The organism is Kitasatospora sp. NPDC058243, from assembly GCF_042882025.1.
Lineage (GTDB): Bacteria > Actinomycetota > Actinomycetes > Streptomycetales > Streptomycetaceae > Kitasatospora.
On the sequence record NZ_JBHVWW010000062.1, the window covers coordinates 1 to 42,602 of the forward strand.

General features: G+C 73.7%; 37 protein-coding genes and 3 pseudogenes. 18 read left to right on the forward strand and 22 right to left on the reverse strand.

The window, feature by feature from the left end; translation table 11 throughout:
• The coding region (locus tag ACFVX9_RS30725) for a SpoIIE family protein phosphatase (RefSeq protein WP_387984654.1) at positions 1-2,162 on the forward strand (2,162 nt) is incomplete at its 5' end.
• A gap of 6 nt (positions 2,163-2,168) precedes the next feature.
• On the opposite strand, the gene ACFVX9_RS30730 is transcribed toward ACFVX9_RS30725, so the two are convergent.
• The 5 genes from ACFVX9_RS30730 to ACFVX9_RS30750 form a co-directional block, all read right to left on the reverse strand.
• Entirely contained in the window at positions 2,169-3,227 is a 1,059-nt protein-coding gene (locus ACFVX9_RS30730) for a DUF2637 domain-containing protein (protein ID WP_380379257.1), read from the reverse strand.
• A gap of 214 nt (positions 3,228-3,441) precedes the next feature.
• The gene (locus tag ACFVX9_RS30735; RefSeq protein WP_387984656.1) at positions 3,442-4,377 is read right to left on the reverse strand and encodes a (2Fe-2S)-binding protein; all 936 of its coding nucleotides are present in this window, start codon (positions 4,375-4,377) and stop codon (positions 3,442-3,444) included.
• Positions 4,378-4,545: 168 nt separating this feature from the next.
• Complete coding sequence (locus ACFVX9_RS30740) at positions 4,546-5,418, reverse strand: hypothetical protein (RefSeq protein ID WP_387984657.1); 873 nt, start codon at positions 5,416-5,418, stop codon at positions 4,546-4,548.
• Positions 5,419-5,665: 247 nt separating this feature from the next.
• A complete protein-coding gene (locus tag ACFVX9_RS30745; RefSeq protein WP_244293324.1) occupies positions 5,666-6,517 on the reverse strand; it encodes a hypothetical protein in 852 nt (283 codons plus the stop codon).
• A 164-nt stretch (positions 6,518-6,681) separates the two neighbouring features.
• Positions 6,682-7,293 carry an NTP transferase domain-containing protein gene (locus ACFVX9_RS30750; protein WP_387984659.1) on the reverse strand — a complete coding sequence of 204 codons (612 nt, stop codon included), beginning with the start codon at positions 7,291-7,293 and terminating at the stop codon, positions 6,682-6,684.
• A gap of 146 nt (positions 7,294-7,439) precedes the next feature.
• On the opposite strand from ACFVX9_RS30750, the gene moaA reads away from it, so the two are divergent.
• The 3 genes from moaA (at position 7,440) to ACFVX9_RS30765 (ending at position 10,946) form a co-directional block, all read left to right on the forward strand.
• Positions 7,440-8,435 carry a GTP 3',8-cyclase MoaA gene (gene moaA, locus ACFVX9_RS30755; protein ID WP_387984660.1) on the forward strand — a complete coding sequence of 332 codons (996 nt, stop codon included), beginning with the start codon at positions 7,440-7,442 and terminating at the stop codon, positions 8,433-8,435.
• A 120-nt stretch (positions 8,436-8,555) separates the two neighbouring features.
• Positions 8,556-9,314: an HNH endonuclease family protein gene (locus ACFVX9_RS30760; RefSeq protein ID WP_350881552.1), complete on the forward strand. Its 759-nt coding sequence runs from the start codon at positions 8,556-8,558 to the stop codon at positions 9,312-9,314.
• Between the two features lie 60 nt (positions 9,315-9,374).
• On the forward strand, positions 9,375-10,946 hold the full coding sequence (locus ACFVX9_RS30765; RefSeq protein ID WP_387984662.1) for an alpha/beta hydrolase: 1,572 nt from the start codon (positions 9,375-9,377) through the stop codon (positions 10,944-10,946).
• Positions 10,947-11,025: 79 nt separating this feature from the next.
• Here ACFVX9_RS30765 and ACFVX9_RS30770 read toward each other — a convergent pair whose 3' ends face one another.
• Together ACFVX9_RS30770 and ACFVX9_RS30775 are read right to left on the reverse strand one after the other, a co-directional pair.
• A complete protein-coding gene (locus tag ACFVX9_RS30770) occupies positions 11,026-13,506 on the reverse strand; it encodes an ArnT family glycosyltransferase (protein WP_387984664.1) in 2,481 nt (826 codons plus the stop codon).
• A 135-nt stretch (positions 13,507-13,641) separates the two neighbouring features.
• Positions 13,642-14,760, reverse strand: a complete 1,119-nt coding sequence (locus ACFVX9_RS30775; protein ID WP_380426906.1) for an alpha/beta hydrolase — start codon at positions 14,758-14,760, stop codon at positions 13,642-13,644.
• Positions 14,761-14,916: 156 nt separating this feature from the next.
• Here ACFVX9_RS30775 and ACFVX9_RS30780 point away from each other — a divergent pair, with 156 nt between their 5' ends.
• From ACFVX9_RS30780 to ACFVX9_RS30790, 3 genes and pseudogenes are all read left to right on the forward strand, one after another.
• A complete protein-coding gene (locus ACFVX9_RS30780; RefSeq protein WP_387984666.1) occupies positions 14,917-15,876 on the forward strand; it encodes a hypothetical protein in 960 nt (319 codons plus the stop codon).
• A 283-nt stretch (positions 15,877-16,159) separates the two neighbouring features.
• Positions 16,160-16,756: pseudogene (locus tag ACFVX9_RS30785) on the forward strand (serine protease); the annotation flags it as partial.
• 213 nt (positions 16,757-16,969) lie between these two features.
• A pseudogene (locus ACFVX9_RS30790) lies at positions 16,970-17,689 on the forward strand (putative Ig domain-containing protein); the annotation flags it as partial.
• Between the two features lie 68 nt (positions 17,690-17,757).
• Here the strand turns inward: ACFVX9_RS30790 and ACFVX9_RS30795 are convergent.
• Positions 17,758-19,014, reverse strand: a complete 1,257-nt coding sequence (locus ACFVX9_RS30795; RefSeq protein ID WP_380480332.1) for an alpha/beta hydrolase — start codon at positions 19,012-19,014, stop codon at positions 17,758-17,760.
• 129 nt (positions 19,015-19,143) lie between these two features.
• Here ACFVX9_RS30795 and ACFVX9_RS30800 point away from each other — a divergent pair, with 129 nt between their 5' ends.
• Positions 19,144-19,602 carry a MarR family winged helix-turn-helix transcriptional regulator gene (locus tag ACFVX9_RS30800; RefSeq protein WP_380480330.1) on the forward strand — a complete coding sequence of 153 codons (459 nt, stop codon included), beginning with the start codon at positions 19,144-19,146 and terminating at the stop codon, positions 19,600-19,602.
• Between the two features lie 87 nt (positions 19,603-19,689).
• Here the strand turns inward: ACFVX9_RS30800 and ACFVX9_RS30805 are convergent, their stop codons facing one another.
• On the reverse strand, positions 19,690-21,534 hold the full coding sequence (locus ACFVX9_RS30805; protein ID WP_387984668.1) for a CocE/NonD family hydrolase: 1,845 nt from the start codon (positions 21,532-21,534) through the stop codon (positions 19,690-19,692).
• Positions 21,535-21,872: 338 nt separating this feature from the next.
• Here ACFVX9_RS30805 and ACFVX9_RS30810 point away from each other — a divergent pair, with 338 nt between their 5' ends.
• On the forward strand, positions 21,873-22,994 hold the full coding sequence (locus tag ACFVX9_RS30810) for a HoxN/HupN/NixA family nickel/cobalt transporter (RefSeq protein WP_350886390.1): 1,122 nt from the start codon (positions 21,873-21,875) through the stop codon (positions 22,992-22,994).
• Between the two features lie 63 nt (positions 22,995-23,057).
• Here the strand turns inward: ACFVX9_RS30810 and ACFVX9_RS30815 are convergent, their stop codons facing one another.
• Positions 23,058-23,996: an SGNH/GDSL hydrolase family protein gene (locus ACFVX9_RS30815; protein WP_063347064.1), complete on the reverse strand. Its 939-nt coding sequence runs from the start codon at positions 23,994-23,996 to the stop codon at positions 23,058-23,060.
• A gap of 311 nt (positions 23,997-24,307) precedes the next feature.
• Between ACFVX9_RS30815 and ACFVX9_RS30820 the strand changes: the two genes are divergently transcribed.
• Positions 24,308-25,963, forward strand: a complete 1,656-nt coding sequence (locus ACFVX9_RS30820) for an FAD-binding dehydrogenase (RefSeq protein WP_380375740.1) — start codon at positions 24,308-24,310, stop codon at positions 25,961-25,963.
• A gap of 16 nt (positions 25,964-25,979) precedes the next feature.
• Here the strand turns inward: ACFVX9_RS30820 and ACFVX9_RS30825 are convergent, their stop codons facing one another.
• Entirely contained in the window at positions 25,980-26,330 is a 351-nt protein-coding gene (locus ACFVX9_RS30825) for a metalloregulator ArsR/SmtB family transcription factor (protein ID WP_063347062.1), read from the reverse strand.
• Positions 26,331-26,448: 118 nt separating this feature from the next.
• Here ACFVX9_RS30825 and ACFVX9_RS30830 point away from each other — a divergent pair, with 118 nt between their 5' ends.
• From ACFVX9_RS30830 to ACFVX9_RS30840, 3 genes are all read left to right on the forward strand, one after another.
• The gene (locus ACFVX9_RS30830; protein ID WP_063347061.1) at positions 26,449-26,853 is read left to right on the forward strand and encodes a hypothetical protein; all 405 of its coding nucleotides are present in this window, start codon (positions 26,449-26,451) and stop codon (positions 26,851-26,853) included.
• Positions 26,854-27,003: 150 nt separating this feature from the next.
• Positions 27,004-27,258 carry a hypothetical protein gene (locus tag ACFVX9_RS30835; protein ID WP_063347060.1) on the forward strand — a complete coding sequence of 85 codons (255 nt, stop codon included), beginning with the start codon at positions 27,004-27,006 and terminating at the stop codon, positions 27,256-27,258.
• A gap of 196 nt (positions 27,259-27,454) precedes the next feature.
• Positions 27,455-29,122, forward strand: coding sequence for a metallophosphoesterase family protein (locus ACFVX9_RS30840; protein ID WP_363371094.1), 1,668 nt, complete (start codon positions 27,455-27,457; stop codon positions 29,120-29,122).
• A 115-nt stretch (positions 29,123-29,237) separates the two neighbouring features.
• Here ACFVX9_RS30840 and ACFVX9_RS30845 read toward each other — a convergent pair whose 3' ends face one another.
• A complete protein-coding gene (locus ACFVX9_RS30845) occupies positions 29,238-29,570 on the reverse strand; it encodes a YnfA family protein (RefSeq protein WP_063347058.1) in 333 nt (110 codons plus the stop codon).
• A gap of 31 nt (positions 29,571-29,601) precedes the next feature.
• The gene (locus tag ACFVX9_RS30850; protein WP_380375737.1) at positions 29,602-30,816 is read right to left on the reverse strand and encodes a pyridoxal phosphate-dependent aminotransferase; all 1,215 of its coding nucleotides are present in this window, start codon (positions 30,814-30,816) and stop codon (positions 29,602-29,604) included.
• Between the two features lie 96 nt (positions 30,817-30,912).
• Here ACFVX9_RS30850 and ACFVX9_RS30855 point away from each other — a divergent pair.
• Together ACFVX9_RS30855 and ACFVX9_RS30860 are read left to right on the forward strand one after the other, a co-directional pair.
• A pseudogene (locus ACFVX9_RS30855) lies at positions 30,913-31,266 on the forward strand (winged helix-turn-helix transcriptional regulator); the annotation flags it as partial.
• A gap of 200 nt (positions 31,267-31,466) precedes the next feature.
• Positions 31,467-32,276: an SGNH/GDSL hydrolase family protein gene (locus tag ACFVX9_RS30860; RefSeq protein WP_387984697.1), complete on the forward strand. Its 810-nt coding sequence runs from the start codon at positions 31,467-31,469 to the stop codon at positions 32,274-32,276.
• On the opposite strand, the gene ACFVX9_RS30865 is transcribed toward ACFVX9_RS30860, so the two are convergent.
• The gene (locus ACFVX9_RS30865; RefSeq protein WP_387984671.1) at positions 32,183-32,902 is read right to left on the reverse strand and encodes a GNAT family N-acetyltransferase; all 720 of its coding nucleotides are present in this window, start codon (positions 32,900-32,902) and stop codon (positions 32,183-32,185) included. The genes ACFVX9_RS30860 and ACFVX9_RS30865 overlap by 94 nt on opposite strands.
• A 167-nt stretch (positions 32,903-33,069) precedes the next feature.
• On the opposite strand from ACFVX9_RS30865, the gene ACFVX9_RS30870 reads away from it, so the two are divergent.
• Positions 33,070-33,987, forward strand: coding sequence for a pentapeptide repeat-containing protein (locus tag ACFVX9_RS30870; RefSeq protein ID WP_387984673.1), 918 nt, complete (start codon positions 33,070-33,072; stop codon positions 33,985-33,987).
• 75 nt (positions 33,988-34,062) lie between these two features.
• Here ACFVX9_RS30870 and ACFVX9_RS30875 read toward each other — a convergent pair whose 3' ends face one another.
• From ACFVX9_RS30875 to ACFVX9_RS30900, 6 genes are all read right to left on the reverse strand, one after another.
• Complete coding sequence (locus tag ACFVX9_RS30875) at positions 34,063-34,323, reverse strand: hypothetical protein (RefSeq protein WP_387984675.1); 261 nt, start codon at positions 34,321-34,323, stop codon at positions 34,063-34,065.
• A gap of 148 nt (positions 34,324-34,471) precedes the next feature.
• Positions 34,472-34,987, reverse strand: a complete 516-nt coding sequence (locus tag ACFVX9_RS30880) for a tyrosine-protein phosphatase (protein ID WP_387984676.1) — start codon at positions 34,985-34,987, stop codon at positions 34,472-34,474.
• Between the two features lie 72 nt (positions 34,988-35,059).
• Positions 35,060-35,701, reverse strand: a complete 642-nt coding sequence (locus ACFVX9_RS30885; RefSeq protein ID WP_380487981.1) for a TetR/AcrR family transcriptional regulator — start codon at positions 35,699-35,701, stop codon at positions 35,060-35,062.
• Positions 35,702-35,781: 80 nt separating this feature from the next.
• The gene (locus ACFVX9_RS30890; protein WP_363619038.1) at positions 35,782-36,105 is read right to left on the reverse strand and encodes a hypothetical protein; all 324 of its coding nucleotides are present in this window, start codon (positions 36,103-36,105) and stop codon (positions 35,782-35,784) included.
• Complete coding sequence (locus tag ACFVX9_RS30895) at positions 36,102-36,602, reverse strand: DUF6232 family protein (protein ID WP_380487979.1); 501 nt, start codon at positions 36,600-36,602, stop codon at positions 36,102-36,104. The genes ACFVX9_RS30890 and ACFVX9_RS30895 overlap by 4 nt, the downstream gene beginning before the upstream one ends.
• An 83-nt stretch (positions 36,603-36,685) precedes the next feature.
• Positions 36,686-37,726 carry a Scr1 family TA system antitoxin-like transcriptional regulator gene (locus ACFVX9_RS30900; RefSeq protein WP_380487977.1) on the reverse strand — a complete coding sequence of 347 codons (1,041 nt, stop codon included), beginning with the start codon at positions 37,724-37,726 and terminating at the stop codon, positions 36,686-36,688.
• 170 nt (positions 37,727-37,896) lie between these two features.
• Here ACFVX9_RS30900 and ACFVX9_RS30905 point away from each other — a divergent pair, with 170 nt between their 5' ends.
• Positions 37,897-38,286 carry a hypothetical protein gene (locus ACFVX9_RS30905; protein WP_380487975.1) on the forward strand — a complete coding sequence of 130 codons (390 nt, stop codon included), beginning with the start codon at positions 37,897-37,899 and terminating at the stop codon, positions 38,284-38,286.
• 119 nt (positions 38,287-38,405) lie between these two features.
• Here the strand turns inward: ACFVX9_RS30905 and ACFVX9_RS30910 are convergent, their stop codons facing one another.
• Positions 38,406-39,305: an aminoglycoside phosphotransferase family protein gene (locus ACFVX9_RS30910; protein ID WP_387984679.1), complete on the reverse strand. Its 900-nt coding sequence runs from the start codon at positions 39,303-39,305 to the stop codon at positions 38,406-38,408.
• Between the two features lie 64 nt (positions 39,306-39,369).
• Positions 39,370-39,807 carry a PPOX class F420-dependent oxidoreductase gene (locus ACFVX9_RS30915; protein ID WP_387984680.1) on the reverse strand — a complete coding sequence of 146 codons (438 nt, stop codon included), beginning with the start codon at positions 39,805-39,807 and terminating at the stop codon, positions 39,370-39,372.
• Between the two features lie 167 nt (positions 39,808-39,974).
• Between ACFVX9_RS30915 and ACFVX9_RS30920 the strand changes: the two genes are divergently transcribed.
• The gene (locus ACFVX9_RS30920) at positions 39,975-42,440 is read left to right on the forward strand and encodes a Tex family protein (RefSeq protein ID WP_380487970.1); all 2,466 of its coding nucleotides are present in this window, start codon (positions 39,975-39,977) and stop codon (positions 42,438-42,440) included.
• Positions 42,441-42,602 lie beyond the last annotated feature (162 nt).

A 42,602-nucleotide genomic window follows, 5' to 3' on the forward strand; every position in this document is an offset into this window, starting at 1 on the left:
CGGTGCGCCGGCCCGTGCCGCGCCCGGCGCCCGCGCTCGCCGCCGGACGGCTGGCGACGGTGCTCCCCGGCAGCCTGCCGCCCGCCTCCGCGGACACCATGCCGGACTGGCTGGAGCCCGCGATGGCCGCCAACGGCATCGGCTCCTTCGACTGGGACATCCGCCGCGACGTCCTGGAGGGCGACCACCGGGCCTGCGCGATCATCGGCCTGGACAGCATGGACCAGGGCCGCTTCGACCGCACCGCCGGTTCCTTCCTGGCCCTGCTGCACCCCGAGGACGCGCCGGTGGTGCGCCGCCGGGTCGAGCGCGCGGTGGCCGAACTGGGCCAGTGCGGCGCCTACTACCGCACCGTCGGGCCCAACGGCACCATGCGCGCGGTGCGCTTCCGCGGCCGGGTGCTCGCGGACGCCTTCGGCCGGGCCTCGCGGATGGTGGGCTTCGTCTGGGACGCCACCGTCGAACTGCACAAGCGCGACCGCGCCGACCGGATGGCCCTGCTGCGCGAGGAGCGCTCCCGGTTCATCAAGGAGGCGGCCCGCGCCCTCTCCGAAGCCGTCACCGTCCGCGACGTGGCCCGGGTGTTCACCGGGCTGCCGCTGCCCGGCCTGCCGCCGGACGGCCTGGTGCTGGCCTCCTTCGAGGCCGGCCGGGCGCAGGTGCTCGGCGCCTCCGGCTACCGGACCGAGGCGCTGGCGGTCTGGGACCGCACGGTGCTGCCGGCCGGGCACCCGGCCGCCGAGGCGGTGCGCCACCGGGCGCCGGTGTTCATCCCGACCCGCGAGGAGTTCCGCGCGTCCTACCCCGACGTCTGGGAGCCGACCAGCCGTACCGGGCGCGGCTCCTGGGCGTTCCTGCCGCTGGTGGCCAGCGGGCGGGCGATCGGCGTCTGCGTGGTCAGCTTCGACGACGAGCGCGAGCTGGACGCCGACGAGCGCACCCTGCTGTCGACCCTGGGCGGGCTGGTCGCCCAGTCCCTGGCCCGGGCCCGGCTGCACGACGCCGAGCACGAGCTGGCGGCCGGCCTCCAGCGGGTGATGCTGCCGCGGACCGTGCCGTCGGTGCCGGGGGTGACGACCGCCGTGCGCTACCTGGCGGCCGGCTCCGGCCTGCAGATCGGCGGCGACTGGTACGACGTGGTGCCGCTGCCGGGCGGGCACGTCGGCCTGGTGATCGGGGACGTCCAGGGCCACGACGTGCACGCCGCCGGGATCATGGGCCAGCTGCGGATCGCGCTGCGCGCCTACGCGGCCGAGGGGCACCCGCCGGCCGCGGTGATGGCCCGCGCCTCCCGCTTCCTCGCCGACCTGGACACCGACCACTTCGCGACCTGCGCCTACGCCGAGGTCAACGTGGACTACGGCGTGGTCTACGCCGTCCGGGCCGGCCACCTCGACCCGGTGGTGCGCCGGGCGGACGGCACCGCCGCCGTGGTGCCGGTGGCCGGCGGGCTGCCGCTGGGCATCGACCCGGACCAGGAGTACCGGGTCACCCGGTTCAGCCTGGACCCGGGCGAGACGGTGCTGCTCTGTACCGACGGCCTGGTCGAGGCGCGCGGCATGGACCTGGACGAGGGCATCGCCCGGCTCACCCGGGCGCTCGCCCGCCCGCTGCCGCGCGCCGAGGAGGCGGCCCGCGACCCGCTGGAGGACCTGGCCGACCGGATCGCCTCCCAGGCCGCCGACTCCAGCGAGCGCGAGGACGACATAGCGCTGCTGCTCCTGCGCTGGGACGGTCCGGCCGGCGGCCTGGCCGCCCAGCAGCTGCGCCGCCGGATCGGCCAGGCCGACCTGGCGCGGATCTCCGAGGTCCGGGCGGAGCTGCGCGACGCGCTGCGCCGCTGGGGCGTCGCCGAGTTCATCGACACCGCCGAACTGCTCTCCTCCGAACTGGTCACCAACGCCATCCGGCACACCGACCGGGACGCCATGTTCACCGCCCGGCTCTACCGGGAGCCGGCCTCGGACGGCGGCCGGGCCCGGCTGCGGGTCGAGGTGGAGGACGAGTCGGACCTGTGGCCGACCCGCCGGACCCCGGGGGAGCAGGCCTCCTCCGGGCGCGGGCTGATGCTCGTCGAGGCGCTGGCGGACGCCTGGGGCGTGGAGCCGCGCGGCTCCGGCAAGCGGATGTGGTTCGAGCTCAGCGGCACGCCCGCAACCTAGATCCGGTTACCCGAACTGCTGCTCCAGGTCCTTCAGTTTGCGCTCCAGCGAGTCCAGCCGCGGCAGCGTCACGGTGTCCTCGTCGACGGTCAGGTCGATGGTGCGCCGCTCCGGGCGGGCGGGCAGGCCCGGCTGGGCCACCGTGCCCTCGGCGGGCACCACCGCGCCCTCGGCGGCCTCGACCTCGCGCGGCCCGGCGGGCCGCTCCGCCGCGGGCCCGCCGGCTATGGCGGGTTCCGAGCCGGACTCCAACTGCCGTGCGGCGCCGCCGCGTCCGCGCCAGGCGCTGTTGCTGCGGCTGATCGCCCGGATCTCCGCCCGCTCGCGGCGGCCGGCGAGCCTGCGGCGCTCCCGCTCCACGGCCCTCTCCCGCTTGTCCTCGCGGACCTCGTCCACCGCCTCGTCGAGGCTGCGGACGCCTTCCAGGAGCATCAGCGACCAGGCCGCGTAGGTCTCGCGGGGGGCGCGCAGCCAGCGCACGATGCGGATCTGCGGCAGCGGGCGGGGGACGAGCCCCTGCTCGCGCAGCGCGGCCCGGCGGGTCTGCTTGAGCGCCCGGTCGAACAGGATGGCCGCCGAGAGGGACATGCCGGAGAAGAACTGCGGGGCGCCTGCGTGGCCGAAGCCGCGCGGGGCGTGCACCCAGTTGAACCAGGCCGAGGCGCCGGCGAACAGCCAGACCAGCAGCCGGGAGCCGAGCGCGGCGTCGCCGTGGCTGGCCTCGCGCACGGCGAGCACCGAGCAGAACATCGCGGCGCCGTCGAGGCCGAACGGCACGAGGTACTCCCAGCCGCCGGACAGTCCGAGGTTCTGCACCCCGAAGCCGACCAGCCCGTGGAAGGACAGCGCGGCGGCGACACCCGCGCAGCAGAACAGCAGCGTGTACGAGGCGCCGCCGTACAGGGATTCCTTGCGGCGGCGCCGTTCCTCGGAACGCTCCCAGGAATCCGGCCCTCCGGCGGCGGCGGATCCCCGGCTCCGGACCAGGGCCACCAGGAGCGCGCTGACCAGCAGCCCCGCACCTCCGGTGACGGCCCAGCCAAGCGGTATGTCGGACAATTTCATCGCCGGAACCAGCCTCGCTTTCCTGCGTCGCGTTCCTGCGTCGTGATGGCGGGGACCATCATGGCGGATGCTCGGCGGGGGAATGGCCGATTCGGTGCCAATGCGCTGAGTAGAGGGATTTCTGACCCCGCGAAAATCGCATTTTATTATGCATTTGAAGCGGGCTATTCCCGGAATTCCGGGCTTTCCGGATCCGGCTTCGCACGTGTTTTCGTCAACCCCGCATGACGCGGGGGCAGCCGCCGCAGATGTCCTCCGGTTGGGCGGTGTACACGAGGCAGCAGCTGGCCCGGGCCCGGTCGGTGCCCGAAGCATCCCCGCACCCGGGCGCCGGCGCGGCGAAACCGGCACCCGGGGTGAAGGGGGACGGCGCCGGAGCGGGGCCGCCGGTCACGCCGGGCGCGCACGCCGGTGCCGCCGCCGCGCCGCCCGCCTGCGGGGGCTCCAGCAGCGCGGACAGCTCGGCGCGCGCCCGCTCCTGCTCCCCGAGCAGCCCGCCGGCGTACCAGAGCCCCTCCACCGCCGCGTCCGTGGCCATCGCCCACAGCACCCGCGGCCCGCGCCGCACCTCGGGCCGGAAGGCGGCCAGTACCGGCTCCAGGAACCCGCCCAGCGCGCACCGCAGTTCGGCGGCCAACGCGTTCCCGTCCGGCACCGTACGGGCCTGCGGCACGACGGCCGCCGGGTCGTCCGGCAGGCAGACGAACGCCTCCGGGCGGACCGTCAGCTCCACCCGGTCGGTGCCGCGGCGCACCGAGACGTCCTCCGGGCCGAGCAGCGGGACCCGGCGCTCCAGGAACCACGGCAGCGTGAACAGCAGCGAGAGCGGCCACACGACGCGGTGCAGGCCGAAGCCGGCCGCCACGTCCGGGCGCAGCGGCCGCCCGTAGCGGGCGAGGCCCTGCCGGGCGTCGTGGGCGATCAGCTCGCGGACCGCCTCGGGCCGGGTGGTCAGGTCGGCGGCGGGGATCCAGCCGTCGCCGCGGCGGGGCGGGGCGCAGCGCACCCGCAGGACGGGGGCGAGCGCGGTGAGCCGGTGGTACGAGGTCGCGCCGGGGGCGGTGGCGGCCGGCGCGGGGGTGAGGGCGTGCGCCTCGGTGGTGCGGGGGGCGCACGGCGTGGGGCCGGGCCGGGTGCTGCTCGCGGTCATGGGCGGGCCCCATCGGGTCGACCGGGGACCGCCCATGGACCGCCCGGCGGTGCCCGGTCGGGGTGGTGGCCCGCCCGGGCCCGGCCGGACCGGGGCATGGCGGTGCCCGGGGAACGGCAAGGCGAACCCGGCCGGGGTACTGCTCACCCCGGCCAGGTTAGGCTCACCTTAGCTGATTGTCCCCCAGGTCTCGCGGGTGATGCGCCCGTCCGGGGGAGGCCCCGGCGTGTGGGCCCCGTCCGGGGGGAGCCCCGGCGTGCGGGTGGTGCCCAACTGGCGCGCGAGCCAGACCGGCACGCCGCCCAGGGCGTGGACGAGCCGGGCCGCCTCGGCGCGCAACCGGGTGGCCTCGGCCGGTTCGGACACCTCGGCGAGCGCCGCGAGCGCCGGCGCCACCCCCACCGTGAAGCCGAGTTGCTCGCGCAGCCGTAGCGAGGCGTCGAAGCCCTCGCGGGCGTGGCCGCGGTCCCCGCGGGCCAGGGCCAGCGCCGCCAGGTGGCGCCAGGTGTACGAGCGCAGCAGTTCGTCCCCGCGTTCGCCCGCGCCGTCGTGCGCCCGGCGGTAGGCGATCCAGGCGGCGCCGCGGTCGCGCAGCAGGTTCTCGGCGACCAGTCCGCGCCGGAAGTCCAGCAGCGGGCGGCCCGGCGCGTCCGGCGGCAGCAGTGCCGAGGTGCGTCCGAGCGCGGCCTGCGCCTCGTCCAGTCGGTCCCGGGGGCCGAGCACGCTGGCCACGTACGCCAGGAAGCCGCGGGCGCAGGCTGCGCCCGCGCGCTGCTCGGTGCTGGCCACCACGGCCTCCGCGAGGCGCAGCGCCTGTTCCGCCTGGGTCCACTGTGCGGCGGTGAACAGGCACTGCTCGATGAGGAGTTCGGCCCGTGCCAGGGCCGCTGTCGGGTCCTGTTCGGCGGCCGGGCGCAGCAGTTCGGCCGCCTCCTGCCAGCACCCCCGGGACCTCAGTCGCCACACGGTGTCGCCCGGCTCCTCCGCTGCCGCCCGCCCCCGCCCGTTCGGGCCGTTCGGGCCCCATCCGTGCTCTGACAACGCCACCTCCTTGTGTGCGCCATCCAGCGGGGCGCGGCCCTGCCCGGCGTCGCCGCCGTCGACTGTCGGCGGCACGGCGACGGCAGCGCAAGGGCCCGCGCTGTGGCGGCAATTCAACACGGGGGTGAGCTTGTGCACCAGATCACGAGCGGAGGTTCTTGCATTCGCGGGGGAAATGATCTAGGCCCTGTCCGGCCTGATCCGCAGGGCGCGCCCTGGCGGATGCGCCCCGGTGGCCTCCGGTCGGTCAGGACGTCCAGCCGGTTTCCATCAGGGCCTCGGCGGCGCCGTTGGCGGGCTGCGGCACCCCCGCCAGGTCCAGGCTGAACAGGGCGACCAGCAGTTGTTCGCCGCGCACGGTGGCCTGGTGGGAGTAGCCGGCCAGGGTGAACATGGCGGCGGCCATCTCCTCGGCGTGCAGGGTCTGCAGCCACAGGCACTCGACCGACTTCACGTCGGCCGGCTCGGTCCAGGTGTCCACCTGGGCGACCATCCGGCTGCCCAGCAGGGTCACTCCGTCGCGCTCCTGGGCCTCGGTCAGCTCCAGGTCGTCGAAGCCGAGCCACTCCAGGTAGCGGGCGGCGGTGAAGACCGCGTCCTGCGAGGTGCGCACCGGGTGCGGGCGGAACGGCGCGCGGTGGCGGAACGGCTTGGGCTGGCCGCCGGAGCCGCCGGGCGGGGCGGGCACCGGGGTGCTCATCGGGTGGGCCGGGTACGGGCGGGAGGCCTGCGGGCCGGGGGTGGCGAGCGGGCCGGCCGTGCCGCCGCCGAGCCGGGTGGTGCGGTCCACCGGCAGCCGGACGGTGGCGCCGCAGTTGCAGGTGAACTCGGGCTGCGGCCACTGGTCGGAGCGGCCGCAGTGCGGGCAGCGCATGCTCAGCCAGGAGTCCTCCCAGGAGCGGAACCGCACCTGCACCGGCACCCCGCCGCGCAGCAGCGGCACCTTCAGCGAGGCGCCGCACGGACAGGGCAGCGACGGCGGCTCGTAGAGGTGCTCGCGGCGGCAGGCGGGGCAGCGGATCGCCCGGGCGCCACCGCCCGCCCCGTGCCCTGGCCTCGCGGGGTCGTGTCCGGTGAAGTCGTCGGGCAGTCCGGCCATCGCGGGCTCCGTCCGTTCGAGTCGGGTGGTGGAACGGTTTCCATGCTCCCCGAAACGGTGGGTCCTTGGCGCGGAATGGGGCAATCCTCAGGGTCGGATCAGGGGTGTGCGCCCGGCCGGTGCCCGCCACGGGTGCTTCGGGCACCCGGGCCGGCGGGGTGCGGTCAGCCGGCGGACCAGCGGGCCAGGTCGGCGGGGGTGTCCAGGTCGTCCGGGACGGCGACGTCGGCGCACTCGACCAGGGTGACCGCGTCCGGGTGCGCGGCCAGCAGGGTGCGGGCCCCGGCGTCGCCGCAGGCGCCCGCGGCCGCCTGCGCGAAGTACCGGGCGCCGATCAGCACCGGGTGCCCGCGCCGCCCTGCGTAGGCCGCCGCGGCCAGTTCCGCGCCGGCCCGGTGCGCGGCCAGCAGCCGGGCCACCGCGGCCGCGGTGACGCCCGGGGTGTCCACCAGCATCACCAGCACCGCCGACACCTCCGGCGCCAGCGCGGCCAGCCCGACGCGCAGCGAGGAGCCCATGCCGCCCGCCCAGTCCGGGTTGGCCACCAGCCGGCAGCCCGGCAGGTGCGCCGTGGAGCGGACGCGTTCGCCGGCCGCGCCCAGTACCACCGTGACGTCCGTGCAGCCGCCCGCCCGCACCACCGCCACCGCGTGCTCGACCAGCGGGCGGCCCGCGTACCGGATCAGGGCCTTGGGCCGCCCGCCGAGGCGTCGCCCGCCCCCGGCGGCGAGCACCAGCGCGGCGACGGGCCCGGTTCGGTCTTCGGTGGTCTGCATGGGCCCAGCCTGCCCGCCGGGGCCGCCGCCGCGCAGCCGTACGAACCCACAGTTGTACGAATGCACAAGGGGAACCCGCAGGTGGTGGCCGCCCCCCGGCGGTTCGGCCGCTGGTCCTGCGGCCCGCCGGCCCCTGTACTGGGTCGATGAACACCGCACCGCGCCCGCTGCTGGACCGTTTCGGCCGGGTCCACACCGACCTGAGGGTCTCGCTGACCGACCGCTGCAACCTGCGCTGCACCTACTGCATGCCGGCCGAGGGCCTGGACTGGCTGCCGAGGGCGCAGGCGCTGGGCGACGACGAGGTGGTGCGGCTGGTGCGGATCGCGGTCGGGCGGCTGGGGGTCGCCTCGGTGCGGCTGACCGGCGGGGAGCCGCTGTTGCGGCGGGGCCTGCCGGACCTGGTGGGGCGGATCGCCGCGCTGGGGCCGGAGGTGTCGTTGACGACGAACGGGATCGGGCTGGCCCGCACGGCGGTGGCGCTGCGGGCGGCGGGGCTGGAGCGGGTGAACGTCAGCCTGGACACGCTGCGCCCGGAGCGGTTCGCGCGGATCACGCGGCGGGACCGGATCGCGGACGTGTTCGCGGGACTGGTGGTGGCGCGGGCGGCGGGGCTGGGGCCGGTGAAGGTGAACGCGGTGCCGGTGCGCGGGGTGAACGAGGACGAGATCCCGGAGCTGGCGGCCTTCGCGGTGGAGCACGGGTACCGGATGCGGTTCATCGAGTCGATGCCGTTGGACGCGCAGGGCGCCTGGGACCGTTCGGCGATGGTCACCGCCGCGGAGGTCCTGGAGCGGCTCGGGGAGCGCTTCGACCTGCTGCCCGTGGGCCGGCGGGGCAGCGCCCCGGCGGAGGAGTGGCGGGTCGTGGGCACGGACGCCGTCATCGGGGTGATCGCCTCCGTGACCCGCCCGTTCTGCGGGGGCTGCGACCGGGTGCGGCTCACCGCCGACGGCCAGTTGCGCAACTGCCTGTTCGCGACGGAGGAGTCCGATCTGCGCGCGCTGCTGCGCGGCGGTGCCGACGACGACCGGATCGAGGCGGCCTGGCGGGCCTCGGTGGCGGGGAAGGGGCCCGGACACGCCGTCAACTCCGCCGACTTCGTCCGGCCCGACCGCCCGATGTCCGCCATCGGCGGCTGACGCCCGGGGTGTGAGCTTCGACATGGTGGGCGGGGTTCGCGTGGCGCCGCCTTGACCTGCTCTCGGGGTGGCTGATCTGCTGGTTCGCCGTCAACCCGCCCCAGATCCCGGGAGTTATCCGTGCCCGCCCGCCGCACCGCCCTGTCCGCCGCCACCGTGTTCCTGATATGCGCGCTCGCGCTGGCCGGCTGGCTGCTGGGCGGCCGTGACCACAAGAGCGGCGACTCCGCCGCGCCCGCCGGGGGCCTGGGCACCAGCCCGCTGCAGAACCCGGACGGCACCAAGCCCGGCCTGGCCCCGCTGACCACGCCGGAGGAGCAGAAGGCGGGCCGCGACGTGATAGCCAAGGTCGCCACCGCCGCCGCCGGCCCCAAGGACGGCTACGACCGCAACGAGTTCGGCCCCGCCTGGACGGACAACGTCGACGGCGTCCCGCTCGGCCACAACAACTGCGACACCCGCAACGACCTGCTGGCCCGCGACGGCACCGCCGTCGAGCGCAAGGACGGCTCGAACTGCGTCGTCACCGCGATGACCATCTACGACCCGTACACCGGCAAGAACGTCCAGTGGACCAAGCAGCAGGCCACGAAGATCCAGATCGACCACGTGATGCCGCTGTCCTACGACTGGCAGCTGGGCGCCGCCAAGTGGGACAAGGCCAAGCGCGTCCAGATCGCCAACGACCCGCTCAACCTGATCCCCGCCGACGGCTCGCAGAACGCCTCCAAGGGCGACTCCGGCCCGGCCACCTGGCTCCCCGCCAACACCGCCGTCCGCTGCTCGTACGCCGTCCGCTTCGCCCAGGTCTCCCTGAAGTACCAGCTCCCCGTCACCGTGGCCGACAAGCAGGCCATGCTGCAGCAGTGCGGAGGCTGAGGAATCGTTACGGCAGGTGCTGGTGTGACGGGAGCGGGCGCCGGGTGGTATTCGTGGGCGGTGCACTCGTCGAACCCCCGTCGCCCGCTCCGCGCCCTGCTCACCGTCGCCCTCCTCGTGCTCGCCGCGGGCTGCACCGGGCCCTCGGACCCGGGCGCCCGCCGGCCCGGCACCGCGGCCGCGGCCCGGCCCCAGGACCTGGTGCCCGGCACGGCCGCCCCCGCGCTCGCGGCCCTGTACCTCCAGCCGCTGGACTGGAAGGACTGCCCGGACCGGCCTGAGCGCCCGGCCGGGGAGCCGGTCGCGCAGTGCACCGGACTCAAGGTCCCGCTGGACTACGCCGATCCGGGCGGCGAGACGATCGACGTCGCCGTCTCCCGGATCCGCGCCACCGAGGCCGACCGGCGGATCGGCGCCCTGGTGCTCAACCCCGGCGGGCCGGGCAACTCCGGCGTGGACCGGGTGGTCTGGGGCTGGGAGGACTACCGCGGCACCCTCTCCGACCACTTCGACCTGGTCGGCTTCGACCCGCGCGGCGCCGGCCGCACCACCCCCGTGCACTGCCTCGACGACCGCACCCGGGACGAGTGGACCAGCACCGACGACCCCGGCTACGACCGCGGCCGGGTGCTCGCCGACGCCTGCCAGGCCCGGTACGCCACGCTGCTGCCCCACCTCTCCACCCGCGACACCGCCCGCGACCTCGACGTGCTGCGCGGCGCCCTGGGCGAACGGCGGCTCGACTTCCTCGGCAGCTCCTACGGCACCTACCTGGGCGCCCTCTACGCCGAGGAGTTCCCCGCCCGCACCGGCCGCCTGGCCCTGGACGGCGCCTTCGAACGCAGCCTCGACCCGGTCCGGCTGAACGTCGAGGCCGCCGCCGCCACCGAGACCGCGCTGCGGGACTTCGCCGCCGACTGCGCGGGCCGCGACGACTGCCCCCTCGGCCGCGACCGCGCCGCCGCCCCGCAGCGGCTCGCCGACTTCCTGGACGGCCTGCGCGCACACCCGCTGCCCGCCGCCGACGGCCGCCGCCTCACCGCCACCCTGGCCTGGAACGGCACCCTCGACACCCTCTACGACGGCCACCGCTCCTGGGAGCGGCTGCGCCAGGCCCTCGACCCGGCGATCACCCGCGGCGACGCCACCGAACTGCTCGCCCTCGCCGACGGCGCCAACGGCCGCGCCGAGGACGGCGGTTACTCCACCGCGGCGGACGCCTTCGCCGCCATCAGCTGCGCGGACGCCCTGATGGCCCCCACCGCCGGGGACCTGCGCACCGACCGCGCCGAACTCGCCGCCCGCGCCCCGCTGATGAGCCGGCACGACACCTCGGCTGCGCTGTTCGCCCCGGACTGCCGCTCCTGGCCGTACCGCACCGCCGAACGGCCCGCCCGGATCCGGGCCGAGGGCAGCGCCCCGATCCTGGTGATCGGCTCCACCGCCGACCCGGTCACGCCGTACCCGTGGGCGCAGCGGATGGCCTCCAACCTCGCCGACGCCGTCCTGCTCACCCGGGACGGCGACGGGCACACCGGCTACGACAAGAGCGGGTGCGTGCGGGACGCGGTGGCCGCGTTCCTGGTGGACGGCACGCTGCCCGCCGCAGGGACGCACTGCCCGTCCGCCTGACGGGGGCTGCCGGGGCCGGCCAGGGGGCAACGCGAAGGGGCGCACCGCCGGCTGCGGTGCGCCCCCTGGGGTCGGACGGTCAGGAGGTCGGGGCCGTCAGGTCGTAGAAGGTGGTGGAGCCGACCGTCTTCGCGGTGAAGTGGCTCGTCACCCAGCTCTCGATCTGGGAGGTCTCCGACTCCTTCTCCCCGGAGCCGCCCTGTCCGCTCTCGGCCCCGCCGAAGCCGCGGTGGGAGCCGCCGGCGATGAACCAGTGCACCTTGCCCTCCTGGACGTACTTCTGGAAGCCGGCCAGGCTGAGCGAGGGGTCGGTGCCGTTGAAGCCGCCGAGGGCCATCACCGGCTCTTCGGTGGCGAGTTGGTAGCTGGCGGCGTTCTGTGAGCCGCTGGTGGCGGCCGCCCAGGTGTACTGGCCGGCGCTCTCCTTGAGCAGGGCGGAGGCCTCCTCGCTCACCTTGGTGCCGCCGAGCAGGCCGCCCATGCCGCCCATGCCGCCCGTGGCGCCCATGCCGCCGGGGCCGAAGGTGCCGGGGTCCTCGCCGCTGCCGGGACTGCCGGGGTTGCCGGTGCCCGGGTTGGCGGTGCCGGGGTCGGCGCCCGTGCCGCGCTCGCGGTGACCGTTGCCGCCGCCCGGGCCCTTGCCCGAACCGCCGCCCGGCCAGCCGCCGTTGCCGCCGTTGAAGCCGCCCTGGCCGCCGCCGCTGCCGCCGTTGAACCCGTTGCCGCCGCCCTGGCCGCCGTGCTGCCCGCCGCCGCCGGGGAAGCCGGGTGCGCCGCCGTTCTGCCCGCCGCCGTTCTGGCCGGGCTGGAACGTCCGCCCGTTGCCCGCGAAGCCCTGCCCGCCGTGCCGGCCGCCGCCGCCCGGACCGGAGGCGCCCTGGACGGCCGGCCCGGCCGTCACGATGGAGCCGCTGTGCGCCGTGCCGACGGTGTCCACCGCGTACGCGGCCGGCCCGCCGAGCGCCGCCGCCAGGCCGACCAGGCCGGCGACCGAGGCGATCCGGGCCCCGAGCCGCCCGTCGCCCCGCCCGGCCAGCTGTCCGGCGACCAGCGCGGCCGCCGCCACCAGCCCGCCGACCAGCACCGCCCAGCGCAGCCAGGGCACGAACTCCGCGCTCCGCCCGAGCAGGACGAACGCCCACACCGCCGTCACCGCGAGGGTGCCGGCCAGCACCAGCGCCCACGGAAGCCGGTGCCGGGCCCGCCACAGGCCGTCCACGCCCATGCCGACCAGCGCCGCGACGGCCGGGGCGAGCGCCACCGTGTAGTACTGGTGGAAGATCCCGGACATGAAGCTGAACACCAGCGCGGTGGACAGCATCGCGCCGCCCCAGACCAGGAACGCCGCGCGGGCGGTGTCGGTGCGGGCGTAGCGGCGGGTCGCCCACAGGGCGGCGACCAGCAGGATCAGCGCGGCCGGCAGCAGCCAGGCGATCTGCCCGCCGATGTCGCTTCCGAACAGCCGGGTGAGGCCGGTCTGGCCCCAGCCGCGGCCGCCGCGCATCGCCCCGGCCGGCAGGTCGAGCCCGGCCGGGAGCCGCCCGCCGCCGCCGACGCTGCCGGTCTCGTCGCCGTTGATCCGGCCGAGGCCGTTGTAGCCGAAGGTGAGGGAGAGGAAGCTGTCGTCCTGCGAGCCGCCGACGTACGGGCGGGCCGAGGCCGGCAGCAGTTCGACCACCGCGACCCACCAGCCGCCCGCGACCACCATGGCCGCGCCCGCGAGCAGCAGTTGCCGCACCCGCCGCCACAGGCCGGTGGGCGCGACGACCAGGTAGACCAGCGCGAAGGCGGGCAGCACGAGGAAGGCCTGCAGGGTCTTGGTGAGGAAGGCCAGGCCGAACATCGCCCCGGTGAACACCAGCCACCGGGTGCCCGCCGCCTCGATGGCCCGCACCAGCCCGTACGCGGCCAGGGTGAGCAGCAGGGCCAGCAGCGCGTCGGGGTTGTTGAAGCGGAACATCAGCGCCGCGACCGGGGTGAGCGCCAGGGCGGCCCCGGCGAGCAGGCCGCCGAGCGGGGAGAAGCGCCGGCGCACCGTCGCGTACACGACGCCGACGGTGGCGGCGCCCATCAGGGCCTGCGGGGCGAGCACGGACCAGGAGGACAGGCCGAAGACCCGCACCGAGAGGGCCATCGGCCACAGCGACATCGGGGGCTTGTCGACGGTGATGAAGTTCCCGGCGTCGGAGGAGCCGAAGAAGAAGGCCTTCCAGCTCTGGCTGCCGGCCTGGACGGCGGCCGAGTAGAAGGCGTTGGCCCAGCCGGAGGCGCTCAGGCCCCAGAGATAGAGGACGACGGTCGCGGCCAGCAGTGCCAGCAGGGCCGGGCGCACCCAGCGCGGGTCGTCCGCGCGGCCGCGCCAGGCGCGGGCGGGGAGGGTGCGCAGCCGGCCGGACCAGGAGGCGGGGCCCTTGGGGCCTACGGGCGGCAGGGGCTGCTCGGGGAAGAGCGGCGCCGGGTCCGGCCGGGCTGGGTCCGGCTGCGGCACCTCCGGCGGCGGGAAGTCCGCGGCCTCGGGCCACGGTTCGCCGGCCGGAGTGGAGTAGCTGGTCGTGGTCATGCGCCATACCGTGCGTGGTGCGGCTGAGAGGAGCGTGAGACGACGCTGTGAGACGGGTGTGATCTGCGGGGCCGATCGGGTGATCGGGTGATCGGGCGGGCCGCCGGGGGATCGGTCAGGCGGCCTTCGGCGTGGTCAGGCGGCCTTCGGCATGGTGAGGTGCTGGCCGAGCCACTCCAGGGCCGGGGGGATCTCCCGGGTCCAGGTGTGGAAGTTGTGGCCGCCGGTGTCCAGGGTGATGGTGGACACCTTGGTGGGGGCCTTGAAGGCGCCGACCATGGCCTGGGTGTCGGCGTAGTTGTTCTCGTCGTAGCTGGTGGTGAGCAGCAGGGAGACGGGGGCGGCCGGCTGGTTCTTCAGCCGCCACAGCAGGTCGTTCTGCTGCTTCAGCTGGTCGTTGCCGCCGAAGAGGTCGCCGGTGGTCTCGTCGTGCGCCGCGCTGTAGTAGCCGGAGAGCGCGACCGCCGCGCGGTAGGCGTCGGGCTTGCGCATCGCGAACTTGAGCGCGCAGTAGCCGCCGGTCGAGTTGCCGATGACGGCGCGGCTCGCCGGGTCGGTGCCGAGCCGGTAGGTGGTGGCGAGCGCCTTGGGCAGGTCGGTGGTGAAGAAGGTCTCCGCCTGGGGGCCGCCCGGCACGTCGACGCACTCGGTGTCCCGGTTGCCGACGACCGTGGGGCGCATCATCACCAGGACGGTCGGCGGCAGCTTCTTCTGCTCGATCGCGGTGAGGGTGGAGGCCGGGTACTGCATCAGCGAGATCAGCTTCTCCGGGGTGCCCGGGTAGCCGGTGAGCACCAGGGCCATCGGGAACCGCTGCTGCGCGTAGTCCGGCTGGAAGTACTGCGGGGGCAGGTAGACGAACGCCTCGGTGCTCAGGCCGGTCGAGGCTCCTTTGACGGCGACCTGCTGGATCAGCCCGGAGCGCTCCCGGTCCGAGCCCTGGGCCGAGTAGAACTTCTGCTCGCCGGTGACGGCCACGGAGGCGTTCGGCGTGTGGTCGACGACCGTGCCCGGCTTGCCGTCGGTGCCGAGCAGGTCGCTCCAGGAGCTGTAGAAGCCGAAGTAGCCGTTGGCGATCAGGCCCATGGCGACCAGCACGGCGATCTGGGTGGCGAGGAAGGCGCCGATCCGGCCCGTCCAGGACTTCCAGCCCTTCCCGCCGAAGCGCGGCCAGAGCCACATGGTGGCGCCGAAGACGAGGATCGCGACGACCGAGGCGACGATCTGGAGGGGGAATCCGGTGAGGCTGAGCACGCCCCGATCGTAGTTGACCTCGATCAGCGCCCCCGGGCACCCCCTGCACGCCCTCTGCACGCCCCCTGAATCCGGTTGACCGCGCCGGGCGGGGCCGCCAGCATGGCGGCGGACACGTGCACGCTGTGTGCGCGGGGCATCACCGGGGCGGGATTCATGAAGTCCATCACCAAGGCCGGTCTGGCCGTCGGCACCGTACTGCTGCTCGCGGCCTGCTCCAGCGGTACCAGGGGGAGCGGGGGCGGCGGGGGGAGCGCCGCGGGCGGGCCGTCCACCGGCGCGGCCCCGGCCCTGCCCGCGCCGACGCGGACGCCGACCCCCACCCCGACGCCGCCGCCGTACGGCCCGGTGCTCGGCACGACCATCGACCCGGTGAACACCGCGCTCGGCCAGGTGGCCGGGGCCAAGACCCTGGGCGACCTCGACGGCGTGCTCGGCGGCATCGCCACCAGCGCGCGGACGGCCGGGCGGGGCCTGGGCCTGGCGGACGAGCCGGCCGCGGTCACGACGGCGCAGACCGAGCTGGTGAGGGCGCTGACCTCGCTGGCCACCGACGCGACGAAGGTCCGCGGCGACATCAAGAGCAGGGGCGTCTGCGCGGTGGGCTCCGCGCAGGCCGAACTGGGCGCCTCCGAGGGCCTGGCGGCGGTGTCGGCGGCCCTGGCCAAGATGGCGGCGGCCGGCTACCCGACGACCTTCGCCGTCCCGCAGACCCCCAAGCAGCAGTCCCGTTCGCTGGACAACGGCACCCTGGTGCGCGAGGGGCGGCTGCGCGGCGAGGGCGTGTTCAAGGTCGACAACGGCGGCAGGGGGGACGCGGTCGTCTCGCTCGCGCTGAACGGCAAGTCGGTGCACTCGGTGTACGTGGCCAAGGGGCAGAAGGCCAGCATCGAGGGCGTCGAGGACGGCACGTACGAGGTGTACTTCGCGGGCGGGGTGGACTGGGACTCCGACACGAAGGCGTTCACGCAGAGCTGCCGGTTCACCAAGTTCCAGGACACGCTGGCGTTCGAGACCGGGCGCACCGCGACGTCCTGGTCGATCACCCTCCAGCCGACGGTCGGCGGCAACGCCAAGACCGACGAGGTGGACGAGAACTCCTTCCCGCAGCCGTAGCCCCCGCGAGCGGGCGAGCGGACGGGTGGGCGGGCGGACATGACGCCCCGACGGGCGGGCACGGCCGGTGCCGTGGGGTGCCACCGCGCCCGCCCTTAACGGGCATACCGGGGCGGATGGTCGCCGCCCCGGGCCGCAACGGACGATTGCCGTCGGCGAGTTCGGCCAATACGGTTGACCACTTGAAGTGACCATGGCACTTTCGTGCGGCGCGGGCCTCGGCGACCAGTCGTACACCCCGCGATCCCCCACAAGGAGAGCCATGTTCAAGAGACTTGCCGCGATGGCCGGCGTCGGCGCCGTCGTCGCGGGCGGGCTGACCCTCGCCGCCGCCCCCGCGCACGCCGTCCAGGCCAGCGACCTCACCTCCACCATCGCGCTGAGCAACTGCTCGGCCTCGCTGGTGCGTTACCCCACCTCGGTGGCCGGCGACCGGGCCCTGATGCTCACCAACGGCCACTGCCTGCCGACCATGCCCACGGCCGGCCAGGTCATCCAGAACGCGAGCGCGAGCCGCAGCGGCACCCTGCTCGACGGCGCCGGCAACAGCCTCGGCACCGTCCAGGCCGACAAGGTCGTCTACGCGACCATGACCGGCACCGACGTCGCGCTCTACCAACTCACCGACACCTACGGCTCGATCAGCTCCAAGTACGGCGCGACCGCGCTGACCGTCAACGACACGCACCCGACCGACGGCGCCGCGATGTACATACCCTCCTCGTACTGGAAGCAGGTGTGGAACTGCTCCGTCAACGGGTTCGTGCCCACCCTGCGCGAGGACCAGTGGACCTGGCACGACTCGCTGCGCTACAGCTCCGGCTGCAACACCACGCACGGCACCTCCGGTTCGCCGATCATCGACTCCGCCAGCGGCCGGATCATCGGCATCAACAACACCGGCAACGACAACGGCGAGATGTGCACCCTGGACAACCCGTGCGAGGTCGCCGCGGACGGCACCACCACGGCCACCAAGGGCCAGAGCTACGGCGAGGAGACCTACTGGTTCACCACGTGCCTCGGCAACGGCCGGGTCATCGACCTCAACGTGGCGGGCTGCCTGCTCACCAAGCCGGCCGGCAGCGGCGCGGTCTCCGTCAGCAGCCCCGGTGACCAGTCCACGGCGGTCGGCGGTGCGGTGAACGTCCAGATCAACGCTTCCGGTGGTACCGCGCCGCTGTCGTACAGTGCGACGGGTCTGCCGGCCGGGCTGGCGATCAACGCCTCGACCGGCGCGATCACCGGTACCGCCACCACGGCGGGTTCGTCGAACGTGACGGTGACGGTGAAGGACTCGGCGGGCAAGTCGGGTACCGCGAGCTTCACGTGGACGGTGACCGGTGGCGGTGGCGGTACCTGCACGCCGGCGCAGCTGCTGGGCAACGCGGGCTTCGAGACGGGCTCGGCGGCGCCGTGGACGACCAGCTCCGGTGTGGTGGACAACAGCTCCTCGCAGGCGGCGCACGGTGGTTCGTGGAAGTCGTGGCTGAACGGCTACGGCTCCTCGCACACCGACACGCTGGCGCAGACGGTGACGATCCCGGCGGGCTGCAAGGCGACGCTGAGCTTCTGGCTGCACATCGACACCGCTGAGTCGGGCAGCACCGCGTACGACAAGCTGGCCGTGTCGGTGAACGGCACCACGCTGAAGACGTACTCCAACGCGGACGCCGCGGCGGGCTACCAGCAGCGGACCTTCGACCTCTCGTCCTACGCGGGCCAGACGGTCACCCTGAAGTTCACCGGCACCGAGGACGCCTCGCTGCAGACGAGCTTCGTGATCGACGACACCTCCATCCAGACCAGCTGACGCGCCACCAGCACACCGTCCGGCCCCGGGGCTCCCACACCCCGGGGCCGGACCGTATGCGCCCGGTCTCACGCCCGGCGGGCGGCGGTGATCTGGGCGGGGACGGCGCCGAGCCACCAGGTGGGGTTGGCGGTGCCGTCGGTGGTGCGGCCGTCGTGGTGCACGTAGTGCCGCACGTCGCGCCCGGCCTCGGCGAACTCGCCGTTCAGGGCGCGCTCGATCCACTCCGCGCCGAAGCGGAAGATCTCGGCGGCGACCCCGCCCAGCGGGTGGAACTCGTTCTCGTAGACGCGCAGTTCCTTGGGCGCGCGGATGCGCTCGTAGTTGGCCAGGGCCTGCTCCAGCCGGGTCAGTTCGTCGAACTCGCCGATGCCGTACAGGACCGGGCAGTCGATCTCCTGGACGAGGTCGCCGAGCGGCATGCGGGCGACCAGTTCGCGGTCGAAGGCCTCCTCGTCGGTGTAGCCGGCCATGTACATGTAGTTGTTCTTGAAGGTCGGCTGGGCCTGCTCGAAGATCGTCCGGAAGTCGCCGGTGACCGCCTCGAAGGCGGCCAGCGCGGCGAGCCGGCGGTCGGTGGCGGCGGCGCGCGAGCCCCAGTAGCCGCTCATCGAGATGCCGAACATGCCGATCCGCTGCGGGTCGACCTCCGGGAGCGAGGCCAGGTGGTCGAGGTAACGGCTGATCGCCCGCTCGTAGTTGGTGAGGTCGACGGTGAGCCCGCCCGCCCGGGTCTCGCCCTGGCCGGGGCCCTCGATGGACAGGGCGACGATGCCGCGGGAGGTGTAGTACCGCTCGGCGGCGTAGATGTAGTCCTCCTTGATCATGTCCATCCCCGGGCCGAGGATCACCGCGGGGGCGTTGCGCACCTCGCCGGCCGGCAGGTGCAGCAGGCCGTAGATCCGGCCGCCCTCGAAGTCCAGCTCCACCCGGCGGACCCGGTCGTCGCGCAGCGCGCCGAGGCGCTCCACGCAGTGGTTGGCGTGCTCGCGGAAGGCGAGCTTGCGCGGGTCGGTGGCGTCGAAGACGGAGTACTGGGCGCGGCCCCACATCACCGCGGCGCGCACGTACAGGTCGGCGGCGGTCTGGGCGAAGCCGCCCCGCTCGTGGTGGGCGGCGCGCTCCTCGGCCTGCCCGGCCACGGTGGCCCAGGCCTTGGGGAGCATCGCCCCGCTCTGCACCAGCGCGAAGACCTTGTCGAAGTCGGTGTGGTCGTGGCCGAGCTGCTCCAGGGTGCCCTTGGCCTGGGGGTGCAGGGCGTCGAAGCCGCCCTGGGCGAGGGCGATGTCCAGGGCCCAGCTCTGTCCGGTCGAACGAACGGTCATGACGGGTGTCCTCCGTGTCGATAGGGGGCTCGGTGGCGGTGCCGCCGAGTCGCTAAGTACTTATCTATTAAGTACTTAGGATATTCTGTTGTCAACCCGCCCATCGATCGAGCCACGGAGGCCGCCCCCATGTCGCAGCCCCGACCCACCCCCGCCCGCGAGCAGGCCCTCGACCAGCTCGCCCGCGCCGCCTACAGCCTCAGCGCCGCCGACTCCCGCCTGCGCGGACGCGCCACCCGCACCCCCGGCGCGCTCTCCCTCACCCACGCCCGGGCCCTGCGCGTCCTGGCCGAGGCGGGCCCGCTGTCGATCGGCCAGCTCGCCGCCGCCACCGAGACCACCAGCGCCGCCACCACCCAGCTGGTCAACAACCTCGCCACCGCCGGCTACGTCACCCGGGAGCGCCCCCCGGGCGACAAGCGGTCCGTCCTGGTCGCCCTCACCGACGCGGGCCGCCGCCGCCACGACGAACGCCAGACCACCCTGGCGCAGGCGCTCGACACCGCCCTCGCCCACCACGACGCCCCCGCCCTGGACGCCGCGACCGACGTGCTCCGGCAGCTGGCCGCCATCTACGATCGCCTCTGACCGGGGGGGGCTCAGGGAGCGTCTTGTGGGTCGTGCCGGGCTCACGGCGGCAGGGCGCACCCCGCCCCGCCCGTCGGTGTGCGCGCTTCAGCGCGGCACGCGGTGCTGCCATTCCCGGGCGAACACCACCGAGCCGGCCTCCAGTGCGCGCAGCTGCACGATGCTGAGGAAGTGCCCGGCGTCGCAGCGCAGTTGGGTGCGGGTCTGGACGGTGACGTCCCAGCCGATGTCGGGGCGTTCGAGGCGCACGGTGTGGTCGGTGCGGGCCTGGGCGCTGAGCGGGGCGCCGGTGAGCACCCGGTAGGCGGTGACGGTGTGCTCGTCGCGGACCAGGCCGTCGGGGTGGGTGCGGCTGCCGTCGGTGGCGGGGGAGAGTTCGGCACGCCATTCCCGGCGGCCGATGTCGTGCACGGTGACGTGCTCGGGCCGGGCGGTCAGCGGCTCCGTGCGGTGGATGTCGAGCGGCTCGGGCAGGGCGGGGGCCTCGAAGGCGACGGGGGCGGCGCCCATGTCGGCGGCGAGGTGGCGGGTGGGCAGGGTGAGGGCGGAGCGGGACGGGTCGAGCGCGTAGCCGGCGTCGTCCGGGGTGGGCCACACCCACGGCCAGTAGACCGAGGAGAGGGCGAGCCGCAGCCGGTGCCCGGCCGGGAGGGTGCCGGCGCAGGCGGCGAGTTCGACGTCCGCGTCGGGGCCGGTGGCGACCAGGACGCCCCGGGTGAGCAGCGTGGAGGTGCCGTCCGGGCCGACGGCGCAGAGCCGGGCGGTGATCTGGGCGGGCGGGCCGCCCTCGCGCAGGCGCAGCCGTACGGTCGGGGTGCCGAGCAGTTCGACCGGGTCGGGCAGCGGCTGGGAGTCGAAGCAGACCGAGCGGCCGTCCTCCTCGCGCTGGTCGGGCGGCTGGTCGGCGGGGCGGCCGAGCGGGACGTAGGCGCCGGCGTTGAGGCCGGTGTGCTGCGGGGAGCGGACGCGGACGTGGCGGTCGTCGGAGGCGGTGCCGGCGGTGCGCAGCGGGCCGTCGAGGCCGTAGTGGATCTCCCGGACGTCGGGGGAGGGCCAGGTCTCCTCGCCGGTCCAGCGGGTGCCGATCCAGCTGCGCAGGGCGGGCTCCGCCAGGGCGCCGGTGTCGAGGTCGCGCAGCCAGTGGTCCCACCAGCGCAGGGTCTCGGGGAGGGTGTCCTCGGGCAGGCCGTGCGGCCAGGGGCCGAGCAGGGCGCGGGCGGTGGGGGAGGTGGCGAGCAGGCGCAGCACGAAGGAGCAGGACGGGTCGCCCCAGCCGGCGACGGCGAAGGTGGGGGCGGGGACGGGGACGGTGGTCTCACCGGCGGCGAGCCAGGCGTCGACGGGCGGGTCCAGGGATTCGAGGCGGGCCAGCCAGTCGGTGCGCCAGGCGTCGCCGACGTGCCGGGGGTCGGGCGGGAGGGCGGCGTCGGCGACCAGGGCGGTGAGCCGGGTGTGCAGGTCGGCGGCGAGCAGGGCGCCGCCGAGGCGGTGGCCGCCTTCGGGGCAGACGGTGACCACGGCGCCGACGGTGTCGGGGGCGCGGGCCGCGAGCAGCAGGGCGGTGGTGCCGGCGGCGCCGACGCCGAGCAGGCCGACCCGGCCGCTGCACCAGGGGCGGCGGGCGAGCCAGTCGAGGACGGCGGCGCCGTCGTCGAGCTCCTGGTCGCCGCCGGGTTCGCCGGGCAGGCCGTCGGAGTTGCCGTGGCCGCGGGTGTCGACCCGGAGGGCGCCGTAGCCGTGGCCGGCGTACCAGGGGTGGCGGCGGGCGTCCTCGGCGGCGGTGCGGTCGGTGAGCCGGCCGGCGGAGTACTCCAGCAGGGCGGGGACGGGTTCGTCGCTGACCGGGCGCCACAGCCGGGCGGCCAGCCGGGTGCCGTCGGGTAGCGGGATGCGGACGTCCTCGCGGGTGGTGCGGAAGGGGTAGGACGGCATGGCCGCTCCCATCGGATCCCGGGCCGGTGAGCGCCGGCGGGCCCGCGGCGCGTACGGGGAGCGCGCTGCGGGCGTCGGCATCTCGACCCTAGGGGAGGAATCGTCTGATTTCCTGACGAAGGCTGCGCGGTGGTCGCGGCCCGCCGGTCGGGGCGGCCGGGTGGGGCGGCGGGGTGGGGCCCGGCGCGGGCGGGCGTGTGCCCGCCGCCGCGCGCCCCTCGTCCGCGCCCGTATGCCCCCGTTCGCCGTCGTCCGGCATTTGCACATGACTTGCAACTACTTCCCCGAGGGGGGAAAGATGGCCCAGCTTCGCCCGGACCACCCGAAAGGACCACAGGATGTCCAGCCCCGCCGCAGGTGCCTCGCCCGTCAGATGGCGTGACCGGCTCACCCGGGAGGAGTGGATGCGCCTGGCCGGGATGGGCGGGTTCATCCTCGTGCTGCACGTCGTCGGCTGGTTCACCCTGCTCGCGCTGGTCGCGCCCGAGCACTACGACGTCGGCGGGCAGGTGTTCGGCGCGGGCATGGGCCTGACCGCCTACACCCTCGGGATGCGGCACGCCTTCGACGCGGACCACATCGCGGCGATCGACAACACCACCCGCAAGCTGATGGGCCAGGGCAAGCGACCCCTGTCGGTCGGCTTCTGGTTCTCGCTCGGGCACTCCTCGATCGTCTTCGGCCTCTGCGCGCTGCTCGCCTTCGGCATCCGCTCGCTCGCCGACCAGGTGGAGGCGGACGACTCGACCCTGCACACGATGACCGGCCTGATCGGCACCACCGTCTCCGGGACGTTCCTGCTGCTCCTCGGCCTGATCAACCTGGGCGCCTTCAACGGCATCCTCAAGGTGTTCCGCCGGATGCGCGTGGGCGAGTACGACGAGGCCGAGCTGGAGCGCCAGTTGGAGCGGCGCGGGCTGATGAACCGCATCCTCGGCCGGGTGACCAGGGCCGTCACCAAGCCCTGGCACATGTACCCGGTGGGCCTGCTGTTCGGCCTCGGCTTCGACACCGCCACCGAGGTGTCGCTGCTGGTGCTGGCCGGCGGCGCGGCCGCGTTCTCGCTGCCCTGGTACGCGCTGCTCACGCTGCCGATCCTGTTCGCGGCCGGGATGAGCCTGCTGGACACCATCGACGGCTCGTTCATGAACTTCGCCTACGAGTGGGCCTTCTCCAAGCCGGTCCGCAAGATCTACTACAACCTGACCGTCACCGGCCTGTCGGTGCTGGTCGCGCTGGTGATCGGCCTGGTCGAGCTGATCGGCCTGCTCGGCGAGAAGCTGGACATCACCAGCGGCCCGATCGCCTGGATCGGCGGGCTGGACCTCAACTTCGTCGGCTACGCGATCGTCGGCCTGTTCGTGCTGACCTGGGTCGCGGCGATCGCCTACTGGAAGTTCGGCAAGGTCGAGGAGAAGTGGTCGGCCGGCCTGGCCGCCGCGGCCGCCAAGTCGGAGTAGCGCAAACCCCGAGGGGGGTGGTGACCGGACTCCGGTCACCGCCCCCCTCGGGGTTTGCGGGGCCTAGCGCAGCGCGGCGAGCACCGCGTCCGCCATCACCTTCTCGCCGGTGGCGTTCGGGTGGAACGGCACGGCGGGCGAGCCGGGCAGCGCGCCCTCGATCCAGCGGTCGTCCGAGCAGACGTCGTGCCCGGCGGTGGGCGTGGCGGTGTCGACGTACGTCGCGCCGCCGGCCGCCGCGGTGGACTTGAGCGCGGCGTTCAGCTTGTCGAGCACGCCGTGCATGTACTCGACGTCGCCCGGGGTCACGGGCTGGCGCAGGATGCACGAGCGGCCGTCGGCGGGCAGTACGGACGGGTAGCCGACCAGCAGGACCCGGGCCCGCGGCGCCTTGGCGTGGATGCGCCGCAGCGTGTCGGCGACCTGCGGCGCGATGCTGCTGGTGATCCGCTCGGCCAGGTCGTCGTTGCCGTACTGCCAGGACCAGCTGCTCCAGTCCCAGTAGCCGTGGTGGTAGACGTCCTTGCAGGGCGTGCCGAGCGGGTTGACGACCGCGCCGGCGATGCAGGTGGCGACGAGTTCGCCGAGGCCGAGGTCGCTGGCCGCGAGGTCGTTGCCGCCGATGCCGAGGGTGACCAGGTCGGTGTCGGGGGTCACCGCGTCCAGCTGCGGGTCGTTGACCCGGATGAAGGCGTCGTACTGGGGCTGCGTCATGGCCTTGACCTTGGCGGCGGCGCAGGTGACGTCGGTGTACGCGCCGGCCTTGAGGGCGGCGGCGACCAGGTGGCCGTAGTTGCGGTCGGAGCGCAGGCACAGGCCCGCCGACTGGCCGGGCACGCCCGCGCCGGCGGCGTAGGAGTCGCCGAGCGCCACGAGGTGCTTGGGCGCCGGGGTGGCGGCCTGGGCGCTGGTGGAGGTGAGCGCGAGGGCGGCGCCCAGGGCGACGGAGGCGAGCGCGGTGGAGCTGCGCAGGTATCGGGGTTTCCGGGCAGGGCGGAGCACGGTTCCTCCTGGGGGGAGAGAAACGACGGGTGGGGGTCGTGCCGGGCCGCGGCTACTCGCAGGTAAGTTACTTGTTGGTTTCGTGGACGTCCATGCCGTGCGCGGAAATTTCCGAAATTCCGTCAGATCGCATTTCGCATTTCGCTCCACCATGTATCGAAGACATTTCCGAAACGGTGTGGAGCGGAATTGCCGCACTCGGTTGTTACCGGCCGGTTGACCGGACGTCACCGCAGGCCGCAGTATCGGGCGCACAGCGACGGCGCCCACCCCGCGCGCGCCGTCCCGCCCGCCGCGACGGAGGACTGCGCATGGCCCTGGACGCCGACGTCATCGTCATCGGAGCAGGACTCGCCGGACTCGCCGCCACCGCCGAACTCGCCGACGCCGGACGGAAGGTGATCCTGCTCGACCAGGAGCCCGCGGCCTCGCTCGGCGGCCAGGCGCACTGGTCCTTCGGCGGTCTCTTCCTGGTCGACTCGCCCGAGCAGCGCCGGATGCGGATCCGCGACTCGCACGCCCTCGCCCGCCAGGACTGGTTCGGCACCGCCGGCTTCGACCGGCCCGAGGACGCCTGGCCGCGCCGCTGGGCCGAGGCCTACGTCGACTTCGCGGCCGGCGAGAAGCGCTCCTGGCTGCACGGCCTGGGCGTCCGGTTCTTCCCCGTCGTCGGCTGGGCCGAGCGCGGCGGCCTCCTCGCCGACGGCCCTGGCAACTCGGTGCCCCGCTTCCACATCACCTGGGGCACCGGGCCCGGACTGCTGGAGCCCTTCGTCCGCCGGGTCCGCTCCGCCGCCGCCCGCGGGCTGGTCGACCTGCGCTTCCGGCACCGGGTCACCGGCCTGGCCGCCACCGCGGGCGTCACCGACACCGTCACCGGCGAGGTGCTGGTGCCCAGTTCGGCGGCCCGCGGCGAGGCCAGCTCGCGCGAGGCCGCCGGACGGTTCGAACTGCGTGCCCAGGCCGTGATCGTGACCTCCGGCGGCATCGGCGGCAACCACGACCTCGTCCGCAAGGCCTGGCCCGCCCGGCTCGGCACCCCGCCCGCCAAACTGCTCTCCGGCGTCCCCGCCCACGTCGACGGGCTGATGCTCGGCATCGCCGGCGACGCCGGTGCCAGCCTCATCAACGGCGACCGGATGTGGCACTACACCGAGGGCATCGAGAACTGGGACCCGATCTGGGCCCGGCACGGCATCCGCATCCTGCCCGGCCCGTCCTCGCTCTGGCTGGACGCGCGCGGCAACCGGCTGCCCGTCCCGCTCTTCCCCGGCTTCGACACCCTCGGCACGCTCGACCACATCATGTCCACCGGGTACGGGCACACCTGGTTCGTGCTCAACCAGCGCATCATCGAGAAGGAGTTCACCCTCTCCGGCTCCGAGCAGAACCCGGACCTGACCGGGAAGTCCGTGCGCGGCGTCCTCGGCCGCGCCCTGCCCGGCGCCCCCGGTCCGGTCCGAAGCCACCTGCGGCACGGGCCCGACTTCGTCGTCGCGGGCAACCTCGCCGACCTCGCCCGCGGCATGAACGCCAGGACCCGCGAGGCGCTGATCGACCCCGCCGAACTGCGCCGCGCCGTCGAGGCCCGCGACCGGCAGTTCGCCAACCCCTTCGCCAAGGACCTCCAGGTCACCGCCGTCCACGGCGCCCGCCGCTACCTCGGCGACAAGCTGATCCGGGTGGCCCCGCCGCACCGCATCCTCGACCCGGGCGCCGCCCCGCTGATCGCCGTCCGGCTCAACATCCTCACCCGCAAGTCCCTCGGCGGTCTGGAGACCGACCTCTCCGCGCGCGTCCTGCGCCCCGACGGCGAACCCCTTCCGGGCGTCTACGCCGCGGGCGAGGCCGCCGGTTTCGGCGGCGGCGGCGTCCACGGCTACCGCTCCCTGGAGGGCACCTTCCTCGGCGGCTGCCTCTTCTCCGGCCGCACCGCCGGCCGCGCGGCGGCTCAGGCCACGGCGTAGACCGGTGCGTGCGGCCTCAGCGCTCGTCGGTGAGGCCCAGCCGCAGGTGCTCGACGTGGTACACGGCCTGGTCGAGGAGGGCGGCGACGTGGTCGTCGTGCAGGGAGTAGACCACCGAGCGGCCCCGGCGCTCGCCGACGACCAGGCCGAGGTTGCGCAGCAGCCGCAGCTGGTGGGAGCAGGCCGACTGCTCCATGCCCACGGCGTCGGCGAGTTCGGTGGCCGCGCGCGGTCCCTCGCGCAGTTCGGCGAGGATCAGCAGCCGGGAGGGGGTGGCCAGCGCCTGGAGGGTGGTCGCGACCTTGGCCGCGTTGGAGGCGTCCAGGCGCATCCGCGGTACGGCTTTCTCGGTGGTCGCGTGTCCCATGGGGGCATCCTACGGACCGCCGCCGAACCCCGGCACCCGGTACCCGGCAGTGACTCTTGGCATGCCGGGTAGGCTGCGCGTGCAGCGTGCCCCGTGACCAGGAGGAGTTCCAGAGCCGATGAGCCGCCGAGACCGGGACCGCAAGCAGGCGGCCGCCTCCCCGGTGACCGTCACCGTCTGCCGGGGCTGCTGCTGCGGCACCGAGGCCAAGCACCCGGGGGTGGACCACGCCGGGCAGTACGAGCGGCTGCGGGCGGCGGTGGGTGCGGCGGGCCGGGTCCGCGCGGTCAAGTGCCTGGACGTGTGCACCCAGTCCAACGTGGTGGTGGTCGGCCCCTCCGGGGAGGGGCGGGCGGCGGGCGGGCGTCCGGTCTGGCTGGGCTTCGTGCTGGCGGACGACATGATCGACGAGATAGCCGCCTGGGTGCACGCGGGCGGCCCCGGGCTGGCCGACCCGCCCGGGCTGCTCGACCTCCAGCTGATCTCGGTGTCCCGCCGGGTCCGCGAGGGCCTGGCGGAGTAGCGGACGGTGGAGTCGATCCGTCCTCATCACGGTTGGGACGCAGCGGGGTTGGCCGATCCGGCGGCCGAGCAGGATCCGCTGGACGCCGCCCTCGGCGGTCCCACTACCATGACCGGTGGCTGCCAGCGGTTCCGCCCAGGGAGGACGACGATGACGACGGTCTGCCGGATCTGCGCGGGCACCGGCCGGACCGCCGGTCTCAGCTGCCGGACCTGTCAGGGCACCGGGACCACCGAGGTGGGCGGCGGGGGCGGCAACTGCTTCCTCTGCGACGGCACCGGGGTGTACGTCCGCTACCGGGTGGACGCGACCGGCGCCAAGCACGCCTACCGGGACGAGATCTGCCGCACCTGCGACGGCACCGGCAACCGGTCCCCCTCCACCTGGGACGAGCCCTCCGGCTGAGCGCCCCCGTCCGCGGCGGCGCCGACGGTGGCTCAGGCCGCGCCGCCGGCCGGGGCCATGATCCGGGGTCGGTCCGGGGCGGACGCGCTCCTTTACCTGATCATGGTCGAACATTGGCGTTCGAATGGGCGGCGCGCTGCGGCCCGTTCACCCCGCGTCCGTGTGCGGTCAACGCGCCGCTGGAAGAGTCCCGCGCATGGATATCCCTCACATGGGCGTACCGGCCAAGCTCGCCGACCGCATGAGCACGGCCGAGCAGCACGAGTACCTGCGGGCCCGCTTCTCCCGCCGCCGGATGCTGCGCGCCGGCGCCGTGACCGTCGGTGCCGTCGCCGTCGGCGGCGCGCTGGGCAGTGGAACGGCCTTCGCCGCGCCGGCGAGCCCGCAGCTGCTGACCGGTGCCACGACGGCCGGTGTCGACGGTTCGCTGGTCGCGCCGATCGGGCGCCACCTCCAGTTCGGCCCCGAGCCCGACACCCAGTTCCGCATCTCCTGGCAGGTCCCGGCGCCGGTCAAGAAGCCGTTCCTGCGCTTCGGCAAGACCCCGTGGGAGCTCAGCCACAAGCTCCAGGCCGAGGTCCGCACGCTGCACACCCCGGCGCTGAGCCCGAACAGCCAGCCGGTGGACCAGTACTACCTGCACGTGGCGCTGGAGGACCTGCACCCCGACACCACCTACTACTACGGTGTCGGCCACGAGGGCTTCGACCCGGCCTCGCAGCAGCAGATCTCCACCCTGCACACCTTCCGCACCGCGCCCTCCCGTGACCACCGCTGGGGCAAGGTCTACGAGCCGTTCACCTTCACCGCCTTCGGCGACCAGGGCGTCAGCTCGCACGCGGCCGGCAACGACCACGTCATCCTGGCCCAGAAGCCGTCCTTCCACCTGCACGCCGGCGACATCTGCTACGCCGACCCGGCGGGCTCCGGCACGGACCCCGACAAGTCCGTGTACAACGCCAGGACCTGGGACGACTTCCTGGTCCAGACCGAGACGGTCGCGGCGACCGTGCCGTGGATGGTCGCCTACGGCAACCACGACATCGAGGCCTGGTACTCGCCCAACGGGTACGGCGGCGAGAACACCCGCTTCTTCCTCCCGGACAACGGCCCGGACCCGCGCAAGGTCCCCGGCGTCTACACCTTCCGCTACAAGAACGTCGGCGTCATCTCGCTCGACGCCAACGACGTCTCCTACGAGATCCCGGCCAACCTGGGCATCTCGGCGAACAAGCAGACCAAGTGGCTGGAGCGCACCCTCAAGGACCTGCGCAACGACGAGACGATCGACTTCGTCGTGGTCTTCTTCCACCACTGCGCCTTCTCCACCACCGTCGCGCACGCCTCCGAGGGCGGCGTCCGCGAGGCCTGGGTGCCGCTGTTCGAGAAGTTCCGGGTGGACCTGGTCATCAACGGCCACAACCACATCTACGAGCGCACCGACGCGATCCTCGGCAACAAGGTCTCGAAGCAGGTGCCGAGCGGCGCCACCATCGAGCCGGCGAAGGACGGCGTCGTCTACGTGACCGCGGGCGCGGCCGGCCGCAGCCTGTACAAGTTCGACGTGCCGGACACCTACGAGGGGCACGAGAACCACCAGGACGAGGTGAAGACCTACTACTGGGGGAAGGGCAAGGTGAAGGTCCCCGAGACCATCCAGTGGTCGCGGGTGCGCTACACCGGCTACTCCTTCATCAAGGTCGACGTCACCCCGGCCCACCTGGGCCAGAAGTCGTCCATGAAGGTGACCGCGCTGGCCGAGGACGGCACGCAGATCGACAACTACACGATCCTGCGCAAGGTCGGCGAGGGCTGGGACTCGGACCACGACGACGACGGTCAGGGCGGCGGCTGGGGCTGGTAGTCCCCGAACCGGCTTGCCGGGCCCCGGCGTCGAGGAGTCCGCACCTCGACGCCGGGGCCCCGTGCGTGGACGACCCCGTGCGTGGAGGGCCCAGTGCGTGGCGGGCCCGGTGCGCTCAGCGCCGGGGCCCGTACATGATCACCGCGACCCCGGCCAGGCAGACCAGCGCGCCCACCACGTCGTAGCGGGTCGGCCGGAAGCCGTCCACGACCACGCCCCAGAGCAGTGACCCGGCGACGAACACCCCGCCGTACGCGGCCAGCACCCGGCCGAAGTGGCTGTCCGGCTGGAGCGCCGCGACGAAGCCGTACCCGCCGAGCACCACCACCCCCAGCCCGGCCAGCCACCACGGCCGCTGCTCGCGCACGCTCTGCCAGATCAGCCAGCAGCCGCCGATCTCGGCGAGCGCGGCGACGACGAACAGGGCGACGGAACGCAGGACGGTCATGGCCGACAAGCCTAGGACGTGTCGTGTGCGCTCAGCTCTGGCGGTACGTCGCGAGGAAGCGGCCGATGCGGTTGATGGCCGTCTCCAGGTCGTCGGCGCGGGGCAGGGTGACGAAGCGGAAGTGGTCCGGGCGGGGCCAGTTGAAGCCGGTGCCCTGGACGACGTGGATCTTCTCGCGGAGCAGCAGGTCCAGCACGAACTGCTCGTCGTCGACGATCCGGTGCACCGCCGGGTCGAGCCGGGCGAAGGCGTACAGGGCGCCCTTGGGCTTGACGCAGCTGACGCCGGGGATCTCGTTGAGGGCCTTGAAGGCGACGTCGCGCTGCTCGGTGAGCCGGCCGCCGGGCAGCACCAGGTCGTTGATGGACTGGTGGCCGCCGAGCGCGGCCTGGACGGCGAACTGGGCGGGCACGTTGGGGCACAGCCGCATGCCGGAGAGCATGGTCAGGCCCTCCAGGTAGTCGGTGGCGTGCTGCTTGGGCCCGGAGACGACCAGCCAGCCGCTGCGGAAGCCGGCCACCCGGTAGGCCTTGGAGAGGCCGTTGAAGGTGAGGGTGAGGACGTCGTCGGCGAGGGCGGCGAGGCAGTGGTGCTCGGTGTCGTCGTAGAGGATCTTGTCGTAGATCTCGTCGGCCAGGACCATCAGCTGGTGGCGGCGGGCGAGGTCGAGGATGCCCTCCAGCAGTTCCTTCGGGTAGACCGCGCCGGTGGGGTTGTTGGGGTTGATGACGACGATGGCCTTGGTGCGGGCGGTGATCTTGGCGGCGATGTCGTCGAGGTCCGGGTACCAGTCGGCCTGCTCGTCGCACAGGTAGTGCACGGCCTTGCCGCCGGCCAGCCGGACCACGGCCGTCCACAGCGGGTAGTCCGGCATCGGGACGAGCACCTCGTCGCCGTCGTCGACGAGCGCGGTGACGGCCATCTGGATCAGCTCGGAGGCGCCGTTGCCGAGGTAGACGTCGTTGACGCCGACCCCGGTCACGCCGCGCTGCTGGTAGTACTGCACCACCGCGCGGCGGGCGGGCAGGATGCCGCGCGAGTCGCTGTAGCCGTGCGCCTTGGGCAGGTTGCGGATGATGTCCTGGATGATCTCCTCGGGCGCCTCGAAGCCGAACGGCGCCGGGTTGCCGGTGTTCAGCCGCAGCACGCTGTGCCCGGCCTCCTCCAGGGCGTTGGCCTGGTCGACCACCGGGCCGCGGATCTCGTAGCACACGTTGTTCAGCTTGCTGGACTGCCGAAACTCCACTGCGGCCTCCCGACCGTCACCACCGCATCGTTGCTGATGCTTTGTTCTACCAAGTTGGCACTTGGAAAGTCCAACCTTTTGGCTATGCTGATCCACATGTCACGCCGAAGCTACGACCAGTACTGCGCCGTCGCCCGCGCCCTGGACGCGGTGGGGGAGCGCTGGAGCCTCCTGATCGTCCGTGAACTCCTCGGCGGCCCGCGCCGCTACACCGACCTGCACGCCGACCTGCCCGGCGTCTCCACCGACATCCTCGCCGCCCGGCTCAAGCAGCTGGAGGGCGACGGCCTGGCGCTGCGCCGCCGGCTCGAACGGCCCGCCAACGCCACGGTCTACGAGCTCACCGAACGCGGCCGCGAACTGCGCCCGGTGATCGAGGCGCTGGGGGAGTGGGGCCTGCCCGCCCTCGGCGAGCAGCGGCCCACCGACGCCGTCCGCGAGCACTGGTTCACCCCCCGCGCGGCGGACGACGGGGTGCCCGTCGCGGGTCAGGTGCCGGTGCCAATCCCGATGCCGGGGTCCGATGCCGGTGCCCGGACCGGCCGCGCGTAGCATCGTCGGGCCACGGAGCCATCGGAGGAGAGCGGAGACCGCCCGTGCCCACCACCTACCGCAGTTACGTCGCCATCGGGGACTCCTTCACCGAGGGCATGTGCGACGACCTGCTGCCCGACGGCCACTACCGGGGCTGGGCCGACCGGGTCGCCGACGCGCTCGCCGCCGAGGCCGGCGATGAGGACGGGTTCCGCTACGCGAACCTCGCCGTCCGCGGCAAGCTCATCGGCCAGATCCACGACGAGCAGCTCCCCGCCGCCACCGCGATGGGCGCCGACCTGGTGACCCTCGTCGGCGGCCTCAACGACGCGCTGCGCCCCGGCTGCGACATCGCCCGGGTCGAGCGGCTGCTCGGCCGCTGCGCCGAGGAACTGCGCGCCACCGGCGCCACCGTGGTGCTGTTCACCAGCACCGACCCGACCCGCAGGATGGCGGGCAGCGCCCGGCTGCTCCCGGCCATCCTGCGGATGAAGGCCTTCGTGCACGAGCTCGGCCAGGACGAGGGCGTCGCCGTCGTCGACCTGTTCGCCGCCCCCTGCTTCGACGACCGCCGGCTCTGGGGCGAGGACCGCCTGCACCTGTCGCCCGAGGGCCACCGCCGGGTCGCCGAAGGGGTGTTGGAGGCGCTCGGCCGCCCCGCCGCCTTCGACTGGCGCGCCCCGCTGCCGCCCGCCGCCCCGCCCGGCCGGGCCGAGCGGCTGCGCGCCGACGCCCGCTGGCTGGGCGGCCACCTGGGGCCGTGGATCGGTCGCCGGCTCACCGGGCGCTCCTCCGGCGACGGCCGGCCGCCGAAGCGGGCCGAGCTGCTGCCCTACTCGGCTCCGGGTTCGGCTGCGGGTTCGGCTGTGGGTTCTGCGGCGGGTTCGGCCGCAGGTTCGGCGGCGGGCTCGACTGCGGGCTCGTAGAACAGGCTCGCCATCGGGGAGCGGGTGGTCCAGCCGAGCGCGGTGTAGAGCGCCCGGCCGTCCGGGGTGCCGACCAGGACGGCGGTGTCGGCGCCCGCCTGGTGCCCGGCGTTCTGCAGGGTCCGCATCACCAGGGCGCCCAGGCCCCGGCGCCGGTGCTCGGGCGCGGTCACGATCTGGTCCGGGACGGCCACGGGGCCGGCCAGACCCGCCTGGCCGCGTGCGGCGAGGTGTCCGGCCTCGGTGCGGACCAGGGTCCGGACGACCCCGCCCCGGGTCCAGGTGGTCACCGTGTAGCCGGCCGGCACCTCGGGCCGCTCGGCGCCCAGCGGGGCGGTCATCAGGTACCCCGGCTGGTCGAGCCGCCACTGCGGGCCCAGCCAGGGCCGGACGACGGCCTCCTCGGTGAACAGCTTCAGCCAGGTGCCCGGCGCGGTGGTGGCCTCGGCGATCTTGCGGACGTCGGGCTCGGCCGGCTCGGGCAGCACGTGCCGGGCGACGTGGCCGACCACGCCGACGTCGATCGTCCAGCCCCAGGGCTCGTCCACCGCTTCGGCCGCGCCGCGCGAGACGCTCCAGCCGGCGATCCACATCCGGACGAGTTCGTTGATGCTCGGGTCCTGCACTCCTACCCCCGTATGCCATGGGCGCACTGCGCCATGGGTGCACCTCGTAATAGGTGCACTGCCTATTGACACCTTACCGGGGGTGGGGTGGGTGTGACCAGCGCCCAGTAGGCTTGGCGGTCCGACGCACCGGACGGCCGGTGCCCACGCTGGAAGGACCACGCGACGTGCGCGAGACCGAGCCGCCGCAGCACCCCACGGCGGCTCAGCCGACCGAGCTGCGCTCCGACTGCACCAGCTGCTTCGGCCTCTGCTGCGTCGCCCTGCCCTTCGGCGCCGGCACCGACTTCGCCGTCGACAAGGCCGCCGGCAGCGCGTGCCGCAACCTGCAGACCGACTTCACCTGCGGCATCCACGAACGCCTCCGCGACCGGGGCTTCCAGGGCTGCACCGTCTACGACTGCTTCGGCGCCGGGCAGCGCGTCTCCCAGGTCACCTTCGGCGGCCGCAGCTGGCGCGAGGCGCCGGCCGACGCCAAGCCCATGTACGACGTCTTCCCGGTGGTGCGCCAGCTCCACGAACTGCTCTGGTACCTCACCGAGGCGCTCGGCTACGCCCCCGCCCGCCCGGTCCACGCCGACCTGCGGCAGGCCCTGGAGGAGACCGACCGGCTCGCCGGCGGCACCCCCGAGGAGATCCTCGCCGTCGACGTCCCCGCCCACCGGCAGCGCGTCAGCGACCTGCTGCTGCGCGCCAGCGAACTCGTCCGCGCCGCCGTCCCCCGCCGCCGCGAACACCGCGGCGCCGACCTCTTCGGCGCCCGCCTGCGCGGCGCCGACCTGCGCGGGGCCAACCTGCGCGGCGCCCTGCTCGTCGCCGCCGACCTCAGCGGCGCCGACCTGCGCCTCGCCGACCTCGTCGGCGCCGACCTGCGCGACGCCGACCTCTCCGGCGCCGACCTCACCGAGGCCCTCTTCCTCACCCAGGCCCAGCTGAACGCGGCCCGCGGCGACGAGACCACCCGCCTGCCGGCCGCCCTCGTCCGCCCCACCCACTGGCCCGTCACGGCGGCCGCCGCCACCGGTGCGCGCGCCCCCCGCAAGCCGCGCAACGGCGGCCGCCCGGGTGGCCCGCGCCGCCGCTAGCGGCCGCCCGCCGCAACGACCTGGCCCGCCCGGCAGGTGTCTGCCGGGCGGGCTCGGTGTTCTTGGTGCCTGGCGCTAACAGCTGTGCGCGGCGGAGGGGCGCTTCGCCGCGATGTACGGCTTGCCCATGTGCGCCACGACGTCGGCCGGGCAGGTCTTGATCCAGTTGGAACCCGCGGTGTGGTTCTTGACCTTGGCGTCGCTGCAGTACTCGACGCGGTCGGCGGTCTTGAAGCACTGGTAGCCGGGGTACCCCGCCGCCGAGGCGGTGTTGACGCCGGTGAACAGGCCGGCCGCGGTCAGCAGGGCGACGGGCAGAACGGAACGCATCCTCATGGTTTTCTCCCGTTGGTTCGTCTGGGCAGTGGTCCGATCCTGGCAGCGCGGCAGAGGCGGAGGCAACGCGACATGACATGTTTAGGTCAACCTGTGTTCGAGTGAACTCCCTTCATCTTCTTGGCCGTTGACGACCCCTCAGGCGAGGTCAGGCCGTGAGCAGGCGGGAGCGGAGGGCGGCTATCCGGGCGGGGGAGAGGCCGAGGGCGCCGGTGGCGTAGTCCTCGACCGAGCCGTGGCGGGCGGCGAGGTCGGCGAGGGCGAGGCGGATGACCGTCTCGGGGGCGCGTCCGTAGCCGGGCCAGCGGAGGGTGCGGCCGGGGTGCGCGGCGTGCCACTCGGCGATGAGGTGCGGGGTGGCCAGCTCGGTGAGGGCGAAGTCGGCGGCGATGTCGTCCTCGGAGACGCCGAGCAGGGTGAGGACGAGGGCGGCGATGAGCCCGGTGCGGTCCTTGCCGGAGGCGCAGTGGAAGGCCACGGGCTCCTCGGCGGCGGTGATCACCTCCAGGGCCTCGCGGATCTCCTCCACCCCGTCCTCGGCGACCTCGGCGAAGCGGTCGGCGAGGTACCGCCAGGGGTCGACGTCCGGGTCGATCTCGGCCTGGTCGTAGGGGCGGTGCTCGATCGAGAGGTTGTGGTAGACCAGCCCTTCGTAGTCGGGCACCGTTCGAAGGTGAGCTGACGCATTGTCATGCGCGGCACTCTAACCAGCGGTGCCCGGGTGTCCGGTGGTGCCTCAGCGCTCAGCGGCGCCTTCGTAGCCGGCGGTGAGGAGTTCGAAGGCGCGGTCGGCGTTGGTGGCGGCCTCGAAGTGGAGTTCGTCGGCGGTCTGGCCGTCGTCCCGGATCCGGTGCCAGTTGTGTTCGGCGAGGACCCGCTGGGCGGCGGTGACCTGGGCGGCGAGGAGGGGGGCGGTGAGGCGTCGGGGCGGGGCCAGGTCGGGGGCCTCGTGCAGCGCCCGGGCGAGGGACTGTTCGGCGCGGGCGAGGTATTCGGCGCCCCGGGCCTTCAGGCTCGGCGTCGAGTACACCAGATCGCTGAACGCCAGGACCCGGGGGTCGTCGTTGAGCCCGGTGATGGGGTCGCGCCGGGTGAGCCCGTCCAGGAAGTCCCGGTGCAGGGCGGCCAGCACCGGTTCGCCGACCGCCCGGTCGCGGACCACACCGGCGGCCTGGTCCTGGTGGTCGGCGAACCGGTGGACGACCAGGTCCTCCTTGGTGGAGAAGTAGCTGAACAGCGTCGGCTTCGACACCTCGGCGGCGGCCGCGACGTCCGCCACCGGGACCGTGTCGAAGCCGTGCTCCAGGAAGAGCGCGATCGCGGCCTCGGAGATCGCCCGCCGCGTCCGCTCCTTCTTCCGTTCCCGCAGTCCGCTCATGGCGTCAGGCTAGCAGGATTCCTTGACTGAGGAAGGTCTCTGACCCGGTATGACTTTCGGGCCTGGCCGCCCGTCGCTGCTCAGGAGCTCAGCGAGTCCAGGATGCGGCGGATCGATTCCACCACCGGGGCGCCGGCGGCGGCGAGGGCGGCGACGCCGGAGATGTTGCGCAGGGCGCGGCGCAGGGTGGCGGGCGGGGTGGCCTGCCCGCCGCCGAGGTCCGCCAGCGACTCGTCCAGCACCTCGCGGTCCTCGGCCGGCACCTGCTCGCGCAACTGGCGTACGGCCGCGATGAGTTCGCGCATCGCGGCCTGCGGGTCGGCCGGGCCCTGGTGCTTGATGATGCCGATGTTGTGGTCGCCGTGCTGGGTGACCGAGTCCCCGAAGTGGATGCCGCCGCTCACAGGCTGACCTTCTTTCCGGTGTTGTGGTCGCCGTACTGGTTGATCTGGTCGCCGATGTGGACGTTCTCCACCTGGAGCGCGAACTCGGCCAGCGGGTTGTCGATCGCTTCCATGATCAGCTGGATCAGGTTGCCGACCTGCTGGGCGTCGTGGCTGACCACCGCCGTGTTCGAGGAGCTGGAGGTCTCGATGATCAGCTGGTAGACCGTGCGCATCTGCAGCCGCTTGACCAGCCGGTAGAGGCTGGCCGCGAAGAGCGCGAGCGCCACCACGCCGATCACGTTCTTGGTCGTCTCCTGGTTCGCGCCGCTCCCGAGCAGCGAACCGAGGAGGGCGGTGGCCACCAGCAGGCCGATCACCTGCCGGACGAACCGGATGATCACCCGCGCGCGCTTGGGCGGCAGCAGCTGGAACTGCCGGGCCCGGGCGATGTTGTGGAGCGGATAGGCGTCGCCGCCCACCCACAGCACCCGCCGGCTCACTCTGACGTCGATCACACTGCTTCTGCGTGCCAAGTCGTCCCCCTACCCGTAGTGGCGGGGAGAACCATAGCAACGGTCGCCGCTGGTGGCAGCCCCCGTCAGCGCAGGCGGCCGGTGCGGACGGCGTCGATGAAGGACTGCCAGGCGACGGGGCTGAAGTCGAGGACGGGGCCCTCGGGGTCCTTCGAGTCACGGACGAGCCGCCCGGGGTGGGTGGTCGCCACCTCGACGCAGTTGCCGCCGTTGTTACCGCTGTAGCTGGACTTGCGCCATGGGGCGTCGGTCTTGGTGGCGATCATGTTGAGAAGTCCTTCCCTGACGCTGCGGATCCGATCGGCGCTCTCACGCGGCGACAGCGCGTCCGCCTGGAGCAGATCATAGGCCCGCTGCTTGCGCTGGACTTCCATGGGATCTTCGATGAAGTGTCCCTGGTCCAGGCTCTCGGAATAGAGCCTCGTCCGGCCGTCAGGGGAGGTGAGGAAGGAGACGAGAGTGTCGAACGGGATGCGTTCGCCGAGGCTGAACGGCGCGATCTGAATGACGACATTGGGCATCCGACCAACCGTCAACAGGTGGCCGAGCTGCTCGTACATCACCTCGGGACCGCCGATGAGCGAGTGCAGTGCGGCCTCGGAGTGGACGACCATGAGGAGCGGGCCCCCAGGGGCCGTCAGTCGGTGCTGGCGGGCGATACGTGAGACCACCAGCTCCTCGACAAGTTCGGGGTTGCCCGCCGCGTCACCCGATCCAAGCAGTGCGCGGGCGTACCCCTCTGTCTGGAGGAGTCCTGAGATGAGGGCCACCTGGAACTCGCCGATCTTCGAGGCCTTGTTCTCGTAGCCCGCGTAGCGTCGGAACCAGTCGGGGTGTTCCACCCGTGCGTACCAGTCGATCTCCTTCCAGAGATCGATCAACTGGCCGCCCGTCTCCAGCAGTCGGTCCGCTGCGAGGACGAAGTCCTCCTGCGGGTTGCGGGTGCCGGCCTCGATGCGGGAGATGTGCGGGCGGCTGCACGGGATGAGGATCGCCAGCTGACCCTGTGACATCCCCTTCGACTCTCTCAGCTGCTTCAGCACCGCGCCGAACACGGCGCCCGCACTCGATCGCAGGTTTGGGTTCGTGAACTTCTTGCGGGTCATGGCGCAGGCCCCCTGTGTCAGGACGTTCCCTGGAACCGGCTGATCACTCGTCACCAGCACGGTGACCGCCGATGCTTAATCATGGAACTGATCGCGCAATCGCACTAGTGAGTGCACGAAGCGGCCTGCCCGCGCGCGAAATCCTCAATGCATCCAAAGGTGGCACCGCTATGCCCGAAGCCCTTGACAGAGCCCTCGCCGATCAGCTGTGCACGCTCCCGCGACACCCTTCCTCGCCGACCGCCGCCCGGGTGGTGCTCCGGGGGTTCCTCTCCGACCTCAAGGACGGAGAACACTACGCGGGCGACGGCGAGTTGATCGTCACCGAGCTGGTCGCCAGTGCGGTCCGGACTCCCCCTGCACACCACCTCATCGACGTGCTCTTCGAGTACTCCGCCCCCGCCGGCCTCTGGATCGAGGTCACCGCCATCGGGCAGTCCGGCCGCGCGGGGCCGGACTGCCCGGGTCTTCGGCTGGTGCGGCGGCTCTGCGCCGCCTGGGGGTGCGACCCCGCCGCGGGCCGCTCGTGGGCCCGGTTGGCCCCGCCCGTCACTCAGTAGCCGAGGGTGAAGCGGCGCTGGACGAACCGGGGGAGCTCGACCTCGTCGACGAGGTCGACGCCGCGCCCGACGCCGCCCAGCGGGTCTGCGTCGGTATCGCCGGCCTCGCGGCGGACTGATCAGGTGCTGCGGTCGGCGAGTACCTCGCGGACGACGTGGCGGGCGTTGGCGGTGAGGCCCGGATTGGTGTGACGGTAGTAGGGGATCGTCACCAGCGCGATGGAGAAGGCCCAGGCGCGGCCGCGGGCCCACATGGCGTCATCGGCGCGGAGGGCGGCACGGAAGGCGGGGCGGGCCGAGGCGGGCAGCAGGTTCCAGGCGACGATCAGGTCGGCGGTGGGGTCGCCGACGCCCATCAGGCCGAAGTCGAGGACGGCGCCGAGCCGGCCGGACCGGTCGAGCAGGAGGTTCCCGGGGGTGAGGTCGCCGTGCATCCAGGAGGGCGGGCCGGCGTACTCGGAGAGGCGAAGCGCCTTGTCCCACAGGGCGGTTGCGGCGTGGGTGTCGACCGATCCGGCGAGTTGGGCGATGGCCGCGCGGGTGGCGCCGTCGCGGGAGGCGAGCGGGACGCTGCGGTGGCCGGCCGGGCCGCCGGCCGGGTTGACGGCGCGCAGGGCGTTGACGAAGGCGGCGAGGTCGCGGGCGAGCGCACCGGGAGCGGCGAGGGCGCCGGCGACCGGGTTGGCGCCCTCGAACCAGCGGAGCACCGACCACTCCCAGGGGTAGCCGGCGGCGGGCCGGCCGACCGCGAGCGGGGCGGGTATCGGCCGTGGCAGTCGGGGGGCCAGCGCGGGCAGCCACTGCTTCTCGCGGCGGACGTCCCCGGCCGCCCATTCCACCCGGGGGAGCCGGACGGCGAGTTCGGGCCCGAGGCGGAACATCGCGTTGTCCGTCCCGGTGGAGGTGACCGGTGTGACCGGCAGGCCGACCCAGTCCGGGAACTGGGCGGAGATCAACCGCCGTACCAGGGCCGCGTCGATGACCAGTCCGTCGGGGTGCATCCGGGTGGCAGCGCACATGCCCGGCAGCGTACAGCGCGGATCGGTGCCCTTCAGCGGATTCCCGGAATGCGTACGGTCGGCCTCAGTTCAGCGTGACCCGCACGCCGATCGTCCCGCCCTTGCCGAAGCGCAGCACGTTCGCGGTCAGCGCGATCGCGCACAGCAGCCCGTACTTGCGGCGCAGCAGCTTCCGGTAGGCGGGCGCGCGGTCGGGGTCGAGGGCGGCGGTGGCCGGGACCTGCTCGCCGAGCAGGGTGCCGCGGATGTCGCTCGGCCCGACCAGCACGTCGGAGCGGTTGCGCAGCCGCTTGACCTTGCCGGTGCGGGTGACGGTGGTGAAGACCAGCGCGTCGCCGTCGCGCGCCACCCAGACCGGGGTGGGCACGGGGGTGCCGTTCTTGCGGTGGGTGGTGAACAGCAGGTACTTGGCGGCGGCGAGTTCGTCCAGCCGGGCGGCGGCGTCCGGCGAGGGGCCGGCGTCCGGCGGGCGGGAGGCGTCCAGTGCGGGGGAGGTGTCCATGCGCGTCAGCGTAGGAAGGCGCAACGGGGCACTGCTTGAGTCTGGTTGGGGTCGCGGGCGGAGGGCGCCACGCCCGGCCGCCCCGGGTGCGGCCGGGAGCGGTCCCCGGCACCTGCCAGAATGCAGGGCGTACGGCGAAAGCACTGAAGGAGAAGGTGACCGGCTTCGTGACCACGCCAGTCGAACAGGTGGCCCGGCAGGCCCAGCAGGCGATCGAGCGCAAGATCGCCGAGGAACTGGGCGTTCGCGACGGGCAGGTGAAGTCCGCGGTCGAGCTGCTCGACGGCGGCGCGACCGTGCCCTTCGTGGCCCGCTACCGCAAGGAGGTCACCGGCTCCCTGGACGACGCCCAGCTGCGCACCCTGGAGGAGCGGCTGCGCTACCTGCGGGAGCTGGAGGAGCGCCGGGCGGCCGTCCTGGAGTCGATCGGGGCCCAGGGCAAGCTGGACGACGCGCTGCGCGCGCAGGTGCTGGCCGCCGATTCCAAGGCCCGGCTGGAGGACATCTACCTGCCGTTCAAGCCGAAGCGGCGCACCAAGGCGCAGATCGCCCGTGAGGCGGGCCTGGAGCCGCTGGCCGAGACGCTGCTCGCCGATCCCTCGCAGGATCCGGCGGCGCTGGCCGCCCGGTTCCTGAACGAGTCCGTCGCCGAGCCGGCCGCCGCGCTGGAGGGCGCCCGGGCGATCCTGGTGGAGCGCTTCGGGGAGGACGCCGACCTGGTCGGTTCGCTGCGCGAGCGGATGTGGACCCGGGGCCGGCTGGTGGCCACCGTGCGTGGCGGCAAGGAGCAGGACGGCGCCAAGTTCGCCGACTACTTCGACTTCGCCGAGCCGTACACCAAGCTTCCCTCGCACCGCATCCTGGCGATGCTGCGCGGCGAGAAGGAGGAGGTGCTGGACCTCGACCTCTCGCCGTACGACGGCGAGGAGGGCGATCTGCCCGGCGAGAACGACTACGAGCGGCGGATCGCCGCCCGCTTCGGCATCGCCGACCACGGCCGCCCGGCCGACAAGTGGCTGGGCGACACCGTCCGTTGGGCCTGGCGCACCCGCGTCCTGGTCCGGCTCGGCATCGACCTGCGGTCGCGGCTGCGGGCCGAGGCGGAGGAGGAGGCGGTGCGGGTGTTCGCCGCCAACCTGCGCGATCTGCTGCTGGCCGCGCCGGCCGGCACCCGCGCCACCATGGGCCTGGACCCGGGCTTCCGGACGGGGGTGAAGGTCGCGGTGGTGGACGCCACCGGCAAGGTCGTCGCGTACGACACGATCTACCCGCACCAGCCCGCCAACAAGTGGGACGCCGCGCTCGCGACCCTGGCCGCGCTGGCGAAGAAGCACGACGTCGACCTGGTGGCGATCGGCAACGGCACCGCCTCCCGGGAGACGGACAAGCTCGCCGAGGACCTGCTCAAGCGCCACCCCGAGCTGAACCTCACCAAGGCGATGGTCAGCGAGGCGGGCGCCTCGGTCTACTCGGCCTCCGCCTTCGCCTCGCAGGAGCTGCCGGAGCTGGACGTGTCGATCCGCGGCGCGGTCTCGATCGCCCGCCGTCTCCAGGACCCGCTGGCCGAACTGGTCAAGATCGACCCGAAGTCGATCGGGGTCGGCCAGTACCAGCACGACCTGAGCGAGGTGAAGCTCTCCCGTTCGCTGGACGCGGTGGTCGAGGACTGCGTCAACGCCGTGGGCGTGGACGTCAACACCGCCTCGGCGCCGCTGCTGACCAGGGTCTCCGGCATCACCGGCACGCTCGCCGACAACATCGTGGCCCACCGTGACGCCAACGGCCCGTTCCGCACCCGCCGGCAGCTCAAGGACGTCTCCCGGCTGGGCCCGAAGGCCTTCGAGCAGTGTGCGGGCTTCCTGCGCATCCCCGACGGCGACGACCCGCTGGACGCCTCCAGCGTGCACCCCGAGGCGTACCCGGTGGTGCGCCGGATCCTGGCGTCCACCGGCGGGGAGCTGGGCGGGCTGATCGGCAACGGCGAACGGCTGCGGGCCCTGCGCCCGGGCGACTTCGCCGACGAGGTCTTCGGCATCCCGACCGTCACCGACATCCTCGGCGAGCTGGACAAGCCGGGCCGCGACCCGCGCCCGGCGTTCCGCACCGCGACCTTCAAGGAGGGCGTCGACAAGATCGGCGACCTGGAGGTCGGGATGGTGCTGGAGGGCGTGGTCACCAATGTGGCCGCGTTCGGCGCCTTCGTCGACGTGGGCGTCCACCAGGACGGGCTGGTGCACGTCTCGGCGCTGTCGAGGACCTTCGTCAAGGATCCGCGCGAGGTGGTCAAGCCGGGCGACATCGTGAAGGTCCGGGTCGTCTCGGTGGACGTGCCGCGCAAGCGCATCGGGCTGACCCTGCGGCTGGACGACGAGGTCGGTCGCGACCGGGGCGGCGACCGCAGTGACCGGGGCGAGCGTGGTGAGCGCGGTGGCGACCGTGGCCGGGGCGGCGAGCGCGGCGAGCGGCAGGCCCGCCCGCCGCGCCAGGAGCGCCGGGGCGGCGGCCAGGGCGGCGGCTCGGGCGGGTCCGGCGGCGGCGCGTCGCTGGCGAACAGCGCGATGGCGGACGCGCTGCGCCGGGCGGGCCTGACCGGCGGCGACGCCTCGGGTGACCGCCGCTCCGGGCGGCGCTGAGCGGCCCGAGCGGCTGGGGCGCTGGGGCGCTGAGGCGCTGAGCGGCTGACCGCCGCGGGGGGGGGGGGGGGGGAGGTGGTGGGTCGGCCCCCCCCACCCCCCCCCGGAGTTGCGTGGGGTTTGGACAGAGGACCGTTTTTTTGTTCCTTTTCTTTCCCCCTT

What these genes read in the sequence shown, in the direction of transcription:
- ACFVX9_RS30730 (WP_380379257.1), bottom strand. Translation starts at nt 3,227, where the DNA reads ATGAAATTGTCCGACATACCGCTTGGCTGGGCCGTCACCGGAGGTGCG.
- ACFVX9_RS30735 (WP_387984656.1), bottom strand. Translation starts at nt 4,377, where the DNA reads ATGACCGCGAGCAGCACCCGGCCCGGCCCCACGCCGTGCGCCCCCCGC.
- ACFVX9_RS30745 (WP_244293324.1), bottom strand. Translation starts at nt 6,517, where the DNA reads ATGGCCGGACTGCCCGACGACTTCACCGGACACGACCCCGCGAGGCCA.
- ACFVX9_RS30750 (WP_387984659.1), bottom strand. Translation starts at nt 7,293, where the DNA reads ATGCAGACCACCGAAGACCGAACCGGGCCCGTCGCCGCGCTGGTGCTC.
- moaA (WP_387984660.1), top strand. Translation starts at nt 7,440, where the DNA reads ATGAACACCGCACCGCGCCCGCTGCTGGACCGTTTCGGCCGGGTCCAC.
- ACFVX9_RS30770 (WP_387984664.1), bottom strand. Translation starts at nt 13,506, where the DNA reads ATGACCACGACCAGCTACTCCACTCCGGCCGGCGAACCGTGGCCCGAG.
- ACFVX9_RS30780 (WP_387984666.1), top strand. Translation starts at nt 14,917, where the DNA reads ATGAAGTCCATCACCAAGGCCGGTCTGGCCGTCGGCACCGTACTGCTG.
- ACFVX9_RS30795 (WP_380480332.1), bottom strand. Translation starts at nt 19,014, where the DNA reads ATGACCGTTCGTTCGACCGGACAGAGCTGGGCCCTGGACATCGCCCTC.
- ACFVX9_RS30800 (WP_380480330.1), top strand. Translation starts at nt 19,144, where the DNA reads ATGTCGCAGCCCCGACCCACCCCCGCCCGCGAGCAGGCCCTCGACCAG.
- ACFVX9_RS30805 (WP_387984668.1), bottom strand. Translation starts at nt 21,534, where the DNA reads ATGCCGTCCTACCCCTTCCGCACCACCCGCGAGGACGTCCGCATCCCG.
- ACFVX9_RS30810 (WP_350886390.1), top strand. Translation starts at nt 21,873, where the DNA reads ATGTCCAGCCCCGCCGCAGGTGCCTCGCCCGTCAGATGGCGTGACCGG.
- ACFVX9_RS30820 (WP_380375740.1), top strand. Translation starts at nt 24,308, where the DNA reads ATGGCCCTGGACGCCGACGTCATCGTCATCGGAGCAGGACTCGCCGGA.
- ACFVX9_RS30825 (WP_063347062.1), bottom strand. Translation starts at nt 26,330, where the DNA reads ATGGGACACGCGACCACCGAGAAAGCCGTACCGCGGATGCGCCTGGAC.
- ACFVX9_RS30830 (WP_063347061.1), top strand. Translation starts at nt 26,449, where the DNA reads ATGAGCCGCCGAGACCGGGACCGCAAGCAGGCGGCCGCCTCCCCGGTG.
- ACFVX9_RS30835 (WP_063347060.1), top strand. Translation starts at nt 27,004, where the DNA reads ATGACGACGGTCTGCCGGATCTGCGCGGGCACCGGCCGGACCGCCGGT.
- ACFVX9_RS30840 (WP_363371094.1), top strand. Translation starts at nt 27,455, where the DNA reads ATGGATATCCCTCACATGGGCGTACCGGCCAAGCTCGCCGACCGCATG.
- ACFVX9_RS30845 (WP_063347058.1), bottom strand. Translation starts at nt 29,570, where the DNA reads ATGACCGTCCTGCGTTCCGTCGCCCTGTTCGTCGTCGCCGCGCTCGCC.
- ACFVX9_RS30860 (WP_387984697.1), top strand. Translation starts at nt 31,467, where the DNA reads ATGTGCGACGACCTGCTGCCCGACGGCCACTACCGGGGCTGGGCCGAC.
- ACFVX9_RS30875 (WP_387984675.1), bottom strand. Translation starts at nt 34,323, where the DNA reads ATGAGGATGCGTTCCGTTCTGCCCGTCGCCCTGCTGACCGCGGCCGGC.
- ACFVX9_RS30885 (WP_380487981.1), bottom strand. Translation starts at nt 35,701, where the DNA reads ATGAGCGGACTGCGGGAACGGAAGAAGGAGCGGACGCGGCGGGCGATC.
- ACFVX9_RS30900 (WP_380487977.1), bottom strand. Translation starts at nt 37,726, where the DNA reads ATGACCCGCAAGAAGTTCACGAACCCAAACCTGCGATCGAGTGCGGGC.
- ACFVX9_RS30905 (WP_380487975.1), top strand. Translation starts at nt 37,897, where the DNA reads ATGCCCGAAGCCCTTGACAGAGCCCTCGCCGATCAGCTGTGCACGCTC.
- ACFVX9_RS30910 (WP_387984679.1), bottom strand. Translation starts at nt 39,305, where the DNA reads ATGTGCGCTGCCACCCGGATGCACCCCGACGGACTGGTCATCGACGCG.
- ACFVX9_RS30915 (WP_387984680.1), bottom strand. Translation starts at nt 39,807, where the DNA reads ATGGACACCTCCCCCGCACTGGACGCCTCCCGCCCGCCGGACGCCGGC.